44 protein-coding genes, 1 tRNA gene and 1 pseudogene are annotated in these 48,276 nt (G+C 32.5%); 41 read left to right on the top strand and 5 right to left on the bottom strand.

Annotated elements, in window-relative coordinates; all coding sequences use genetic code 11:
* Positions 1-39 precede the first annotated feature (39 nt).
* Positions 40-506: pseudogene (locus B0A57_RS06965) on the top strand (IS982 family transposase); the annotation flags it as partial.
* A gap of 199 nt (positions 507-705) precedes the next feature.
* On the opposite strand, the gene B0A57_RS06970 reads toward B0A57_RS06965, so the two are convergent.
* From B0A57_RS06970 to B0A57_RS06990, 5 genes are all read right to left on the bottom strand, one after another.
* Positions 706-790: transfer RNA gene (locus tag B0A57_RS06970), tRNA-Ser, on the bottom strand.
* Between the two features lie 53 nt (positions 791-843).
* Entirely contained in the window at positions 844-1,872 is a 1,029-nt protein-coding gene (locus B0A57_RS06975) for an asparaginase (RefSeq protein WP_038467017.1), read from the bottom strand.
* On the bottom strand, positions 1,862-2,995 hold the full coding sequence (locus B0A57_RS06980) for a 1-acyl-sn-glycerol-3-phosphate acyltransferase (protein WP_038467014.1): 1,134 nt from the start codon (positions 2,993-2,995) through the stop codon (positions 1,862-1,864). Before B0A57_RS06980 ends, B0A57_RS06975 begins: the two co-directional genes overlap by 11 nt.
* A gap of 52 nt (positions 2,996-3,047) precedes the next feature.
* Positions 3,048-3,818 carry a TatD family hydrolase gene (locus tag B0A57_RS06985; RefSeq protein ID WP_011964379.1) on the bottom strand — a complete coding sequence of 257 codons (771 nt, stop codon included), beginning with the start codon at positions 3,816-3,818 and terminating at the stop codon, positions 3,048-3,050.
* Between the two features lie 118 nt (positions 3,819-3,936).
* Positions 3,937-5,190 (bottom strand): NAD(P)/FAD-dependent oxidoreductase, encoded by a 1,254-nt coding sequence (locus B0A57_RS06990; protein ID WP_011964378.1) that lies wholly within the window; start codon positions 5,188-5,190, stop codon positions 3,937-3,939.
* Between the two features lie 98 nt (positions 5,191-5,288).
* On the opposite strand from B0A57_RS06990, the gene B0A57_RS06995 reads away from it, so the two are divergent.
* The 40 genes from B0A57_RS06995 (at position 5,289) to rpoN (ending at position 47,762) form a co-directional block, all read left to right on the top strand.
* Positions 5,289-6,809, top strand: coding sequence for an HAL/PAL/TAL family ammonia-lyase (locus B0A57_RS06995; protein ID WP_011964377.1), 1,521 nt, complete (start codon positions 5,289-5,291; stop codon positions 6,807-6,809).
* Between the two features lie 40 nt (positions 6,810-6,849).
* A complete protein-coding gene (locus B0A57_RS07000) occupies positions 6,850-8,007 on the top strand; it encodes a WG repeat-containing protein (RefSeq protein WP_011964376.1) in 1,158 nt (385 codons plus the stop codon).
* A 155-nt stretch (positions 8,008-8,162) separates the two neighbouring features.
* Entirely contained in the window at positions 8,163-8,894 is a 732-nt protein-coding gene (gene fabG, locus B0A57_RS07005) for a 3-oxoacyl-ACP reductase FabG (protein WP_034099454.1), read from the top strand.
* 10 nt (positions 8,895-8,904) lie between these two features.
* Positions 8,905-10,140 (top strand): beta-ketoacyl-[acyl-carrier-protein] synthase family protein, encoded by a 1,236-nt coding sequence (locus tag B0A57_RS07010; RefSeq protein ID WP_011964374.1) that lies wholly within the window; start codon positions 8,905-8,907, stop codon positions 10,138-10,140.
* Entirely contained in the window at positions 10,133-10,384 is a 252-nt protein-coding gene (locus B0A57_RS07015; RefSeq protein ID WP_011964373.1) for an acyl carrier protein, read from the top strand. The genes B0A57_RS07010 and B0A57_RS07015 overlap by 8 nt, the downstream gene beginning before the upstream one ends.
* 69 nt (positions 10,385-10,453) lie before the next feature.
* The gene (locus B0A57_RS07020) at positions 10,454-11,344 is read left to right on the top strand and encodes an LpxL/LpxP family acyltransferase (RefSeq protein ID WP_011964372.1); all 891 of its coding nucleotides are present in this window, start codon (positions 10,454-10,456) and stop codon (positions 11,342-11,344) included.
* Between the two features lie 97 nt (positions 11,345-11,441).
* Entirely contained in the window at positions 11,442-13,097 is a 1,656-nt protein-coding gene (locus tag B0A57_RS07025; protein ID WP_034099452.1) for a phytoene desaturase family protein, read from the top strand.
* 10 nt (positions 13,098-13,107) lie between these two features.
* On the top strand, positions 13,108-14,010 hold the full coding sequence (locus B0A57_RS07030) for an NADPH-dependent FMN reductase family protein (protein WP_011964370.1): 903 nt from the start codon (positions 13,108-13,110) through the stop codon (positions 14,008-14,010).
* Between the two features lie 17 nt (positions 14,011-14,027).
* Complete coding sequence (locus tag B0A57_RS07035; RefSeq protein WP_034099450.1) at positions 14,028-15,161, top strand: beta-ketoacyl-ACP synthase III; 1,134 nt, start codon at positions 14,028-14,030, stop codon at positions 15,159-15,161.
* Between the two features lie 6 nt (positions 15,162-15,167).
* Positions 15,168-15,602, top strand: coding sequence for a hypothetical protein (locus B0A57_RS07040; protein WP_034099448.1), 435 nt, complete (start codon positions 15,168-15,170; stop codon positions 15,600-15,602).
* Positions 15,603-15,677: 75 nt separating this feature from the next.
* Positions 15,678-16,076, top strand: coding sequence for an ABC transporter permease (locus B0A57_RS07045; RefSeq protein WP_394797936.1), 399 nt, complete (start codon positions 15,678-15,680; stop codon positions 16,074-16,076).
* A gap of 6 nt (positions 16,077-16,082) precedes the next feature.
* The gene (locus B0A57_RS07050) at positions 16,083-16,487 is read left to right on the top strand and encodes a hypothetical protein (RefSeq protein ID WP_034099445.1); all 405 of its coding nucleotides are present in this window, start codon (positions 16,083-16,085) and stop codon (positions 16,485-16,487) included.
* A complete protein-coding gene (locus B0A57_RS07055; protein ID WP_038467010.1) occupies positions 16,487-17,485 on the top strand; it encodes a BtrH N-terminal domain-containing protein in 999 nt (332 codons plus the stop codon). The genes B0A57_RS07050 and B0A57_RS07055 overlap by 1 nt, the downstream gene beginning before the upstream one ends.
* A 42-nt stretch (positions 17,486-17,527) precedes the next feature.
* Positions 17,528-18,151, top strand: coding sequence for a type II toxin-antitoxin system toxin DNA ADP-ribosyl transferase DarT (gene darT / locus B0A57_RS07060; protein WP_038467008.1), 624 nt, complete (start codon positions 17,528-17,530; stop codon positions 18,149-18,151).
* A 4-nt stretch (positions 18,152-18,155) separates the two neighbouring features.
* Positions 18,156-19,190 (top strand): type II toxin-antitoxin system antitoxin DNA ADP-ribosyl glycohydrolase DarG, encoded by a 1,035-nt coding sequence (gene darG, locus B0A57_RS07065; protein WP_038467005.1) that lies wholly within the window; start codon positions 18,156-18,158, stop codon positions 19,188-19,190.
* 12 nt (positions 19,191-19,202) lie between these two features.
* Positions 19,203-19,955 carry an ABC transporter ATP-binding protein gene (locus B0A57_RS07070; protein WP_074460258.1) on the top strand — a complete coding sequence of 251 codons (753 nt, stop codon included), beginning with the start codon at positions 19,203-19,205 and terminating at the stop codon, positions 19,953-19,955.
* Positions 19,945-21,228, top strand: a complete 1,284-nt coding sequence (locus tag B0A57_RS07075; RefSeq protein WP_034099434.1) for an ABC transporter permease — start codon at positions 19,945-19,947, stop codon at positions 21,226-21,228. Before B0A57_RS07070 ends, B0A57_RS07075 begins: the two co-directional genes overlap by 11 nt.
* The gene (locus tag B0A57_RS07080; RefSeq protein WP_011964360.1) at positions 21,203-21,652 is read left to right on the top strand and encodes an acyl-CoA thioesterase; all 450 of its coding nucleotides are present in this window, start codon (positions 21,203-21,205) and stop codon (positions 21,650-21,652) included. Before B0A57_RS07075 ends, B0A57_RS07080 begins: the two co-directional genes overlap by 26 nt.
* 2 nt (positions 21,653-21,654) lie before the next feature.
* The gene (locus tag B0A57_RS07085; protein ID WP_034099431.1) at positions 21,655-22,791 is read left to right on the top strand and encodes a beta-ketoacyl-[acyl-carrier-protein] synthase family protein; all 1,137 of its coding nucleotides are present in this window, start codon (positions 21,655-21,657) and stop codon (positions 22,789-22,791) included.
* A complete protein-coding gene (locus B0A57_RS07090) occupies positions 22,791-23,408 on the top strand; it encodes a hypothetical protein (protein WP_011964358.1) in 618 nt (205 codons plus the stop codon). Before B0A57_RS07085 ends, B0A57_RS07090 begins: the two co-directional genes overlap by 1 nt.
* 1 nt (position 23,409) lies before the next feature.
* Positions 23,410-23,667, top strand: a complete 258-nt coding sequence (locus B0A57_RS07095; RefSeq protein ID WP_011964357.1) for a phosphopantetheine-binding protein — start codon at positions 23,410-23,412, stop codon at positions 23,665-23,667.
* A 200-nt stretch (positions 23,668-23,867) separates the two neighbouring features.
* Positions 23,868-25,091: an AAA family ATPase gene (locus tag B0A57_RS07100; protein WP_038467002.1), complete on the top strand. Its 1,224-nt coding sequence runs from the start codon at positions 23,868-23,870 to the stop codon at positions 25,089-25,091.
* Positions 25,082-25,579: a hypothetical protein gene (locus B0A57_RS07105; RefSeq protein ID WP_038466999.1), complete on the top strand. Its 498-nt coding sequence runs from the start codon at positions 25,082-25,084 to the stop codon at positions 25,577-25,579. Before B0A57_RS07100 ends, B0A57_RS07105 begins: the two co-directional genes overlap by 10 nt.
* 7 nt (positions 25,580-25,586) lie before the next feature.
* On the top strand, positions 25,587-26,786 hold the full coding sequence (locus B0A57_RS07110) for a beta-ketoacyl-[acyl-carrier-protein] synthase family protein (RefSeq protein ID WP_162472652.1): 1,200 nt from the start codon (positions 25,587-25,589) through the stop codon (positions 26,784-26,786).
* Complete coding sequence (locus B0A57_RS07115; RefSeq protein ID WP_034099417.1) at positions 26,783-27,847, top strand: beta-ketoacyl synthase chain length factor; 1,065 nt, start codon at positions 26,783-26,785, stop codon at positions 27,845-27,847. Before B0A57_RS07110 ends, B0A57_RS07115 begins: the two co-directional genes overlap by 4 nt.
* A complete protein-coding gene (locus tag B0A57_RS07120; protein ID WP_034099415.1) occupies positions 27,841-28,617 on the top strand; it encodes a polysaccharide deacetylase family protein in 777 nt (258 codons plus the stop codon). Before B0A57_RS07115 ends, B0A57_RS07120 begins: the two co-directional genes overlap by 7 nt.
* Positions 28,607-29,239: an outer membrane lipoprotein carrier protein LolA gene (locus B0A57_RS07125; RefSeq protein WP_011964352.1), complete on the top strand. Its 633-nt coding sequence runs from the start codon at positions 28,607-28,609 to the stop codon at positions 29,237-29,239. Before B0A57_RS07120 ends, B0A57_RS07125 begins: the two co-directional genes overlap by 11 nt.
* Positions 29,208-29,837: a hypothetical protein gene (locus B0A57_RS07130; protein ID WP_034099413.1), complete on the top strand. Its 630-nt coding sequence runs from the start codon at positions 29,208-29,210 to the stop codon at positions 29,835-29,837. The genes B0A57_RS07125 and B0A57_RS07130 overlap by 32 nt, the downstream gene beginning before the upstream one ends.
* 2 nt (positions 29,838-29,839) lie before the next feature.
* On the top strand, positions 29,840-30,466 hold the full coding sequence (locus tag B0A57_RS07135; RefSeq protein ID WP_034099411.1) for an outer membrane beta-barrel protein: 627 nt from the start codon (positions 29,840-29,842) through the stop codon (positions 30,464-30,466).
* Between the two features lie 5 nt (positions 30,467-30,471).
* Positions 30,472-30,843, top strand: a complete 372-nt coding sequence (locus tag B0A57_RS07140; RefSeq protein ID WP_034099409.1) for a 3-hydroxyacyl-ACP dehydratase FabZ family protein — start codon at positions 30,472-30,474, stop codon at positions 30,841-30,843.
* Between the two features lie 2 nt (positions 30,844-30,845).
* Positions 30,846-31,331: a hypothetical protein gene (locus tag B0A57_RS07145; RefSeq protein WP_011964348.1), complete on the top strand. Its 486-nt coding sequence runs from the start codon at positions 30,846-30,848 to the stop codon at positions 31,329-31,331.
* Positions 31,332-31,346: 15 nt separating this feature from the next.
* Complete coding sequence (locus B0A57_RS07150) at positions 31,347-32,528, top strand: DUF2062 domain-containing protein (protein ID WP_034099406.1); 1,182 nt, start codon at positions 31,347-31,349, stop codon at positions 32,526-32,528.
* A 3-nt stretch (positions 32,529-32,531) separates the two neighbouring features.
* Positions 32,532-36,215: a 1-acyl-sn-glycerol-3-phosphate acyltransferase gene (locus B0A57_RS07155; RefSeq protein WP_034099404.1), complete on the top strand. Its 3,684-nt coding sequence runs from the start codon at positions 32,532-32,534 to the stop codon at positions 36,213-36,215.
* Positions 36,215-37,732, top strand: a complete 1,518-nt coding sequence (locus B0A57_RS07160; protein ID WP_034099402.1) for a phytoene desaturase family protein — start codon at positions 36,215-36,217, stop codon at positions 37,730-37,732. The genes B0A57_RS07155 and B0A57_RS07160 overlap by 1 nt, the downstream gene beginning before the upstream one ends.
* Before the next feature lie 6 nt (positions 37,733-37,738).
* Complete coding sequence (locus B0A57_RS07165; RefSeq protein WP_034099425.1) at positions 37,739-39,409, top strand: acyl-CoA--6-aminopenicillanic acid acyl-transferase; 1,671 nt, start codon at positions 37,739-37,741, stop codon at positions 39,407-39,409.
* Positions 39,406-40,704 (top strand): phenylacetate--CoA ligase, encoded by a 1,299-nt coding sequence (locus B0A57_RS07170; RefSeq protein WP_011964343.1) that lies wholly within the window; start codon positions 39,406-39,408, stop codon positions 40,702-40,704. Before B0A57_RS07165 ends, B0A57_RS07170 begins: the two co-directional genes overlap by 4 nt.
* A gap of 196 nt (positions 40,705-40,900) precedes the next feature.
* Positions 40,901-41,893: a tRNA dihydrouridine synthase DusB gene (dusB, locus tag B0A57_RS07175; RefSeq protein WP_011964342.1), complete on the top strand. Its 993-nt coding sequence runs from the start codon at positions 40,901-40,903 to the stop codon at positions 41,891-41,893.
* 211 nt (positions 41,894-42,104) lie between these two features.
* Positions 42,105-44,528 carry an efflux RND transporter permease subunit gene (locus B0A57_RS07180; protein ID WP_034099400.1) on the top strand — a complete coding sequence of 808 codons (2,424 nt, stop codon included), beginning with the start codon at positions 42,105-42,107 and terminating at the stop codon, positions 44,526-44,528.
* Between the two features lie 239 nt (positions 44,529-44,767).
* On the top strand, positions 44,768-46,204 hold the full coding sequence (asnS, locus tag B0A57_RS07190) for an asparagine--tRNA ligase (RefSeq protein WP_034099396.1): 1,437 nt from the start codon (positions 44,768-44,770) through the stop codon (positions 46,202-46,204).
* Between the two features lie 91 nt (positions 46,205-46,295).
* A complete protein-coding gene (gene rpoN / locus B0A57_RS07195; protein ID WP_011964339.1) occupies positions 46,296-47,762 on the top strand; it encodes an RNA polymerase factor sigma-54 in 1,467 nt (488 codons plus the stop codon).
* The last annotated feature ends 514 nt before the right edge of the window (positions 47,763-48,276 follow it).

The raw sequence follows: 48,276 nt of genomic DNA on the forward strand, positions 1-48,276 counted from the left end.
TTAAAGCTAAATTGGTATTAGATGTTGGTATAAAACAAAAAAATATCCGATTTAGAAGTAGTTGCATTAAGTTTGACAGCTGAATTTATGTCTATTGATAGTGAGAATTCTTTATTTAAAGAGCTTGATAAGCAACAAATTCCTAATTTAATCAAGCGAAGTCAATTCAATAAAAGAAGATGAAAGTTGTTTTTATTTTCAGAAGAAATAAGAACAAAATTAGCCTCACGGTTTTAGAATTTGAAGATTATTATAGAGTCGATAGTATGCCGTTGGAGATTTGCAAATTTGCTCGTCATAGGAGAATTAAAATCTGTAAAAATGAGTTCGAAACAGCTCCTTCAAAAGGGTTTTGTGCTTCTCAAAACAACTGGTTTTACGGATATAAATTACATGGAGTTTGCTCCATTAATGGGATTTTTCATTCCGTAGATATTACAAAAGCAGAAGTTCATGATGTTCATTTTTTAAAAAACAGAAAACAAGAAATGTCTGATTGTGTGTTACCCTGATGCAGTAAAATGTATTAGGGTTTTTTGTTTTGTGTAAAATGTGTAAAGTATGCACCTAAAAAACAAACATTTATTTTTTTATTAAGATGGTAGTTATTAGCTTAATTTTTAATAACAATACAGAAATCGTACAAATTACAGAATTAAAAAACCCTAAACACTTAATTTGTAAGCGATTAGGGTTTTTATTAAGCAGAGAGGAAGGGATTCGAACCCTCGATATGTTACCATATACACGCTTTCCAAGCGTGCGCCTTCAGCCACTCGGCCACCTCTCTTTATGTTTTGCAAATAAAAGAATAATTTTCTTGGAATTTAAGTATTTTCGAGATTAATTCATCTCGCCACGTAAAGAAGTTTCGAAAATGGTTTTAAAAACGCTTGGAGCTACTTTTTGTCCTAGTAAATACATGAGTTTTGTTATGGCTGCTTCGGTAGTAATGTCTTTGCCAGATATAATTCCTATTTGCTTAAGTTGTGAGCTGGTTTCGTATTGTCCCATATTAACGCTTCCTCCAGAGCATTGTGTAACGTTTATAATATGTAATCCGTTTTTGATGGCGTTTTCTAGCAAACTGATAAACCATTTTTCGGTAGGGGCATTGCCAGAGCCATAGGTTTCTAATACAATTCCTTTTAGATTTGGAATAGATAAAATGGTTCGAATTACTTTTTCATTAATACCTGGAAAAACTTTAAGAATAACTACATTGTCATCAAAATTAGTGTTTACTTTTAGTTTTTTGCTGGTGTTGTTTTTTAACAAAACATTTTCGCTAACATTTAGGTGTACACCAGATTCTGCTAATGCAGGAAAATTGGGTGAATTAAAAGCGCTAAAATGTTCGGCACTTATTTTTGTTGTTCTGTTGCCACGGTATAATTTGTATTCGAAATACAAACAGACTTCATTAATGATTGATTTGTTTTTGTTTTTTAGTGTTGCAACCTGAATGGCTGTGATTAGATTTTCTTTGGCATCGGTTCTTAAATCTCCAATAGGCAGTTGGGAACCCGTAAAAACCACTGGTTTGTTTAGGTTTTCGAGCATAAAACTTAATGCCGAAGCAGAGTATGACATGGTATCTGATCCGTGTAGGACTACAAACCCATCATAATCATCGTAATTTTCTTTAACTATAATGGCTATTTTTTTCCATTCTTCGACATTCATATTAGAAGAATCGATAGGTTTTTGGAAAGAAACCGTTGCAATATTACAGTCTAGTAATTTAAGTTCGGGGATATTTTTTAGCAATTTCTTGAAATTGAATGCTTTGAGAACGCCAGTTTCAAAATCCTTGACCATTCCTATGGTTCCGCCAGTATATATGAGTAGTATATTGGCTTTAGATGGCATTGTTATATTTCATTTTATTAGCTACAGGATTGGCATACATGGCAAGAAAACTTTCGACCATTTGTGGGTTCTTAGCGTCTATTTTTAGTTCTAAACGGCGTTCGAAAAGTGATTTTTCGTTCTCGGTATAATGACTAGAAAATTTGTTGGTTTTATGTAGTATATCGTAAGCTATAAAGTTTGTTGGCCACAATTTATAAGATTTTAAAATAGATTGGTCTACAACTTGTGTTAAGGCTTGAATTTGCTTGTTTGTGTTTGAAAATTCGGCTTTAATGGTGTCTAATTCGGCCTCTAAAACGTCTCCAATATGTATGTGAATTCTTTTTTTCTGACCCAAAACGCCACTCAAAATGTTCTGAAAATCTTCATTACCACTCTTAACATAGGTTTCCTGGTTGGCTTCTGCCATAAGTTGTGGCATTTTTAGCGCATCGGTAGGATCGTACTCGTAAGAAATAGCAACGGGAACAATTTTTAATTCCTTGCAATAATCCATTGCATCTTTTTTGGAAGCCATGGTTAGCATTTTTAGCACGCCCGAATTGGTTGCATCGTTGCCGTCTTTTGTTCTTCCTTCTCGTTGTGCGATCCAAACAGAACGGTTTTCGTGCAATAATAAATGTCCTATATATTCTGATAATAATTGCGAACTTTGTAATAATTCTCTTGGAGATAATCCTCTTTGTACTACAAAATTTCTATTTAATTTGGCGAGTAATTTTAAAAAATCTTTCTTTACTAAATTGTCGCCAATTGCCGATGCTGTCATGATCAATTCATGTTCGAAAAGGGCGGTATTTAACAAGCAAGTGTCAAGAATTATATCGCGATGATTTGATATAAAAAGGTAGGATGTATTTTTTTTTAACTTTTCGAAACCTGAAGTCGATAGGCCTTCGGAGCTTTTTTCAAGTACTTTTCTAATGGTTTCGTATATAAAATTACACTGAAAATCTCTTATAGAATGTGTTTTGCGAAGCTGGTTTTTCCAGACTTCGTCGTCTACTCCAGGAAAAGCAAAATTCATCATTGCTTTAAGCATCGGGTGTTTTAATGAGTCTTGTAAAGCGGAGTTTACTTCGGCATCATAATAAGGACGAATGGTATCAAATTTAGACATGTTGTAACTTAGATTATTCCTACAAAGAACGGATTTTTTTTTGGAAATATAATTAACAGTTTCTAAAAATGGACAAAGCATTTTTAGTTGTAATCCTAGCAATTTCTTCGGTTGGAAGATTGTAAATTTCCGATAGTTTCTTAGCAACTAAAGCGACATGAGCACTTTCGTTTCGTTTTCCTCGAAAAGGAGCTGGTGCTAGGTAAGGAGAGTCGGTTTCTAGCACGATATTTTCAATATTTATTTGATGTAAAAACTGATCTATTTTTCCGTTTTTAAAAGTTACAACGCCGCCAATTCCTAGTTTCATGTTGTATGAAATGGCTTGCAAGGCTTGCTCGTAATTTCCAGAAAAACAATGAAAAACGCCAAATAAATCATCGCCTTTTTCGAGTTCTAGGATTTCGAAAATTTCCTCGAAAGCATCACGACCATGAATGTTTATAGGTAGTTTATACTTTTTTGCTAATTGTATTTGATACTGAAATGCTTTTTTTTGAATATTTAAAGTGGTTTTGTCCCAATATAAATCGATGCCAATTTCGCCAATAGCGGCAAATTTTCTTTTAGCTAATTGGGTTTCTACATGTTGCAATTCTTCGAGGTAATTTTCTTTTACATAACAAGGGTGCAAACCCATCATTAGGAATATGTTTTTAGGATATTGGGCTTCTAAGTCATACATTTTTTGGGTATAACTAGCATCTATCGAAGGAATGAAGAGCCGAGAAACTCCTCTTGAAATTGCATTTTTAATCATTTCATCTCGATCGGAATCAAACTCGTTAGCATATAAATGAGTATGCGTATCTATTAATGGCATTTATTTGTTTTTTGCATCAAAATTAAAAAAAAATGTCACAAAAAAAGAGATTCCCAATGTTTTTGAATAATTTGAGGAATCTCTGTGTTGTTTTTTAGAATTTGTATTAATGCTTAATTCAAATTTTTTCTGTCATTTCTTTTTCACTATTGATGATATGTGCCATGTTCTTAATCAAATTATCGTGTTTTTTTACAAACGGATTGGTTTGGTCCCAGACATAACCAGCTAGTACAGCGCAAATTTTACGTTTTACATCTGGATTTTCTGGCTGATGAAAAAATAAAGTTTGTAAGTTTCCTGTGTACCATTCTTTTACATAAGTGGTAAAAACGTTAATACCACGACGCATATATTCTGTAAATTCGGTTTCCCAATTTACAGTAATTCCTTGGGTTTCTTTGATAAATAATTTAGCGGCAAGCATTCCAGATTCTGTCGCAAAAGCAACACCTGAAGAAAAAACGGGGTCTAAAAATTCAGAACTGTTTCCAGTTAATGCAAAACCGTCGCCGTACATGCTTTTTACAGATCGAGAATAGTTTTCTAATTTTACAGGTTCGAAAGCAAACTCGACACCACCAAAACGGTTAATGTAATAGTCGGACATTTTAATAGCATTGTTTAAAGCTTCAATTTTATTATTGTCTTGAGATAATGAGTTAATAAAATGAGTTGGCCCAACAACACCTAAACTTGTATTTCCGTTAGAAAAAGGAATTACCCATAACCAAACTTCGGTTTCTAAAATATCAAAAGAGATTAAAGTTCCTTCTTCTCCTTGGGGTCTATTTATATCGACTACGTGTGTGAATATTGCTGAATGGGGGTCTAATTTAGAGGGTGTGTCTAAATCCAGTAATCTTGGCAAAACCCTTCCGTAACCGCTAGAATCGATGATAAATTTAGCATGAATTTCTTTTTCAACACCCTTTTTATCTTTCACAACAGTGATAGAATTTTTTCCTTCAAAAGCCACAGATATTACTTCACTTTCAAACTCTAAATCGATGCCTTTACGAATTACTTCTTGTGCCATCGTGTTATCGAAATCGGCTCTAGGTACTTGCCAAGTCCAATCCCAACCTTCGCCGTATTTATTACTAAAATCGAAAACGCATATTTCTTGACCACGAATAAAACGAGCACCTAATTTTTTTTCAAAATTCATTGCCTCGAGAGATTCTAATAATCCTGCTTCTGCAAAATGATCCATAACACGGGGAATTAAGCTTTCGCCAACAACGATTCTTGGAAACTTTGTCTTTTCGACAACTTTTACTTTAATGTTGTTATTGTGTAGGTGAGATGCCGAAACACAACCAGACGGACCAGCACCAATTACCAAAACATCGACAAACTCTTTTAGCATGTTTAAAATATTACTGATTAATACCTATATTTGTGACTTCAAAGTTAACAACATTAATTTCAATAAAAAATTAATTTACTAAAATAAAAGGAGTTAAAATGAATATTATTAATGAGTTTTTAAGCTTAAAAGAATTTGAAGCGATAGTTTTTAATGATTCTAAAATAGAGATAAGCGACATTGTTTTAGATAGGGTAAATAAAAGTTTCGATTTTCTTAAAGCGTTTTCCGAAAATAAAGTAATTTATGGTGTAAATACAGGTTTTGGGCCTATGGCACAATATCGTATAAAAGACCAAGACAGGCTTCAGTTACAATATAATTTAATTAGAAGTCATTGCTCAGGAACAGGAAAACCTTTGAATCCGCTTTGTGTAAAAGCAGCAATTTTAGCAAGACTTAATACGCTTTCGTTAGGAAATTCTGGCGTTCACCCGTCATTAATTTACTTGATGAAGGAATTAATAAATAAGGATATTACACCCTTAATTTTCGAGCATGGTGGCGTTGGCGCTAGTGGCGATTTAGTACAATTAGCACATTTAGCACTAGTGCTTATAGGCGAAGGCGAAGTTTTTTATAAAGGCGAAAGAAGACTAACGCAAGAGGTTTTCGAATTAGAAAACTTGAAGCCTATTCAAGTCGAAATTAGAGAAGGATTGGCACTAATGAACGGTACTTCTGTAATGACAGGAATAGGGGTTGTAAATGTGCATAATGCTAATAAATTATTAGATTGGTCGCTTAAGTTTTCTTGTGCAATAAACGAAATTGTACAAGCTTATGATGATCATTTTTCGGCAGAATTAAACAACACAAAACGCCATAAAGGACAACGTGAAGTGGCCGAAAAGATGAGAACACACTTGGCAGACAGTACACTAATTAGAAAAAGAGAAGACCATTTATATACTGGCGAAAATACCGAAGATGTATTTAAAGAAAAAGTGCAAGAATACTATTCTTTGCGTTGCGTACCACAAATTTTAGGTCCCGTTTTAGAAACTATAAACAATGCAGCTTCAATTCTAGAAGACGAATTTAATTCTGCAAACGACAATCCGATTATCGATGTAAAAAACCAACATGTTTATCATGGTGGGAATTTTCATGGAGACTATATTTCTCTCGAAATGGATAAGCTAAAAGTTGTTATCACAAAATTGACGATGCTTGCAGAGAGACAACTAAATTATTTGTTAAATTCGAAAATTAACGAAATTTTGCCTCCATTTGTAAACCTAGGAACTTTAGGTTTCAATTTCGGGATGCAAGGCGTTCAGTTTACAGCAACATCAACAACTGCCGAAAATCAAATGCTATCTAACCCCATGTATATTCACAGTATTCCCAACAACAACGACAATCAAGATATTGTAAGTATGGGAACAAATGCTGCGGTGATTACAGCAAAAGTTATCGAAAACGCATTCGAAGTTTTAGCAATAGAACTTATTACCATTGTACAAGCTATAGATTGTTTAGACCAAAAAGAGGCGGTTTCATCGGTAACAAGAAAAATGTATGATGAGGTTCGAAAAATAATTCCAACATTTACTCAGGATCAAGTAATGTATCCTTTTGTGCAAAATGTAAAAGACTATTTGATAAATAATTAATACATTAGCATTAGGTTTTTACTCAAAAAACACACAAACTATGAAACCACAGATTTACAAATGTCAAAAAATAGATGTTAAAAAAAGGAGTAAAAAAGTAATATTTTTTTTGGTATTACTGATGCAATTTGCAAACGCTCAGGAACTTGCATTGGTAAGAAAAGAAGGTAAGTTTGGTTATATTTCTAAAACAGGAGAATTTGCCATTATGCCCCAATTTAAAACAGCAAAAAACTTCTCCGAAGGTTTGGCCGCTGCCGAGGAAAACAAAAAATGGGGTTTCATAAATACCAAAGGCGAATGGATAATTCCTGCCACTTTTGATGATGTAAAATATTTTAACAGCGGATATTGTGTGGTTGCCAAAGACAAAAAATGGTTCTATATAAACAAAAAAGGAGAACAACAAAAAGCACCAAATTCCGATAAAGTTTATGATTTTGAAGAAGGTGTTGCATTTATAAAACAAGGAGACAAAATAGGATTAATTAACACAAAACTAACAGTAATCCTAGAGCCAAAATACGACGTTATAAAATCATTTCAAAACGGATTTGCAAGAGTAAAAAATAATGACCGTTGGGGAATTATAGATAAAACAGGAAAGATTGTTGTCGAAATTATATATGACGACATAGGAGATTATTACAAAAAAACGACTTGGGCAAAAAATGGCACTGCATTTGGATTAGTAATTTTAGGAAAATTTAAAGCGATTGAAGGCGTCGATAAAATTTGGGATTTTCTAGCGCAAGACTTAACTTATGCCAAGAAAAACGAAAAAATAGGATTCATAGACTTAAAAGGAAACTGGATTATCGAACCCAAGTTCGACAAAGCAAGAGCATTCGTAAAAAACTTAGCGCCAGTTCAAATAGGTAAAAAATGGGGTTATGTAAACCTAAAAGGAACCATTGCGATAGAACCATTATATAATGATGCCGAGATTTTTAGTGCCGATGGTTTAGCACCCGTAAAAGACAAAGAATGGGGGTTTATAAATGAAACAGGAAAACTAGTTGTTCCTTGCGAATACGGTATTACAGCAGGTCTTTTTGCCATGTTTAGAGACGACGAAAAAGGATTTGTAAACGGTTTGGCAAGGGTAAAAAAAGAAAAAAAGTGGGGTTTCCTAAAAATAAATGGGGAAGCATTGGCAAACCAATGGTTTGATAGTGCAGAACCTTTTAAAAAATAATATAACGTTCGCCAAGCGGGCTAAGTTTACCAAGAATTGCCACATTTTTTTTTAAATGACAAATATAAAATCGTGTAATTCATGGTTGAAACACTAAATTTAGTACCCCTAGCCAAAAACATTTAAAATTCATCATTCAAAAAAAAAGGTTAAGTATGAAATGTGCTTTAGTAACAGGAGGTTCAAGAGGAATAGGTAGTGCAATTTGCAAAAAATTAGCAACAGATTCTGATTACCATATTCTCATAAATTATAAAGAGAACAAACAAGCTGCAGAACAAACGCTCGAAGAAGTCTTAAAATTAGGCGGAAAAGGAGAAATTATCCAATTTGGCGTTTGTAATTTTGAAGAAGTAAAAAACGTACTCACCCAATGGCAAGAGGCAAATCCAGAGGCGATTGTTGAAGTTATTGTAAACAATGCAGGAATTGCAAAAGACGGATTGTTTATGTGGATGACTCCCGAAGATTGGACAAGTGTGATAAATACCAGTTTGAACGGATTTTTTAATGTAACCAACTTTTTTATTCAAAAAATGTTACGCAACAAATACGGACGAATCGTAAATATGGTCTCTGTTTCGGGCGTAAAAGGAACACCAGGACAAACCAATTATTCTGCCGCAAAAGGAGCAGTTGTTGCCGCTACAAAAGCATTAGCACAAGAAGTAGGCAAACGAAATATTACCGTAAATGCCGTTGCTCCAGGATTTATAAGAACAGATATGACTAGTAATCTTGACGAAAAAGAACTCGTAAAAATGGTGCCTGCAAATCGTTTCGGAGAAGCCGAAGAAGTGGCAGACTTAGTGAGTTTTCTAGTATCAAGAAAATCAAGTTATATTACAGGAGAAGTTATTAATATTAATGGGGGAATTTATTCTTAAAAAATTATAAATGAATAAAAGAGTTGTCATTACCGGAATGGGAATTTACTCCTGCATAGGAACTTCATTAGACGAGGTTAAAAATTCATTATACGAAGGCAAATCGGGAATTGTTATCGATCCAGAACGGTCAGCATTTGGTTTCCAATCCTCGCTCACAGGAATGGTTCCCAAACCAGAATTAAAAAATTTACTTTCCCGAAGACAAAGAATAAGTCTTGGGGAAGAAACAGAATATGCCTATATGGCAACCATCGAAGCTCTTAAAAATGCCAAAATAGACGATACCTTTTTTAATGATAATGAGGTAGGAATTATGTACGGAAACGACAGCGTTTCTAAAGCAATCATTGAAGCTACCGACATAATTCGTGAAAAAAAAGACACTTCGCTCATAGGCTCTGGGGCGATTTTTAAATCGATGAATTCGACCGTAACCATGAATCTTTCTACTATTTTCAAACTAAGAGGAATAAATCTGACTATTAGTGCCGCTTGCGCCAGCGGTTCACATTCAATAGGTTTGGCTTATTTTCTGATAAAAAGTGGTTTTCAAGACATGATTATTTGCGGCGGAGCACAAGAAATAAACAAATATGCGATGAGCAGTTTTGACGGTTTGGGTGTTTTTTCGCCAAGACAAGACGAGCCAACTAAAGCATCTAGACCTTTCGATGCTTCTCGCGACGGATTAGTACCAAGTGGCGGTGGCGCAACTTTAATTTTAGAAAGTTACGAATCGGCAATAAAACGAGGAGCAAATATTATTGCAGAAGTTATAGGCTACGGATTTTCATCAAATGGAGGACATATTTCTACACCAAATGTCGAAGGACCAGCCACAGCCATGCAAAGAGCACTCGACGAAGCTAACGTAAAAGCTAGCGAGATAGATTATATTAATGCACACGCAACATCAACACCAGTTGGCGACGGAAACGAAGCCAAAGCAATATTAGAAGTTTTTGGCGAAAGCAATCCTTATGTAAGTTCTACAAAATCTATGACAGGTCACGAATGTTGGATGGCAGGAGCAAGCGAAGTTATATACTCGATACTCATGATGCAAAACGATTTTATCGCACCAAACATCAATTTAGAGAATCCAGATGAAGATGCAATAAAATTAAATTTAGTGAAAACAACGTTAAATAAAAAAATTGATATATTTTTGTCAAATTCCTTCGGATTTGGAGGAACAAATTCGGCATTAGTTATAAAAAAGTTTAAAAAGGGTGATGAATAAAGAAGAAATAGTAAAAAAAATAAATGATTTTTTGGTCGATGAGTTCGAAGTAAATCAAGATGATATTCAACCTGAAGCCAATCTAAAAGACACTTTAGGATTAGATAGTTTAGATTATGTAGATTTGGTAGTTTCTGTCGAATCTAATTTTGGTGTAAAACTAGTCGAAGTAGATTTTGTAGGAGTAGCTTCTTTTCAAAGTTTTTATGACTTAATCGAAAATAAAATTAAACTTAAAGGATAATCTAGACCTTTAGATTTAAAAGCAGCTTTTGCAATCTAACATCTAAAAATTAAAATCTAAAAATCCACAATGGCTCAATGGGAAGGAAAATCTAAAGGAACAGTATTGGGGTATAAGATTTTTGTTTTTTTTATAAAAAAAGCAGGAATCAAGACGGCCTATTTTATTCTTTATTTTGTAGCGACTTATTATTTTCTTTTTCTAAAAAAGAGCAATCGAGCTATTTTTTACTACTTCAAAGAACGGTTAGGATATTCTTATTTCAAATCAAAAAAAATGGTTTTCAGGAGTTATTATACTTTTGGACAAACCATTCTCGACAAAGTTTCTATTTCGGCAGGAATGCGAGATAAATTTTCTTACGAATTTGATGGCGTAGAAATATTAAAAAAACTGTTAGAAGAAAAGAAAGGAGGCGTTCTTATTAGTGCACACATTGGAAACTTCGAAATAGCAGAACATTTTTTTAGCGAAATAGATGTCGATTTTCAAATAAACCTTGTTACTACAGATTTAGAGCATTCTGCAATAAAAAATTATCTCGAAAAAATTTCAAAAAAATCAGGCATTAAACTTATTCTGATACAAGATGATTTATCCCATATTTTCGAAATAAATGCAGCTTTAGCAAGAAACGAATTGGTTTGTTTTACAGGCGATAGGTATTTTGAAGGCGTAAAATCATTAACAGAAAAATTATTAGGACAGGAAGCAAAATTTCCTGCAGGACCATTTCTTATTGCTTCAAGATTAAAAGTTCCAGTAGTTTTTGTTTATGTAATGAAAGAGCCTAATTTGCACTATCATTTATACACCAGAGAAGCAAAAGTAAACCATCGCAACGAAAAAGCATTGCTAAAAGAATATACACAAAGCCTCGAATCGATGCTAAAAGAATACCCATTGCAATGGTTTAATTATTTCGATTTTTGGACTCAATTAGAAAAAGAAAACAAATAAAAGACTAACGTACTGAAAATTAAAAAGTAAGATTTAATGTTTCTTCGCTTTCGTAGAGTCGTAATTCGTAATTATTTATACAACTTCAAAACATATTATGGAAGAATTTGATACAATTATAATAGGTTCGGGAGTAGGAGGATTAGCAACAGCGCTTTGTTTGTCAAGAGCAGGGCAAAAAGTTTTAGTGCTAGAACAGCATTATGTGCCCGGAGGCTGGAGCCATAGTTTTACTATAAACGGGCAACGGTTTAGTCCAGGAGTTCATTACATGGGTCTGGTAGATGAAGGTTACTCGACAAATAACTTATATAAAGGATTAGGAATTGCAAATGATCTTGTGTTTTTTAGAATGAACAAAAAGGGTTATGATCATTGTATTATTGATGATAAAAAATTCGACCTTCCAGCAGGCACAAAAAATCTAGAAGCTAGTCTTATTAAAGCATTTCCAAAAGAAGAAAAAAACATAAAAGAATACCTTTATTTAATTCAAAAAGTTAATGAGGAATTACAATTGATACCAACATTAAAAGGATTTTGGCAAAATATAACAGTACCTTTTAGAACAAAACATTTTGGAAAATTTGCACTATTTAACCTAAAACGAGTTATCGATTGGCATATAAAAGACCCAATGCTAAAAGCGGTACTCAACTCACAATGTGGCGATCATGGTTTACCACCAAATAAAGCCAGTTTTCCAGTACATTGTTCGGTCATGAACCACTATCTTGAAGGCGGTTTTTACCCTATGGGTGGCGGTGGCGGTATTGTAAAAGCAATGACAAACAAAATAAAAAGTCATGCAGGAATAATTAGAACACAACAATCGGTTGCTAAAATTTTACTAAAAGACAATAAAGCTTACGGAGTTCAATTAGCAGATGGAACACAAATTTTGGCAAAAAATATAGTTTCTAATGCAGATCCAACCGTGACGTTTCTAAAATTAATAGGAAGTGAAAACATTAGTAAAAAATTAAACAAAAAATTAACAAACACCAAATATTCAGTTACCTCACTAATTCTTTTTCTAACATTAGATATAGATGTAACCAAACTAGGCATAGATTCCGGAAATATCTGGAGGTTTAAAGACGAAAATTTAGACCAACATTTTGAAACATTAACAAAAGGAGACATTCTTTCAGACGACGAATTTCCAGCCCTTTTCTTAAGCTGTTCTACCTTAAAAGACCCTACAAGTTTCAACGGACGATATTATAATTTTGAAGCAGTTACTTATGTAGATTATGCTAGTTTTAAACAATTTGAGGGTATAAATGATTATCATTGTCTAGAATACCAGAAATTTAAAGAAAGAATCATCGAAAAATTCATGAATAGCATCGAAAAAATGATTCCAAACGCAAAACAACACATTGCGCAAGTCGAACTGGGAACACCAAAAACCAACCAATTTTATATAAATGCAACACAAGGAAATGTGTACGGAACCGAAAAAACTTTAAGCCAAATAGGCCCATTTGCTTATAAAAACAAAACCGAAATAGATAATTTATACCTTTGTGGTGCAAGTACATTATCTCACGGTGTAACAGGCGCAACTTTCTCAGGCATAGAAACAGCAGCAAGAATTCTAAATTGTACAAAAGACGATTTGCTAATAGAAGAACCAAACCAGAAACTACGAATTTATGATGCCGAAGACAAAACAACTTGGCCAGAATGGATACATGTAAAACGTTCGGATAAAGTGAGAAATTTCAAACAAGTTGCAAACACTTAAAAAGCAGAAAATGAAAAACATTCTCGTTATATATTATTCTCAATCAGGGCAATTAGAATCTATTGCAAGAAATATTGCAAAACCATTATTAAATTCTGATGAGGTTAATGTAGTGTTTCACGAAATTCAATTAGAAAAACCTTTCCCATTTCCATGGAATAAAGACGCTTTTTTTGATGCTTTTCCAGAATCTTTTTTGCAAATACCAACTGCTTTAAAACCCGTTCCCACCGAAATATTAAACACAAAATTCGATTTAATCCTTCTGCATTATCAAGTTTGGTATTTGTCGCCATCTATTCCAATTAATTCATTTCTAAAAAGCTCCGAAGCCAAAACACTTTTCAATAATACACCAGTTGTAACCATCAGCGGTTCTAGAAATATGTGGGTTATGGCACAAGAAAAAATTAAAGTTTTATTAAAAAGCAACAATGCACAACTTAAAGGAAATATAGCATTGGTAGATAGAGTAGGTAATTTAATAAGCGTGATTACCATTGTAGAATGGATGTTTTCTGGAGTAAAAAAGAAATACCTAGGTATTTTTCCTTTGCCAGGAGTTTCCGAAAAAGATATTGTCGAATCATCAAAATTTGGAGAAATAATCTTCAAAAACCTTCAAAACAATAATTTCGATAACCTTCAAGCCCAATTATTAGAAAGCAAGGCCGTAAAAATAAGTTCCTATTTAGTTAAAGTTGACAAAACAGCTAACAAAATCTTTAATAAATGGTCTAATATTATCAATAATAAAAAACAATCAAGAAAAACATGGCTAAAAATATTTAATATCTATTTGTGGCTTGCAATCTGGTTAATCTCACCAATTGTGTATATATTGCATCTTTTTTTATATCCATTTTATATTAAAAAAATTAGAAGAGAAAAAGCTTATTATCAAGGCGTTTAAAATACAATAATAATATTATGTTTGATGTTTACATTACAAAATCTGGAAAATATTTACCAAACAAAGTAATCTCGAACGATGAGATGGAAAACTTTTTGGGTCTTATAAATGAAGCAACATCTAAAGCAAGAAGAATAATTTTACGCAACAACAAAATTGTAGCCCGTTATTATGCAATTGATGAAAACGGAAATAGCACACACAGCAATGCCGAACTAACAAAAAACGCCATAACTGAATTGTTTGACGAAAGTTTTACAGCCCAAGACATGCAATTATTATCCTGCGGAACATCTACACCAGATGTATTCTTGCCATCTCACGCAGCGATGGTTCACGGATTGTTAAAAAACAAATCGGTCGAGCTAAATTCCTCAACAGGAGTTTGTTGTGCAGGAATGAACTCATTAAAATTCGGTTACCTTTCGGTAAAATCTGGAAACACAAAAAACGCAGTTTGTACAGGTTCAGAAAAAGTATCTACTTGGATGAAATCTGAAAAATACGAACAAGAAGTTGCCAATTTAAAACACCTAGAAGAGCAACCCATAGTAGCGTTCAAGAAAGATTTTTTACGCTGGATGTTGTCTGACGGAGCAGCCGCTTTCCTATTAGAAAACGAACCAAAAGGCGAAAGATCACTCAAAATAGAATGGATGGAAGCCTTCTCTTACGCTCACGAACTCGAAGTTTGTATGTATGCGGGTGGCGATAAATTAGAAAACGGAGAATTAAAACCTTGGAGTGATTACCATCCTGAGCAATGGCTCAACGAATCTATATTTTCTATCAAACAAGACGTAAAATTATTAGACAAAAACATTTTAATAAAAGGAGCGCAAAGCATGAAAGAAGCGTTAGATAAAAATAAGGTTTCAGCAGATCAAATAGATTATTTCTTGCCCCATGTTTCCTCTCATTATTTTGTTGAAGGGCTAAAAAAATCTTTCGCCGAAAACGGAATGGTAATTCCAAGCGAAAAATGGTTTATGAACCTTGCACAAGTAGGAAACGTAGGATCTGCTTCAATATATTTGGCATTAAATGAATTAATGAATTCTGGAAAACTTAAAAAAGGAGACAAAATTCTTTTATCAGTACCAGAAAGCGGGCGATTTTCGTATGCCTATGCTTATTTAACTGTTTGCTAGAAAAATATGGAAACATCAAATGCTATTTTTGAAAAAGAGTTTGTAGAAAATTTGTTGCCACAAAAGTTTCCTTTTGTCATGGTCGATAAAATGTACTCTTATACCGAAACCTCTTTAATTTCAGGACTAAAAATACAAAGTGATAATATTTTTTATCATAACGGAAGCTTCGTGGAAGCTGGATTAGTAGAACATATGGCGCAATCAGTAGCGTTACACACAGGATATCAATTTTATTTAAAACAAGAACCTGCGCCAACAGGTTACATAGGTTCGATTAAAGATATTGAGATAAAAGAATTACCAAAATTAGATGAAGAAATTCAAACAACAGTTTCTATTCTTCAAGAATTTGGAGGAATAACTTTAGTTGATATTGTTACAAAATTAAATGGTGTAGAAATCGCTACTGGCCAAATGAAAACGGTTTTAGCCAAATAATTTCAATAAGAAATGGATACAACTATAGACATAAAAAACTATTTGCCTCATCGTAAGCCTTTTTTAATGGTTGATATGATTCTGATAATGGATGAAGAAAAAGTTGAAACCATTTTTGAAATAAAAAGCGATAATATATTTATTCAAAACAATACTTTTATAGAAGCTGGATTAATAGAAAATGCGGCTCAAACCTGTTCTTCAATTGTTGCAAAAGATTATTTTGTAGATGAAAATAATGAAGACAAATCTGGCGTAGATGTGGTTGGCTTCATAAGTGCAATAAAATCATTAAAAATTCATAAACTTCCAGAGGTTGGAAGTACAATCAAAACAATTTCAACTTTAGTATCAAAATTCGTAACAGACGATTATAGTTTATGTACTATGAGTTGTCAAACGTTCAATAATGAAGAGTTACTTTTAGAAGGAGAGATTAATCTTTTTATTCAAGAAAATCATTCAAAACAATAGAAAGCTATGAAAGAAAACGAAGTTCCTCAAGACAAAGGCAATCTTTCTAAAAGCAACATGAAAGAATTGGTTTATGCAACCGATGAAAAAGGCAATTATACAACCGCTTTGAGCACTGGTTGGGAACCAAAAACGATAGCGCTTTCTAATTCTATTGATGAAATAAACGAACGAATTGCTACTGCAAAAGAACAAGTAAAAAATGCTGAAGTAAGTCCAATTGTTTATTTTATGGAATGCTCTAAAATGGATATTGGTGTGCTGTCTAGTTACGTTGGTATGTGGCAATGGCGCGTAAAAAGACATTTCAAACCTACCATTTTTGTTAAATTAAGTGATACCACTTTACAGAAATATGCCGAAACTTTTAATATTTCGGTTCATGAATTAAGAAATTTTAAAACAGATTAATGGAAATCAATTTCACACATCATCAATCTGCACATTGCGAAAACGGAGTAGCTTCTAATTTGCTTAAAAACAATGGTTTGAATATTAGTGAACCTATGGTTTTCGGTATTGGATCAGGGCTTTTCTTTGTTTATTTACCATTTATAAAAGTAAATTATGCACCAGCAATAAGTTACAGACCAATGCCTGGTGCTATTTTTAACAAATTAGCAAAACGATTAGGATTAAAAATAAAAAGGCAAAAATTTTCTAGCGAAGCCAATGCTACAAAAGCTTTGGATGAAAATCTGAAAAATAACATTCCTACAGGATTGCAAGTGGGTGTTTATAATTTGAGTTATTTTCCAGACGAATATCGTTTTCATTTCAACGCTCATAATTTAGTCGTTTACGGCAAAACCGAAACCGATTATCTTATTAGCGATCCAGTAATGGAAACCGTGACAACACTCACACATCAAGAACTAAATAAAGTACGTTTTGCCAAAGGAGCTTTTGCGCCAAGAGGACAAATGTATTACCCAATTCATATTCCTGCTACTATCGATTTAAAAAGTGCTATTATCAAAGGAATTAAGAATACTTGCCGAGATATGTTAGCTCCTGCGCCCATTATTGGTGTTAGAGGAATAAAGTTTGTAGCCAGTCGAATTAGAAAATGGCCAGTTAAACACGGAACCAAAAAAGCCAATCATTATCTAGCTCAAATGGTTAGAATGCAAGAAGAAATAGGTACTGGTGGTGGCGGTTTTCGATTTATTTATGCCGCTTTTTTGCAAGAATCAGCTGTGATTTTAGAAAACGAAAAACTAAAAGAACTGTCACTAGAAATGACAATAATTGGCGATTTATGGCGAGATTTTGCCGTAAACGCTTCTAGAGTTTATAAAAATAGAAGCACACAGGCGGATGTTTACAATACCATTGCCGATCAACTATTAGATATTGCCAATAAAGAAGAAGTTTTTTTTAAAAAATTAAAAGTGGCTGTTTCTTGAAATTGAAGAGTCGTTTTGTTTCAAAAAAACTATATTTGTGCAATGCCAGATTTGAATAAAATATTTTTGTTTCGTATGTTGCACATTGAGAATATTTCGCATATTCTGCAATATGGTATTACACATGTTAGTTCAAAAAACACTAATAAAGATTATATCCCTATTGGTGATGAGAGCTTAATCAATACAAGAGGCGAATTTTTATTAAATAATGGTAATAAACTCGGAGATTATATACCATTTTACTTTGGCGTACTAACCCCAATGCTCTATGTTATACAAAAAGGGTACAATAACGTTAAGACAACTTCCGCAGAAAATATTGTATATTTAGTATGTTCTATTCAAAAAATTATAGACAACAATTTAGAGTTTATTTTTACCGATGGTCATGCTATTGATGCAATGAGTACCCAATACTCTTTAGCAGAGATTAGTGAGATAGAAAGTTTGTTAGATTTTAAAACTATAAAAGACAGAAACTTTAAAGACCCGAACGATTTGGATAAAACGAGAAGAAAACAAGCGGAATTTTTGGTAGCGAGTGACGTCCCATCAAGTGCTATTGTTGGTTTTATAACTTATAATGAAAATACCCAAAACAAGTTGATTGAATTAGGAATTGTAGAAGCAAAGATAAAAATTATTAAAAATTATTATTTTTAAAGATATGATACATTATAAAAGTGCTAATTTATTAGAAAGCGAAGCAGAGGCATTGGTTAATACTGTTAATACTATAGGTGTTATGGGTAAAGGAATTGCTTTGCAGTTCAAAAACCAATATCCTAATAATTATAAGTTATATGTTGCTGCCTGCAAAGTAAAAGAAGTACAAGTTGGCAAATTATTTGTTACCGTAGAAACCTCTTTGTTAGGGGGAGAAAAAATAATTATTAATTTTCCTACTAAAACAGATTGGCGCAAACCATCGGAATACAACTATATTGAAGCTGGTTTGCAAGATTTAGTTAAAGTAATCAGAGAAAAAGATATTAAATCTATTGCTATTCCATCGCTTGGAGCAGGAAATGGAGGTTTAGATTGGAATAAAGTAAAAATAATAATGGAACAATATTTAACCAATGTTAATTGTGATATTTACATCTATCAACCCAATGCAGCAATACAAGAAGGATTAAAAAAAGAAAGAGTAAAACTAACACCTGCAAGAGCAATGCTACTATCAGTATTGTTTGATTTAGTTAAAAACGGGGAATTTGTTTCCGAATTTTCAGCTGAAAAAATAGCTTATTTTTTACAACGATTTGGAGCAAAAGAAAGTTTCAAACTAGAGTTTCAACCCAATTTTTATGGACCATATTCAGGAAAGGTTAAACACGTTTTATATCATTTGAATGGAAGTTATATTTCAGGTTATAGCTCTAAAGACAAAAAGCCATTTGACGAATTAAGTTTAATGGTTGATGCAGAAAAAGAAGTAAATATCTATTTAGATGGTCAAGAAAATGAAAAGTATAAATTGATAGTGCTAAAAACCAAAATGTTTTTATCTGGTTTTTATGCTGATTTTGGTTTGGAATTATTATCTACAATAGATTTTATTATAGCCGAAAAACAAGTAAAATCTATTGAAGATATTACCAAACATCTTGAAAATTGGAGTCATAGAAAAAAGACAATGTTTACCAATCCAAAATTTATTGCGCTTGCTGTTCAAAATATCGAAAAACATCTAGCGTAAGCATAATCCCTAATGAAACCCATTATCCAAATAACCCAACTCTCCAAAAAGTACAAAGATGCCGAAATGTATTCTTTGAGCGACTTTACACTTTCTATATACGAAGGTCAAATTTTTGGTTTGTTAGGCCCAAATGGCGCTGGAAAAACAACTCTAATATCCATGCTTTGCGGATTAGTAAAACCAACATCAGGAGGTTTTTCGATTGATGATTTGACGTATGCAAAAAATTCTAGCGAGATAAAAAAAATCATTGGAGTAGTTCCTCAAGAATATGCCTTATATCCCACATTAACCGCAAGAGAAAACTTACTATATTTTGGAAGTATGTATGGTTTGAAAGGGAATGATTTAAAAGAAAAAGTAATCGAAAGCCTTGATTTATTAGGATTGTTGAAATTTGCCGACAAACGAATAGAAACTTTTTCTGGCGGAATGAAACGCCGAATTAATCTAATCGCAGGGATTTTGCACAATCCAAAAGTGCTTTTTCTAGACGAGCCAACAGTGGGTGTCGATGTGCAATCTAAAAATGCCATTATCGATTATCTAAAAAAACTTAACAAAAACGGAACAACCATAATTTATACTTCGCACCATTTATCCGAAGCACAGGATTTTTGTACCGATATTGCTATTGTCGATAGAGGGAAAATTTACGCAGAAGGAACACCAAATAATTTGATTGCTTCTACTGCAAACGCTCGAAATTTGGAAGACGTTTTTATTGCATTAACCGGAAAAGAATTGCGAGATGATATATAAATTGTTCATGTCGGTTTACAAAGAATTCCTACTCTTAAAAAGAGATATAGGTGGCGTTGTCATTCTGTTTATCATGCCATTGGTACTTATAATTACAGTAACTTTAATTCAGGACAGCACTTTCAAAACGGTTAGCGATGCCAAAATCCCCATTCTTTTGGTAGATAACGACAAAGGAAATGTATCTAAAACGGTTTTCGATAATTTACAAAAAAGCAATATTTTTACGGTTGTGACCAAAATAAATGACGAACAACTAACCGAATCATCGGCTAAAGAAGCTGTTTTTAAAGGGAAATATCAATTAGCTATCATTATTCCAGAAAAACTAAGTGCCGATTTACAATCTAAAATCGACCAAAATGTCGAAAAAATTACGGCTAGTTTAGGAATGAGCGATACTTTGGCGAAAGCCGAAAAGACTACAATTGTCAATCAAAAAGAGGTAAAATTGTATTTTGATCCTGCGGTACAAATGAGTTTCAAAAATGCAGTCATGAGTTCTATTGATAAGATGATTTCTCAAATTGAAACCAAATCAATTTATGCTACTTTCCAAGCGCAATTAGGAGAAGAAACAACCAGTTTCGAACAAAAAAGTTTTATCACATTCAAAGAAATTGTTCCAAAAGTAAATAATGAAGAAATTATTCCAAATTCGGTACAACACAATGTACCAGCTTGGACTTTGTTTGCCATTTTCTTTATTGTAATTCCATTATCTATAAACATTGTAAAAGAAAAATCGCAAGGAACTTTTGTTCGTTTACGTACCAATCCAGTTTCTAATGTAATTGTAATTGCTGGCAAAACAATAACGTATTTAATCATTTGTATGATTCAGTTTTACATGATGATTTTAGTGGCAATTTTCTTATTTCCACACATAGGTTTACCATCATTAAATGTAGAAGGTAACTTATTTTTGATGAGTATAGTAGCGCTATTTTCAGGATTTGGTGCCATTGGCTTCGGAATATTATTAGGAACAATTGCCAAAACACAAGAACAATCGGCTCCGTTTGGCGCCACTTCTGTCATTATATTGGCAGCCATAGGTGGTATTTGGGTTCCTGTTTTTGCTATGCCAAAAATGATGCAACTCATAGCGCAATCTTCTCCTATGAATTGGGGATTGAATGCCTTTTATGATGTGCTTTTGCGTCATGGTTCTATAGTAGATATTCTACCAGAAATAAGTTTATTATTTTTATTTTTCATAATTACCACAACCATTGCCTTGCAGTATGATAAGAAGAAAAGAGCAGTTTAACGAAGCAAAGGAGTTAAGCATTTCACACGAAATTAGAGTTCGTTTTAACGAAACAGATCCATTAGGAATTGTTTGGCATGGCTATTATATTACTTATTTTGAAGACGGTCGTGAAGCGTTTGGCCGTCATCACGGACTATCATATCTCGATATTTTCGATAGTGGATTTACAACGCCAATTGTCAAATCTACTTGCGAACACAAGTTGTCTTTGCGTTATGGCGATGTAGCTCGAATAGAAACTACCATTGTAAATACGCCTGCTGCCAAAATGATTTATAGATATGTTATTTATGATGCCAATAACGAAATTGCTTGTACAGGCGAAACTGTTCAGGTTTTTTTAGATAAAAATGGAGATTTAATGCTAACCAATCCGCCTTTTTATGAGGAATGGAAACGTAAAGTGGGTTTAATAAAATAAGAATGACAAAAGAAGTATTTATTACCGAAACAAACTGCATTACACCCATCGGGTTTAACGTTACCACCAATATTCAAAATATTGAGAGAGGCTTTTCTGGTATTCAATTACATCAGAATGCCATGTTGAACAAACCATTTTATGCGTCAACAATCGATAATAAGGAATTAAATACGGCTTTCGCCAAAATTACGCAGTCACAAAATTACTCCCGATTAGAAAAAATGATGATTTTGGCTTTGCAACCCATAGTTGAAAACTCAAAATTAGATTTGAATAACAAAGTGGGTTTCCTACTTTCTACAACCAAAGGAAATATTACAGCATTGGCAAATCCTTCAGAACAAAGCTTTCAAAGCGCACAATTACATCAATTAGCAAAAAACATAGCCGCTTTTTTCGGATTCAAAAGCGAACCCATTGTAGTTTCTAACGCTTGTGTTTCTGGAATTTTAGCCGTTTCGGTTGCCAAAAGATTAATACAATCTGAAATGTTCGACAATATATTTGTCGTGGCTGGTGATGAAGTTTCTGAATTTGTTTTGTCAGGGTTCAATTCCTTTCAAGCCATGAGCGATTTGCCTTGCAAACCGTATTCAAAAAACAGAACAGGCGTTTCTCTTGGCGAAGCAACAGCAGCAGTTTTAGTTTCTGCAAATAGAGAAAATGCAAAAATAAAAATCATTGGCGATGGCGCTATAAACGATGCCAATCATATTTCTGGACCATCAAGAACAGGCGAAGGACTTTTTAGAAGTATCGAAAGCGCTTTGGCGGAAGCCAAAATAAAAGCAAATCAAATCGATTATATTTCTGCTCACGGAACCGCAACCCCGTTTAATGACGAAATGGAAGCCATCGCTTTCAACAGATTAGGATTAGAAAATGTTCCAATAAATAGTCTCAAAGGATTTTACGGACATACTTTAGGAGCTTCTGGATTACTAGAAACCGTTATCGGAATTCAATCTGTTTTAGAAAATAAATTATTTGTTTCTTTAGGTTTTGATGAGATAGGCGTGAGTCAACCCATTAATATTATCAAAGAAAACCAAGATAAAAACTGCAACTATTTTCTAAAAACAGCTTCTGGTTTTGGTGGTTGTAATACGGCGGTTTTATTCGAAAAAATAAAGTAATGCTAGAAAATAAAACTTACATACAATCCTTTTGTACGATTCAGAATAATGAAATTATACTGAACGGAGAATCGATTTTTAAATCAGATTCTAATTTGTTTTCAGATTTTTCCAAGAAAGCCTATCAGAATTTCGACATCAATTACCCTAAGTTTTTCAAAATGGATAATTTGAGTAAATTGGCTTTTTTGGCAGCTGAATTACTTCTGAAAAATGAAATTGACAACACAAAAGAAAACAATATTGCTTTGCTTTTTGCCAATAATTCATCAAGTTTAGATACCGATGTAAAATACCAAAACTCCATTTCCGACAAGGAAAATTATTTTCCGTCTCCGGCAGTTTTCGTTTACACCTTACCCAATATTTGCATCGGAGAAATTAGTATTAAGCACCAATTGAAAAGTGAAAATTCTTTTTTTATCTTTGACGCGTTCCATTCGGAATTTATGACAAATTATGCCAACGTACTTTTGCATACAAAAAAAGCAGAAAAAGTACTTTGTGGTTGGGTCGAATATTATAACGAAGAATACAAAGCATTCCTTTATCTGGTTGCCAACGAAGGGAAAGTAGCGCATAATATACAAACAATAGAAAATTTATATAACAAATAATATGGAAGCATTAAAACAAGAGTTAAAAGCAAAAATCATCGAAGTTCTAAACTTAGAAGATATAAATATAGCAGATGTAGCAGATAATGATGCCTTATTCGGCGACGGATTAGGATTAGATTCTATCGATGCTTTAGAACTTATTGTGATGCTCGACAAAGATTACGGAATCAAATTAGTAGATCCAAAAGAAGGAAAAAATATTTTCCAATCTATCGAAACCATGGCAGCGTATATAACAGCAAATAGAACGAAGTAATTTTAGATTTTATATTTAAAAGTGTATGACTACACGAAACAATGTTTTGACTGGAATTAATTATTGATAGCGATGATTTAATGAAAATGAAGTGTCGAATTTATTAGATGTGCAACATCCTTGAAAAAACTAACGGCTTAAAAACAAAATTCGATACTCATGTTTTTTTTGTACTTTTGATTCAAATTTTTAAAAATTAAATGGCTAAACTTAAGATTAATAATATAGGGCCGATTAAGAACACGAGCAATTTCAAAAATGAATATATTGAGTTTGACGGAGTAACTGTTTTTATTGGTAATCAAGGTACTGGGAAAAGTACAATCTCAAAAATTTATTCAACTTTAGCTTGGATTGAAAAAGCATTGGTTAGAGGGGATTTTAATATAAATTACATTTCGCAATATAATCGATTCAAAAAACAATTAGCTTACCAAAATATTGGAAATTATCTAAATGACGATTCATACATAGATTATATAGGTAAAGCTTACCAAATAATTTATAGAAACGGAAAAGTTGAAGTAATAGAAAATCTTGATAAAGATTCTGAATACTTGTTCCCTAAAATAATGTACGTACCTGCTGAAAGAAACTTTGTTAGTACTGTTGAGAGACCTGATTTAGTTAAAAGGCTTCCGTTGCCTTTATATACTTTTCTAGAAGAATATGAATATGCAAAACAAAATTTATCTGAAACTATTACCTTGCCTATTGGAAATATAAAGTTTGAATATAGAAAACAAAATAAAAAATCTTGGTTAATAGGAGAAGATTACAAAATTGATTTATTAGAAGCCTCGAGTGGTTATCAGTCTTTGGTTCCTTTATTTCTGGTTACTAATAGTTTGTCTAAAATTATTTCAAATGAAAACAATGCTTCTTTTAAAGAAAGAAATGTAGTTGATGAAAATAAAATTCGAAATCAAATTGATAAAATTTTTTCTAATGATAAAATATCAGAAGACATCAAGACATTGTTATTAGAAAAATTATCATCAAAATATAAGTATTCAAGTTTTATAAATGTTGTCGAAGAGCCTGAACAAAACTTATATCCAACTTCTCAAAAAGGTATCTTATTTTCGCTTTTTAGTAATAAAAATAAAAATGACTTAAATAAGTTAATTATAACAACTCATAGTCCTTACATAATAAACCATTTAACACTTGCTATAAAAGCGTTTATGGTAAAACCAACAATTGATGATTCATTATTTGGCGAATTAAACGATATTGTCCCTTTAGATGCTGCTATAAACCCTTCAACTGTTAATATCTATCAACTTGATGAATCTGGTAACATTGAAAAACTTGATAATTACAAGGGATTACCGTCAGATGAAAATTTTCTAAATGAATTTTTAGGAGCATTTAATGATGATTTTGTTAAATTACTTGAAATTGAAAAAAAATGCCAATAGATTTTTTTGAAAATAAATGTAAATCTACTTCAAATAAAATTGAATTTGGTTTGTGCGACGATTCTTCACCAGCAGAAAATCCAGCCTATATTAATGAAGATGATGACTCAAAATGGATTGGTATTGTAAAAAACAATACCAATAAAGAAATTGAATTCATTGCAATTGATTCTTGTATTGATATTAGAAGACCTGATGGTAAATTAGAAAGCAGATGTGATGGATTGTTATCTTTCGATACTAATTTGATCTTTGTAGAATTAAAATCACGAGAAAGTAAAAAATGGTTTAAAACAGGAAGAGAGCAATTAACAAATACGATTAGAATTTTTAAAGATAATTATGACATATCCAAATATAATTCAATTTCTGGGAATGTATGTAATAGTTTAAGACCACAATCTCATGCTGGACAAGCAACAAATATCCAACAGTTTTTTGATGAGACTGGTTTGATTCTGAAAGGCGACAGAACTATAAAAATCTAAAATGAAAATGAAAGGAGTTGCAATCACAGGGATGGGAATAATATCTGCAATCGGGAATTCGGTTGAAGAAAATTATGCTTCATTACTAAATAACAAAACGGCAATTACCACCATCGAAAATATTTCGACAGTGCATGCTAATTTGAGAAAAGTAGGCGAAATCAAGAAAACCAACCAAGAGTTAGCGGATGAATTAAAACTTTCTACCGATAATAATTTCTCACGTACCGCTATGATTGGTGCCATTGCAGCCAAACAAGCCGTTGCAAATGCAGGAATTACTTCGATAAACGAATATAAAACGGGATTAATTTCGGCAACAAGCGTGGGCGGCATGGACATGACCGAAAGATATTATTACGATTATTTCGAAAAGCCAGAAACCATCAAATATATTAGTTGTCATGATGGTGGCGATGTGGCTCAAAAAATAGCCAATGAATTAGGCTTAAACGGAATGGTAACCACGATCAGTACGGCGTGTTCATCGGCAGCAAATGCCATTATGCTAGGTGCAAGATTAATAAAATCTGGAAAACTAGACCGAGTAATTGTAGGCGGAACCGATGCTTTGGCAAAATTTACCATCAACGGATTTAAAACCTTAATGATTTTATCGGACGGATATAATATGCCATTCGATAATGATCGTAAAGGATTAAACTTAGGTGAAGCAGCCGCTTTTTTAGTATTAGAATCGGACGAAATGGTCGCAAAACAAAACAAAAAAGTATTGGCAAGAGTCTCTGGTTATGCAAATGCAAACGATGCTTTTCATCAAACTGCTTCTTCCGAAAACGGAGAGGGTGCCTTTCTAGCCATGGAAAAAGCGTTTCAAGTTTCGGGACTAAAACCAGCACAAATAAATTATATTAATGTACACGGAACGGCAACGCCTAACAATGATTTATCTGAAGGGAGAGCCATAGTTAGAGTTTTTGGCGAGAATAATATTCCCGATTTTAGCTCCACAAAACCATTTACAGGTCACACATTAGCAGCAGCAGCAGCAATCGAAGCTGTTTATAGCGTTCTGGCAATTCAAAACAATGTGGTTTTCCCTAATTTGAATTTCAAAACTCCTATGGAAGAGTTTAATATGATGCCGCAAACCATTTTAAAACATAAAAACATCGAACACGTTTTGTCCAATTCTTTTGGATTTGGCGGAAATTGTTCGACCATAATTTTTTCAAAAAGCGAATGAGAAAGACATATATAAATGGTGTAGGTTGTATTTCGGCGCAAAAAACGTTCGACACAATTTTTTTGGAAGAAGCAACAATAAATGAAATCACTAATGTTTTACCATTAGAAATTCCTGTTTACAAAGATTTTATTTCCCCAACAGCCATTCGAAGAATGGCAAAAGGAGTAAAAAATGGCATTGTAGCATCTGCATTAGCCATGAGAGAAGCAAATACTGAAACCTTTGACGCTATTATTACAGGAACAGGAATGGGTTGCATAGACGATTCTGATAAATTTCTAAGAGCATTAATAGATAATAATGAAGAGTTTTTAACCCCCACTTCTTTTATTCAATCTACTCATAATACAGTAGGTTCTCAAATTGCTTTGGGATTGCAATGCAAAGCCTATAATTTTACGTATGTAAACGGTTCGGTTTCTTTCGAATCGGCACTTTTAGACGCAAAATTACAGTTTGATGAAAACGAAGCTTCTTCAATTTTAATTGGAGCAATAGATGAGATGAACGATTATACGGCATCACTTTTTAAGTTGGCTGGATTCATCAAACAAGACAATGAGAGTCCGTATAAAGTGCTAAATTCAACTACAAAAGGAGTTGTACATAGCGAGGGTGCTACTTTTTTTGTTCTAGAAGATAAAAAACACGACAATTCCTATGTTGAGGTTTTAGATGTTGAAATCATCAACAAACTTCATATAGAGGAAGTTGAAACAAAAATATTTGATTTCCTGAAATCAAATAGTTTGCAAATTTCTGATATTGATGCCTTAGTTTTAGGTTACAATGGCGATGTAGAAACAGATGGTTATTACAAAACACTTTCATTAAACACTTTTGAAAACACACAACAAATTTATTACAAACACTTGTGTGGCGAATACAATACCGCTTCTGCTTTTGGATTGTGGGTTGGTGCGAAAATTATAAAAACACAGCAAATACCTGAAATCCTAAAAGTAAATCATTTAGAAAAAACGGACTATAAAACCATACTTTTATACAACCAATACAAAGGAATCGATCATAGTTTTACTTTAATTTCAAAATGTTAAATTACCGAAATACAAATATTGTTTTTCTTACACTTTTTGCCTTACTATTACTCTTTAGTTTTTTTGTAACGGTGCATTGGTGGTTTTTCCTAATTCTTTTTGCAATTAGATTTGTAATTTTGGTTGTTGGTTCTTCGTTTATTCAACTTGGTTTTCACTTGCAAGCCTATTGTAATAATCCGTTAGAAAAAGGAAAAAATATAGCTTTAACATTTGATGACGGGCCACACGAAATGACATTGTTGGTTTTAGATGTTTTGAAAAAACACAATGCAAAAGCGACTTTTTTTTGTATCGGCAAGAACGCAGAAAAACATCCAGAAATTATAAAACAGATTATTTCAGAAGGGCATATTGTTGGCAACCATTCCTACAATCATTCTCGTCTTTTCGATTTTTATAGAAAAGACAAATTAGTAGAAGAAATCGTACAAACTGATGCTTTGATTAAAAAAATTTCGGGCAAAAAAACTATTTTATTTCGTCCGCCATTTGGAGTTACAAATCCATCAATAAAAAAAGCATTACAAGTAACAAAACACCACGTTATTGGCTGGAATGTTCGTTCCCTAGATGGTGTTATTAAAAACGAAAAACTGGTTTTTAGCAGGATAAAAAAACTAATTTCTCCTGGCGGAATTGTACTTTTGCACGATACTTCTTTGCAATCCGTTAACGCATTGGAACAATTATTGCAGTTTGTTGAAGAAAATAAATACAAAGTTATTTCGTTAGAACAACTTTTAGAAATTAAAGCTTATGAAGATTAAAACAGCTATAATCGCATTAATTTTATGTTTTTGCCATTCTTTACTACTAGCTCAAGAGCAAAAAATGAATGATACCGAAATTATTTCTTTCAAAAAAACAGTCAAAGAAGTGGCTACAAAAATAAAATCGCTAAGTACAGATTTTGTGCAATACAAGCACCTAGATTTTTTATCGAAAGATATAGAAACTTCAGGAAAAATGGCGTTTAAAGAGCCAAATATGTTGCAGTGGCAATACAAAAAGCCGTATAATTACAGTATTGTTTTTAAAAACGGAAAAATTTTTATAAACGACGAAGGCAAAAAAAGTGCGATGGATGTAAGTAGCAGCAAAATTTTTGCCAAAATAAACAAACTCATTGTGGGTAGTGTAAGTGGCGATATGTTTGACGATGCGGCATTTTCTATTTCTTATTTTAAAAACAAAATTAACAATATCACGAAGTTTATCCCAAAAGATGCTGCGCTGAAAAAATATATCAAGCAAATTGAGTTAACTTTCGATAAAGATGATGCAACGGTAATTCAGGTAAAATTGCTAGAATCATCAGAAGATTATACACGTATAGTATTGAAAAATAAAGTATTAAATGCAAAAATCGACAATTTTATTTTTAATTAGCATACTGTTCTTAGTTACTTCTTGTGCTACAAATAAGCTCGAAAAAGCATTGAAGCCAGTAGTTGTAGAAAAAACAGTTTATAATGTTCCGTATTTTGCCAATTCAGAAATAGATTATGTGTATAAGGCAAACATTTCGGTTTATGACAATAATTTGTCTGGGATTTTTATCGCCAAAAAAATAAATGAAACCACACATAGGGTTGTTTTTACGACCGAATTTGGAAATAAATTATTAGATTTCGAAATTTCTGAAACTGATTTTAAAGTAAATTCGATTGTTGATGAATTGAATAGAAAAATATTAATTAATACCTTAAAAACTGATTTTAGGTTGTTGCTAAAAAAACAGTTTTTAATAAAAGAACAATTTGAAGACGCAGAAAATAAAGTATATAAATCTGAAGCAGAAGCTCGAATTAATTACCTTTTTGTATCAAAATTAGAAGAAAAACTCCTAAAAATTATATACTCAAATAAAAGAAAAAAGAAAATTAATATTAATTTTACTTCAGAAAATAATACTTTTGCGGAAAGTATTGTTATTCAACATGATAATATTAAGCTAAAAATAGAATTAAATTATTTAAAACACTAAAAATGAAAAAGCTATTTATTGTTGCCATTATTGCTTTATTGGGAGTTGTACAAGCAGAAGCACAAGTTACATTTAAGCCAGGATTGCGTGGCGGGTTAAATTTTGCTCATTTCACAAAAGGAGATTATTATAACGACTCATCTACAAATATTAATGTAGATAAGTTTAGTTCAAAAACCGATTTTTATCTAGGCTTTTATGGCGCTTTGCATCTTACGAAATATTACACATTACAACCAGAGATAGATTATTCTAATCAAGGATCTACAATAAATTATATTGACAGAAATAATATTTCTAGAGACACAAAACTAAATGCGTCATATTTATCTATTGCAGTGATAAATAAGTTTACTTTCAACAAATTTAATGTTCTTCTTGGGCCATCATTAGATTTTGTAGTAGATAAAAATTTTCATGTTGAAAATGATGTTGATTTAACATTTCAATTAGGTGCAGGTTATGACATTACAAAAAACTTTGGTATCGAAGCAAGAATTAAAAAAGGTATTGTTCCTGCATACAAAAGTAATAATTATAATGGTGTTGGGTACTACAGTAATAGTAGGGCAGATCACACTAATGTTGTGTTTTCTCTTGGCGCAACTTATACCTTTGATATAAAATAAAACATATGCTTTTAAAAGATTTTTATAAAGTAATTTCGTTAGAAAAAAATGATAGCCAAAAATATTTGGCTATCATTTTGGTTAATGAAAACCACGAAGTTTTTAAAGGACATTTTCCTGGTAATCCTATCATGCCAGGGGTTTGTATGATGCAAATTATTAAAGAAATTACAGAGCAAATAACTGAACGTTTGCTGATAATGCAGAGTCTAACAAACGTTAAATTTATGGCATTAATAAATCCAGAGGTAACACCAGAATTACGATTAGAATTAGATATTACAGTAACTGACGATGGTTTGGTTAAAGTAAAAAACACAACTTACTTTAACCAAACGGTGGCTTTAAAATTAAGTAGCGTTTATAAAAAAGTATAAAGATGAAACTTCTAATTTCTATTTTCTGTATTCTAATTTCTTTCAATAATTTAGAGGTTTCTGAGATTAGAAGGTTGTATCCGAATGCCGCAAATTCTGAAATTACATCGAAAGAATTTGCCTCAAAACTTTCAGATATTACAAGCGAAAGTAATAAAACCTTAGTAGCTTACAAAGGTGCTTCGATTACTATTTTTTCAAAATTTGAAAAGAAAATTTCAAATAAAGTTAAAACCTTCAAAGAAGGAGCAAAATTAGTCGAATTTGCTATTGCAAGCGATCCGAACAATATAGAAATCAGATTAATCAGATTAAGTATTCAGGAAAATACACCTAAAATTGTAAAATATAATAAAAACACAAAAGAAGATGTTGCGTTTATTTTAGCGCACTATAAAGAACAAACAAATGCTACAAAAGAATATATAAAAAGCTTTGTGAAGCAATCTAAAAGTTTTTCTTCCGATGAAAAGCTGACTATAAAATAGTAGTAATTGCAGTTAATGAACCATTCTATTTCAGATATAAATTCAATAAAATCATTAAATTATTGTGTTATTGTACCCACGTATAATAATCACAAAACATTAACTCGGGTTCTAGATTCAGTTTTAGAATATACTACTAATGTGATTATTATAAATGATGGTTCGACCGATTCGACCGCCGAAATTTTAAAAAAGTATTCAAATCTTACCCAAATTCATCATTCAAAAAATGCTGGAAAAGGAATTGCTTTGCAAAATGGTTTCAGAAAAGCATTAGAACTTAATTTTGATTATGCGATAACTATCGATTCCGATGGGCAACATTTTGCTTCAGATATTCCTTCTTTTATTGATGAAATTAATGCAAATGGCGAAGCTTTACTTATAGGGAGCCGAAATATGACACAAGAAAATGTGCCTAAAAAAAGTAGTTTTGGGAACAAATTTTCTAATTTTTGGTTTTGGTTCGAAACGGGAACCAAACTAGAAGATACACAATCTGGTTATAGATTGTATCCTTTACAAAAAATTCCTAAAAACTATTTTACAAATAAATTCGAGTTCGAAATAGAAGTAATAGTGCGTACTGCTTGGAAAGGAATTGCTGTAAAAAACATACCCATTCAGGTTTTATATGACCCAACCGAAAGAGTTTCACATTTCAGGCCATTTAGAGATTTTACTCGAATTAGTATTTTAAATACAGTTTTAGTAGCAATCGCCATTTTTTATATCAAACCCATCCGTTTTTTTTTGAGTTTAAAAAAAAAAGGAATTAAGAAATTTGTTCTAGAAAATATACTTCATCATGATGACAGCAATCTGAAAAAATCATTATCTATAACCTTGGGTGTTTTTATAGGAGTAGCACCATTTTGGGGATTTCAGACCATTATTGTACTCTTTTTAGCTATTTTTTTTAAACTCAATAAACTCATTGCGTTTGCTTTCTCGAATGTTAGTTTCCCCATTTTTATTCCTTTTATAATTTATGGTTCTCTAAAAACGGGTAGTTATTTTGTCAGGACAGGGAAACCTTTATTGTTGGATACTTCGATGACGCTTGCCGATGTTGAAAGCAATGTTACTCAGTATCTCATAGGAAGCTTTGTTTTGGCAACCATAATGTCAATCATTTTTGGTCTTTTTGGTTATTTTTTATTAACTATTTTTAGTGCGTCTAAAAGCAAAAAATAAAGCATGCAAAACTTCTTTTTTAATCTTAATTCATTTGCAAATAAAAATAAATTACTGTTTTCAGCAATGGTAATTGCGTTGCTTTTGTTTTTTTGTTTTTTTGCTTCAAGAATTTCTTTTCAAGAAAATATTACGCAACTCATACCTTCAAATGATCGATCTGGAGTTACATCAAAAGTATTAGAACAAGTTAATTTTGCCGATAAAATCACGATTGTTATTAAAAGTAACAACAATGGTTCTCCTGATGATTTAACAAAATATGCCAATGAGTTTATTAATAATTTAGAGACTAAATGTAAACCTTATATAGCTAAAATTAAAGGAAAAATAGACGAAGAAAACATACAAGAAACCTTCAATTTTGTGTATGCTCATTTGCCTCTTTTTTTAGATAAAAGCGATTATGCAACCATTCAAAACAAAATAAATAACGATAGTATTTCAAAAGTTGTCGAAGCCAATTACAAATCCTTAGTTTCTCCCACAGGAATGGTTACTAAAGATTTTATATTGCAAGATCCGCTAGGAATATCTTTTATTGCGCTAAAAAAATTACAACAATTAAGTATTGGCGGTGATTTCGAATTGCAAAATGGTTTTGTTTTAACGAAAGACAAGAAGAATTTATTGTTGTTTATAACCACAAAACTTCCAGCAAATGAAACCAATAAAAACACTTTGTTTATTGATGAATTAGAAAAAATAAAAACCAATTTAAATGCTAAATTAGGAAATAAAGTAGTCATGAATTATTTTGGAGCTACACCAGTTGCCGTTGCAAATGCTACACAAATAAAGGACGATGTGCAAAAAACTTCCATTTTTGCAACAGTAACTTTGATTCTCATTTTGGCTTTTTTTTACAGAAATATTGCAACACCAATACTCATTTTTATTCCTTCTATTTTCGGAGCCATTTTTGCCTTAGCGGTTTTATACTTTTTTAAAGGAACAGTTTCGGCAATTTCACTCGGAATTAGTTCTATTTTATTAGGGGAAACGACAGATTATTCTATTTATGTCTTAACGCATCTGCGCAATAAAAAGGATATTAAACTGTTGTATAAAGATATTTCAAAACCATTAATGCTCTGCGGAATTACAACAGGAATTACCTTTTTGTGCTTGTTCTTTATCAAATCGGAAGCTTTGCAGGATTTGGCAATTTTTGCGGCTTTAAGTGTTGTTGCCACTTCGTTTTTTTCATTGATTCTCATTCCGCTTTTGTACAAAACAAAAAATGAAATTGCGGTTCAAAAGTTAAATCTCATCGATAAATTAGGAGCATATTCCTATCATAAAAATAAATTTTTAATAATTTCAGTTTTTATTTTATTTATTATTTCGCTTTTCACATATTCTAAAGTTACTTTCAATAATGATTTGTCATCACTTAATTTTATGACACCAGAGTTAAAAAAGACCCAAAAATATTTAGAAAACATTGCGAATGAAGAAGGAACAAAATCTATTTATGTGGTTACACATGGCAAAGATTACGATGTTGTTTTAGAGAGCAACAATAAGTTGTTTTCTGTGTTAGAAAAAGACAAAAAAGCAGCAAAAATTCTTAATTTCAGTTCTGTTGGTGGTATTGTTTTTTCTGCAAAAATTCAGAAGCAGAAAATTCAGGAATGGAATAATTTTTGGTCTTCAGAAAAAAAATCGAATCTTAAAAATAATTTAATTTCTAATGGGAATAAATATGGGTTTAAAGAAAATACTTTTTCTGCTTTTTATGAAACTTTAAATCAAAATTTCTCTGCAATTTCGTTTCAAGAATACGCAAAAGTAAAGTCTTTCTTTTTAGATGAATTTGTTGCTAATAAGAGAGGTTTTTATACCGTTTCTACTTTGGTAAAAGTACCAAACGACAAAAGAAATTCATTTGTAACGGGCATAAAAAAACAACCAAATACTGTTGTAATTGATAGGCAAGAGACAAATGAAGTATTTTTAAATACATTAAAATCTAATTTTCAAAATCTCGAAAATTATTCTTTTATGATTATATTTTTAGTTCTTTTTATTGCTTTTAGAAGACTAGAATTGGCTATTGTAAGCATTATCCCAATACTAATAAGTTGGATTTTTACGACAGGAATTATGGGAATTTTCGAGATCCAATTTAATGTGATTAATATTATTGTTTGTACCCTCATTTTCGGAATAGGAGTCGATTATAGTATTTTTATGACTATGGCTTTGCAAAAAGAACACACTTTTGGAAAAACCGAATTACCAACTTATAAAACGTCAATATTATTATCAGTTGCTACGACTATTTTAGGAATTGGGGTTTTAATTTTTGCCAAACATCCTGCACTAAAATCTATCGCATTAATCGGAATTATCGGAATATTTTCAGCCTTAATTATTACGTTTGTCATTCAGCCTTTGGTTTTTGCTTTTTTTGTAACCAATAGAACCAAAAAAGGCAAGCAACCGTTCGAATTACGTTCGTTTATTCACGGCATTCTTTCTTTTTTTTACTATGGTTTTGGTGGTTTTCTGATGTCTGTTTTTAGTGTTACGATTCTAAAAATATTACCATTTAAAACTGAAGTTAAAATGAAATATTTCCGATATGTGATGTCAAAATTCATGAAATCGGTGCTTTATACCAATCCTTTTGTAATTAAAAAAATCAGTAATATTCAAAACGAAAAATTTGACAAACCTGCTGTAATTATTGCCAATCACACTTCGTTTTTAGATATTTTGTGTGTTGGAATGTTAAGTCCAAAAATCATATATTTAGTAAGCGATTGGGTTTATCATTCGCCTGTTTTTGGTGGTGCAGTAAAAGCCGCTGGTTTTTATCCAGTTTCCGAAGGTATCGATGGTGGTTTAGAGCATTTGCGTCCAAAAATTGATGAGGGATATTCGATAGTTATTTTTCCAGAAGGCACAAGGTCTGAAAGTAATGTGATCAAGCGTTTTCATAAAGGCGCTTTTTATATTGCCGAACATTTTAATCTAGATATTATTCCAATACTTATTCATGGAAATTCAGAAACGCTTCCCAAAAACGATTTTATTATTTATGACGGCTCGATTACGGTTAAAATTTTAGAAAGGATTACACCAAAAAACTCTGTTTTTTTGGGTAATTATACAGAAAGAACAAAAAAAATAGGTACTTTTTTTAAACAAGAATTTCAACAATTGCGTTGCGAAATTGAGAATAAAAATTATTTCGAAAAAATTATTTTACTCAGTTTTGCTTATAAAGAAACGGAAATTATAAATATTGTTAAAGTAGATTTGAAAAGTAATTTACTTTGCTATTTCAACCTAAATAAGTATATTCATAAAAAAGCGAAAATACTTCATTTAGCTAATGATTTTGGTCAACTCGATGTATTGTTAACTTTGCAAGAAGCGCAAAGAAAAACAGATAGTTATCTCGCAAATGAGTTATACAGAGGTATCGCTAAAGAAAACCTTTGGACAAAAAAACGAACCATAAACTATTTGGCATCAGAAGATAAAATGGCTCAAGATTATGATGTTGTTTTAATTTCAGATGCGATAAACGATATCAATATTCAAAAAATAGTTCAGATTACCAGTACAATTGTATTAATTAATAATTTTAAGTTACTAAATTCGTTCTTTGATTCTGGTTTTGAAATCAAATCGCAAGACGACCAATTGATTGTTTTAAAGAAAAAATCTTAATGAAAGAGCATTACGACATAGTAATTATAGGAAGTGGTTTAGGCGGATTAGTTTCTGCCATAATATTAGCTAAAGAAGGGTATAGCGTTTGTGTGTTAGAAAAAAACAATCAGTTTGGCGGAAATTTGCAAACCTTTGTAAGAGATAAAACCATTTTCGATACTGGAATTCATTATATTGGAGGATTAAGTGAAGGTCAGAATTTGTATAAATATTTCAAATATTTAGGCATTATAGATGATTTGAAACTCAAAAAAATGGACGAAGACGGTTTCGATATTATTTCTTTTGAAGACACAAATAAAGAATTTCCTCACGCCCAAGGCTATGAAAATTTTACCAATCAACTAGTGAAATTTTTTCCTGAAGAAAAAAATAATATCGAAAAATATTGCAAAGAAGTTGTAGCAACTTGCGACTCATTTCCTTTGTACAACTTGAAGCACGAAGGCGAGTATGACAGCGAAATTTTAGCTATAAATGCCAAGCAATTTATAGACAGTGTAACCCAAAACAAAGAATTGCGAGCCGTTCTTGGTGGTACTAATTTCTTGTATGCTGGAATTGCCAACAAATCTCCTTTTTATGTTCATGCCTTGTCTGTAAATTCTTATATTCAGAGTTCTTATCGTTGTATAAATGGCGGAAGTCAAATTACAAAACAACTCATAAAACAACTCAAAAAGCACGGAGGCGAAGTGTATAAATATAAAGAAGTTGTACAATTCGAATCGGAAGAAAATGAGGTAAAACGAGCTGTGATGAAAGACGGAACATCAGTCTCTGGAACCATTTTTATATCTAATGTAGATCCTAAAGCAACCCTAAAAATGGTTGGTGAAGATAAATTTAGAAAAGCATATATTAATAGAATAGATAGTTTAGAGGGTGTAATTTCGGCCTTTAGTTTGTATATTGTTTTTAAACCCAAAACTTTCAAATATAAAAACCATAATTATTACCATTATAAAAACAGCGATCATGTTTGGACAGCACACGAATATGACCAAAAATCTTGGCCAAAAGCATTTATGGCTTCTATGAATGCTGGTAAAGACCCTATTTGGGCAGACGGAATGACATTTATGACTTACATGAAATTCGAGGAGCTAAAAGCATGGGAACATACTTATAATACAACCGCAGATAAAGAAGACCGTGGCGAAACTTACAACGAGTTTAAAGCCAGAAAAGCAGAAAAGTTTTTAGAAGAAATAGAACTTAAATTCCCAGGAATTAAGGATTGTATCAGGTCTGTTCACACATCGACACCATTGTCATATCGTGATTATATAGGCGGCTACAAAGGGAATATGTATGGTTACGAGAAAGATTCAAACAATCCGATGAAAACATTTATAGCCTCAAAAACCAAACTAAATAACTTATATCTTACAGGTCAAAGTATTAATATGCATGGTGTTTTAGGGGTAACTATTGGCGCTGTTGTAACTTGTTCGGAAATTGTAGGAAAAGAATATTTGGTTGACAAAATTAGTCAATTTACACAAGGATAAATGAAGATGAAAAGACTTTTTCAATATTCAATTTTATTACTTTTTCTTTCCATGCTTTTATCTTGCGGAACATCAAAATCATTGCATCACAAGCCGCAATTAGTAGGTTATAACAATGCAATCCCAGTGGTAAAAAAACAGTCTAACACACTTTTTTCAACAGGAAATAATTTCCTGCTTAAAAACAAACAAAATCTTTGGGAACTTTATGTTGAAGGCGATGCGCTCGAAAGAGGCTTATTAACAGGAAGTTTAACGGATTCTTTGCTAAACAAACAACAGCATATTTTTTTCGATAAAATAAAAGAATTATTGCCTTCTAAATTTAAACAAAATGTGCTTAGGAATTTTCTAAAATGGTACGGGCGAAAATTATATCTCAATATCCCCGACGAATATAAAACCGAGATATACGGAATTTCGCAATATTCTACCCATGATTTAGATAACATTGCCTCCCCTTATTTGCGTTGTTTATATTTGCACGCTTCGCATGATATTGGTCACGCATTACAGGATTTGGCATTGGTTGGCTGTTCCTCATTTGCCGCCTGGGGAAATAAGTCTGAAGACGGAAGCTTAATTTTAGGCAGAAATTTCGATTTTTATGCAGGCGATGATTTTGCCAAAGATAAAATCGTAGCTTTTGTAAACCCAAAACAAGGTTATCCGTTTATGATGGTCACTTGGGCAGGTATGATTGGCGCTTGTTCTGGCATGAATAACCAAGGTTTAACCATTACTATAAATGCTGGAAAATCTAAAATTCCGCTCATAGCAAAAACACCAATTTCTATTCTTACTCGTGAAATTTTGCAATATGCTAAAAGCATTGACCAAGCCATTGCCATTGCAAAAAAACGTCAAGTTTTTGTGTCAGAATCGATAATGATTGGCAGTGCTAATGATAACAAAGCTGTTTTAATCGAAGTTTCTCCAAATAATTTTGGTGTTTTTGATGTTGAAAACAGTGATCAATTAATTTGTTCTAATCATTTTCAGAGTGAAAATTTAAAAAATGATGACAGAAATAAAGACCAAATAAAAAACAGTCATTCTAAATATCGTTATGACAGAATGGTCGAATTATTTGATGAAAACCCAAAAATAAACCCAAAAATAGCTTCCGAAATATTACGAAATAAAGAAGGTTTAAATAATTTGCCTTTGGGTTATGGGAACGAAAAAGCCTTAAATCAAATGATTGCACACCACGGAATTATTTTTAAACCAGAACAAGGATTGGTCTGGGTTTCGGCAAATCCGTATCAACTAGGGGAATTTGTTTGTTATGATTTGAATAAAATTTTTAATAAAAATAATGCTAAAAGCGAAATAGTTTCTCTGCAACAAGAAAATTTAAATATTTCAAAAGACCTTTTTTTAGAAACACCACAATATATAAACTATGAATTGTTTAGAATTGAAGACAGAAAAACAGATGCATTTTTAAAAGCTAAAAAAGAATTACCTTCGGATTTTATTAAAAACTACCAATCTTTAAATCCTAATTATTGGGTTGTTTATTATAAAGTAGGATTAAGTTTTTATCAAAAAAAACAATATCAATTGGCAAAAGAACAATTCGTAAAAGCGTTAACAAAAGAAATTACAACACTTCCCGAGAAATTAGAAATCGAGAAGTATTTAAAGAAAATAGAAAGAAAACTAAGATGATTCCAAAAATAGAAATCGCAACAACCGATGAAATTAAATCTTTTCAGGAGCAAAAACTTTTAGAATTATTAGCATACATAAATCAGAATTCACCTTATTACAAAAGACTTTTTGCAAAAACGGCTATTGATATTAGTAAAATAAAAACACTAGAAGATTTGCAATTGTTGCCGGTAACTTCAAAAGAAGATTTACAAAAATACAATGATGATTTTTTGTGCGTTCCAGTTACTAAAATAATCGATTATGCTACAACTTCAGGCACATTAGGCGAGCCAGTAACTTTTGGTTTAACAGATAATGATTTAGAAAGATTGGCTTATAACGAAGCTATTTCGTTCGATTGCGCAGGAATAAAAGAAGGCGATGTGGTGCAAATGATGACCACTATAGACCGAAGATTTATGGCGGGATTGGCATACTTTTTAGGCTTGCGAAAAATGAAAGTAGGTGTCATTCGTGTGGGGGCAGGAATTCCTGAATTGCAATGGGATTCTATTTTAAAATACAAACCAACACACCTAATAACGGTTCCTTCGTTTTTATTAAAACTAATAGAATATGCCGAAAATAACAATATCGATTATAATAAATCAAGTATAAAAGGAGCGATTTGTATTGGAGAATCGCTTCGAAATCAGGATTTTTCGATGAGTGTTTTATCTAAAAAAATAACCGATAAATGGAATATTAAGTTATTTTCGACTTACGCATCGACCGAAATGAGTACCGCTTTTACCGAATGTGAGCACTCAATCGGAGGGCATCATCACCCAGAATTAATTATTATCGAAGTGTTAGACGAGAATAATAAGCCCGTGAAAAACGGAGAATCTGGCGAATTAACATTTACTACCATTGGCGTAGAAGCCATGCCATTAGTTCGTTTCAAAACTGGCGACATTGTGCAATTGCACGATAAACCTTGTGCTTGCGGCAGAAATACCTTAAGAGTTGGTCCCGTAATTGGGCGAAAACAACAAATGATAAAATACAAAGGAACAACTTTGTATCCGCCAGCGATGAATGATGTTTTAACTCATTTTGAAAACATAGAAAATCATATTATCGAAATTTCTACTAATGATTTAGGAACGGATGAGATTTTAATAAAAATTGCGGTCAAAAACAAATCGGAAGTATTTTTGCAAGAATTGAAAGACCATTTTAGAGCCAAATTAAGAGTTACTCCTAAAATTGAATTTACTACAAAAGAGATTCTAAATCCACTTATTTTTAATCCGATGAGCAGAAAACCAATCACTTTTTTCGATAAAAGAAAGAATGATTATTAACTAATTACGCAAAGTTTGTCATTTCGACGAAGGAGAAATCACATTTAATTATTCGGATTATTTGATCTCTCCTTCGTCGAAAAGACAAAATTCTTAAGATTACAAATGAAAATCCGTGGTAATTTTTGTAATTCATGGTTGAAAATAAGTCTATTATCTCTCATAGAAAACTTCTATCTTTGCAAAAAAAAAGACAATGCCTAAAATAGGTAACATCATATTGCCAGATTTCCCATTACTACTCGCGCCTATGGAAGACGTGAGCGATCCGCCATTCCGTAGATTGTGCAAATTGCATGGTGCCGATTTAATGTATTCTGAATTTATTTCTTCCGAAGGATTAATACGTGATGCTATAAAAAGCCGACAAAAATTAGATATTTTCGATTACGAACGACCAGTTGGCATTCAAATTTTTGGTGGTGATGAAGAAGCAATGGCCATGTCAGCCAAAATTGTAGATGCCGTTCACCCTGATTTGGTAGATATAAATTATGGCTGTCCAGTAAAAAAAGTAGTTTGCAAAGGAGCAGGAGCAGGCGTTCTAAAAGATGTAGATCTCATGGTTCGGTTAACCAAAGCCGTTATTAGAAGTACTAATTTGCCAGTGACTGTAAAAACCCGCTTGGGTTGGGACGATAACTCTATTAATATTGATGAAGTTGCCGAACGTTTGCAAGACATTGGCGTACAGGCACTAACTGTTCATGCCAGAACAAGAGCACAAATGTATAAAGGCCATTCGGACTGGACACACATAGAAAGAGTAAAAAACAACCCAAGAATTACAATGCCTATTTTTGGAAATGGCGATATAGATTCTCCCGAAAAAGCATTAGAATACAAGAACAAATTTGGTCTCGATGGTATGATGATAGGTCGTGCTGCGATAGGTTATCCTTGGATTTTTAACGAAATAAAACATTATTTTGCCACAGGAGAACATTTGCCAGCCCCAACAGTTATAGACAGGGTAGAAGCCGCCAGAAACCACCTTACTTGGTCTATGGATTGGAAAGGCGAACGTGTAGGAATTGTCGAGATGCGTCGTCATTACACCAATTATTTTAAAGGAATTCACTCATTTAAGGAATACAAACAAAGATTGGTAACGCTAGATGATCCTGAGGAATTATTTAAAGTTCTGAGTGAAGTTGAAGAAGTTTATGCAGGTTATCAGTTTGTATAAATAGGGTTCACTTACAAGTTTACTTCATCAATTTTTTTAGACAGGAGTTTTTAGTTTCAATGTTTTTGATGTAAAATTAAATATAGCATTAATTTTACTTTTAATCAATTCTGTATAGCAAAGTTATAGGCGTATAATTGCCTTAAAAACTTTGCTTTATTTAACTAATTTTTGGCTCTTTTAATTACCTTTGCAGTTCTTTTTAAATGTTATGAAAAAAATGTTAAATATAGGATTCTGGGCGTTTGTTGCCCGTGTAATCCTAAGAAATAGAATTGTTTTTTTATCAGGAATTGTACTCATTACAATTCTGTTTTCTATGCAATGGAAAAACATTAAATTCACACAAACCGAAGCCAATTTGATTCCGTTTGATGATCAGATAAATGTAGATTATAGATCTTTCCTAAAGAACTTTGGCGAAGAAGGTAATCTGGTTGTAATTGCAACAAAAGACCCAAAATTATTTACCCCAAAAGTATATAAAGCCTGGAATAATTTGATGGCTACCATTCAATCTCATAAAGAGGTAGATTTGGTTATTTCTATTAGTAATTTAAAGAAATTAGTTAAAAACGACTCGCTCGAAAAGTTTGAACTTAGACCGCTAATAGACACTAATAAAACACAAAACCAAGCTTATTTATCCCAAATAAAATCCGATTTGTTAAATAAATTACCGTTTTATGAAGGGTTGTTGTTTAATAAAAAATCGGGTGCCATACGATCGGCTATTTATTTAGACAAAAAAATAATTAATACAAAAGCCAGAAAAGATTTTGTACTTAACCAACTCATTCCTGAAATAGAAAGTTTTGAAAAAGAAACAGGTGTCGATCTTAGAACCTCAGGAATGCCATACATTAGAACATTAAATGCCAAAACAATTCTTGACGAAATTGGTTTGTTTATTGGCGCAGCATTACTCATTACAGGACTTATTTTTTTCTTCTTTTTTAGATCATTTAGAGCAACACTGATCTCGTTAGTTATTGTAATTATTGGAGTAATGTGGTCCTTCGGACTATTAGGATTATTAGGTTACGAAATCACAGTACTTACCGCACTTGTCCCAACCCTTGTTATTGTTATCGGAATCCCGAATTGTATTTTTTTAATAAACAAATACCACCAAGAATACCAAGTTCATGGTAATAAAGCCAAATCGTTGCAGCGTGTTATTACAAAAACAGGAACTGCAACGCTCATGACAAACCTAACAACAGCCCTAGGATTTGCTACATTTATAGTAACAAACAATGTGTTGCTTACAGAGTTTGGCGTAGTTACATCTATAAATATTATTGCCCTTTATTTGTTGTGCTTGTTTATTATCCCCATATTTTTTAGTTATATTCCTGCTCCAATTCCTAGGCATTTAGGGCATTTAGAACGTGAATATCTTACTTCATTCATGGGTTGGATTTTGAGAACCGTAAAGTACAACCGAATAGGGGTTTACATCACCTCGATTTTATTACTTGTTCTAGGGATAATAGGTATTTATGAAATTAGAATTTCTGGAAGCATTATTGAAGACATGCCCAAGAGAACTGCTTTTTTTGATGACATTCGATTTTTCGAAAAAGAGTTTGATGGCGTAATGCCATTAGAAATTATGATTGACACCAAACGCAAAAAAGGCGTCATGAAATTATCGATGCTAAAACGCATGGAAGAACTTGAAGAAACCATTCAGGAAATTCCCGAACTAGCAAAACCACTATCGATAGTAAATTTAGTTAAATATTCTAAACAAGCTTACTATAACGGAAACCCCGAATATTACGAATTACCCACACAACAAGAGCAGGCTTTTATTTTGTCGTATGCAAAAAAGGCCACCCAAAACTCGAAAGAGAATTTAATGAAAAGTTATGTAGATTCGACAGGACAATTTGCCAGAATTACAACTTTTATTAAAGACGAAAACGGCGAAAAAATGAATGCTATTGAAGCCCAAATTAGAGCCAAAGCCAATAAATTATTTCCCTCGCCACAGTATAATGTTATTATTACGGGAAAAGCTTTAGTTTTTCAGAAGGGAACGCAATATTTGTTAGATAATTTACTGTCCTCATTAGCTTTTGCCTTTCTTATCACCTCATTACTGGTTTTAATTATGTTTCGTTCTGTTAAAATGGTTATTGTATCATTAATTCCCAATTTATTACCTTTAATACTTACAGCAGGATTAATGGGTTTTTTAGGAATTCCACTAAAACCATCTACCATATTAGTTTTTGGGATTGCTTACGGACTTTCGGTCGATGATACTTTGCGTTTCCTTGCCCAATACAGATTGGAACTCGCACGAAACGATTGGAAGATAAAAAAATCTGTTATTGCTACGTTTAACGATGCTGGGATTAGCATGTTTTATACTTCGATTGTTTTGTTTTTTGGGTTTTCGGTGTTTATGTTATCTAGTTTTGGAGGAACCGTAGCCCTTGGAGGACTGGTAGCCATAACTTTATTCTTCGGAATGTTGTCTAACTTGGTTTTGCTCCCAGCACTTGTCCTTTCGCTAAACAAAACATTGTCGAACGAGCAAGAATTTATAGAGCCTACTATAGATATTTTAGAACGAACAGATGCAGAGGTTGATGCTATGGAAAATAAAAATAAAAATTAATAGTTTTTTTCAACCTGTTAGGCATAATTTTTTAGCCCCAATAGCAGTGAAAATCCTTTTGCTTTTTTCTTTAAAAAGCAAAAGATTGGAACAGATTGCTTCGCCAGTTCGCACTTTCAGGCTCGGGTGCGGGAAAAAGCTCCAGATTTTTCCTATCGTCGAAATGACAAAGAGGAATACTGACATTTTCAAACAAATCGATTATATTTGCAATTATATATTACAATTATCAAAATAAAATGAGACATACAAGAATTTTAGACTTACTAAATAGCACAAAAACACTTCAAGAAGTAAATGTAAAAGGTTGGGTAAGAACTTTTAGAAACAATCAGTTTATTGCATTGAATGATGGCTCGACAATTCATAATATTCAGTGTGTGGTCGATTTTGAAAATACCGCTGATGAAACACTAAAACGTATTACTACAGGAGCAGCAGTTTCGGTAACTGGTGCGCTTGTAGAAAGCCAAGGTGCTGGTCAGAAATATGAAGTTCAGGTTGTAAAATTAGAAATTCTTGGTGATTCTGATGCCGAAAAATTCCCAATACAACCTAAAAATAAACCCAGTTTAGATTTCTTGCGTGAAAATGCGCATTTGCGTGTGCGTACCAATATGTTTGGTGCTATTATGCGTGTGCGTTCGGTTTTGTCGTATGCAGTGCATAGTTATTTTCAGGAAAAAGGTTTTGTATATGTAAATACGCCAATTATTACAGGTTCTGATGCCGAAGGTGCTGGAGAAATGTTTAAAGTAACCGCTTTGCCATTTGACAATACCCCAAGAACGGAAGACGGAAATGTAAATTATAAAGAAGACTTTTTTGGTAAAGAAACCAATCTAACCGTTTCAGGACAGCTAGAAGGCGAAACTTTTGCCATGGCTTTGGGTCAGATATATACTTTTGGACCAACATTTAGAGCCGAAAATTCGAATACTTCTCGCCATTTGGCAGAGTTTTGGATGATCGAACCAGAAGTTGCCTTTAATGATTTGACTGATAATATGGATTTGGCCGAAGATTTTATTCAGTATGTCATAAAATATACGATAGATAAATGTTCAGACGATCTTAAATTCCTAGAAAGTCGTTTGTTGGATGAAGAAAAATCGAAACCACAAGCAGAACGTAGTGAAATGGCTTTGCTAGAAAAACTAAATTTTGTTTTAGAAAACAATTTCAAACGGGTGTCTTATACCGAAGCGATTGATATATTAAGAGATTGTCCTCCAAATAAAAAGAAAAAATTCAATTACATTATTAACGAATGGGGAGCGGATTTACAATCTGAACACGAACGTTATTTAGTCGAAAAACACTTCAAATGTCCTGTAATTTTGTTCGATTATCCAGCCAATATCAAAGCATTTTATATGCGTTTGAATGAAGACGGAAAAACAGTTCGTGCCATGGATATTCTTTTTCCAGGAATTGGAGAAATCGTAGGAGGCTCACAAAGAGAAGAACGTTTTGACGTACTTGTCGAAAAAATGAAAGCATTAGGAATAGATGAAGAAGAATTATGGTGGTATTTAGATACACGCCGTTTTGGAAGCGCAGTACACTCAGGTTTCGGACTTGGTTTCGAGCGTTTGGTTCTTTTTGTAACGGGAATGACAAACATTCGCGACGTAATTCCTTTTCCTAGAACACCAATGAATGCAGAATTTTAATTGAATGTTGATTTGGTTATTTGTTGATTTGCTTATTCGATTGACCAAATCCACAAATCCACAAATAACCGAATAACCAAATAAACATCACATGTTAAAGCAGTTTCTAAATTTCAAATTATCTCAAAAATTATCTCCACAACAAATTCAGTTGATGAAGCTAATTCAATTGCCTACCCAAGCTTTTGAAGCCCGTTTGTTAGAAGAAATGAACGAAAATCCTGCATTAGAAGGCGGTGATGACCAAGAAGAAATTTACGAAAAAGATGAGTTTGATAATAATGACGATTACGATGAGTATGAAGACAATGATAGCATAGATTCTGGCGACATAAATATAGACGAGTATTTAAGTAACGACGAAACGCCAGATTACAAAACACAAGCCAATAATTATAGCGATGATGATGATGAAAGAGAATCACCATTATCGGCACCAGTTAGTTTTCATCAAGATTTAATTAATCAACTAAACACCTTTATTTTAACAGACGATCAGCGTAATATTGCAGAATTTCTTGTGGGAAGTATCGATGATATGGGGTATATAAGACGTACAATACAAGATATTGTAGATGATATGGCGTTTACCCAAGGTATTTATACCGATGAAAAAACGGTCGAAAAAATATTACATATTGTTCACGAATTAGAACCATCTGGCGTAGGCGCAAGAGATTTGCAAGAGTGCTTGTTGCTTCAATTGAAGCACAAAACGCCTACGGAATCTGTTGCATTAGCGATGAATATTATTCAAGATCAGTTTGAAGCTTTTACTAAAAAGCATTATGACAAATTGATGTTAAAGTTTTCAGTTTCTCGAGAACAACTCAAAAACGGAATCGACGAAATTGAAAGGTTAAACCCAAAGCCAGGAGGCGCTTATACCGGAAGCAACAAAATAACCGAACACGTGGTTCCTGATTTTGCTATAAAAATTATTGATGACGAATTAGAACTAACCTTAAACGGAAGAAATGCACCCGAACTTCATGTTTCGAAAGATTATCAAGACATGATGAAAACCTATAAGGATTCTAAAGACAAATCGAACGCACAGAAAGATGCCGTTCAGTTTATCAAACAAAAATTAGATTCTGCAAAATGGTTTATCGATGCCATAAAACAACGTCAGGAAACATTATATGTTACAATGAATGCCATCATGCATTTTCAACAAGAGTATTTTCTTGATGGTGATGAGGCTAACTTAAAACCAATGATTCTTAAGGATATTGCCGATATGATAGGATTAGACATTTCAACTGTTTCCCGTGTGGCAAATAGCAAATATGTAGATACACCTTATGGTACAAAGCTAATTAAAGAGTTTTTTAGTGAAGCCATGACAAATGACCAAGGCGAAGAAGTTTCGACTATAGAAATTAAAAATATTCTTCAAACAGTTATTGCAGAAGAAGATAAGAACAAGCCGCTACCAGACGACCAATTGGCAGAAATATTAAAAGAAAAAGGCTATCCTATTGCCCGAAGAACCATTGCTAAATATCGTGAACAGTTAGATATTCCTGTGGCGAGAATGAGAAAAAAAATGTAATCACCATAATTTACAGCAACACTTATTTTAAACTACAACATTAGATCTTATAAGTCTTGAACATCCTTTGGTAAAATTAGCAGATGGGGTTTCTTAGCAGAAAATAGAGTTTGAGTTTCAAGCTTTGTATTCAAATCAAGAGCCTGTATTCCAATTAGAAAAATAGCAGGGGATATTACTTTTAAAAGAAATGTTTGAAGAAAGTGACGAATCTGTTGTGTAGCGTTGGATTAAGAACGCTTACGGGCAATATTTTACGGGTGAAAATTTCTTTTAAACCAAGAAACAATAGAGCCAACAATATCGCATCTAAAAAGAAATTACACTTTGGGTTTAAACTTGCTCAAAGTTCTGACCAGAGATATTCATCATGCACTTTTATCAGGGATTGGCTACAATCTAAAAATGAGATATAAGTAAATGAAAGTACAAATAGTTTTTTGTTTCGAATTTTTAAGTTGTGTTTTCTAAATGTATTTTTAAAAATAAATATAATACCAATTTATCTTTAAAA

It is taken from the genome of Flavobacterium psychrophilum DSM 3660 = ATCC 49418, assembly GCF_002217405.1.
GTDB classification, from domain to species: domain Bacteria; phylum Bacteroidota; class Bacteroidia; order Flavobacteriales; family Flavobacteriaceae; genus Flavobacterium; species Flavobacterium psychrophilum.

What these genes read in the sequence shown, in the direction of transcription:
- B0A57_RS06975 (WP_038467017.1), bottom strand. Translation starts at nt 1,872, where the DNA reads ATGCCATCTAAAGCCAATATACTACTCATATATACTGGCGGAACCATA.
- B0A57_RS06980 (WP_038467014.1), bottom strand. Translation starts at nt 2,995, where the DNA reads ATGTCTAAATTTGATACCATTCGTCCTTATTATGATGCCGAAGTAAAC.
- B0A57_RS06985 (WP_011964379.1), bottom strand. Translation starts at nt 3,818, where the DNA reads ATGCCATTAATAGATACGCATACTCATTTATATGCTAACGAGTTTGAT.
- B0A57_RS06990 (WP_011964378.1), bottom strand. Translation starts at nt 5,190, where the DNA reads ATGCTAAAAGAGTTTGTCGATGTTTTGGTAATTGGTGCTGGTCCGTCT.
- B0A57_RS06995 (WP_011964377.1), top strand. Translation starts at nt 5,289, where the DNA reads ATGAATATTATTAATGAGTTTTTAAGCTTAAAAGAATTTGAAGCGATA.
- B0A57_RS07000 (WP_011964376.1), top strand. Translation starts at nt 6,850, where the DNA reads ATGAAACCACAGATTTACAAATGTCAAAAAATAGATGTTAAAAAAAGG.
- fabG (WP_034099454.1), top strand. Translation starts at nt 8,163, where the DNA reads ATGAAATGTGCTTTAGTAACAGGAGGTTCAAGAGGAATAGGTAGTGCA.
- B0A57_RS07010 (WP_011964374.1), top strand. Translation starts at nt 8,905, where the DNA reads ATGAATAAAAGAGTTGTCATTACCGGAATGGGAATTTACTCCTGCATA.
- B0A57_RS07015 (WP_011964373.1), top strand. Translation starts at nt 10,133, where the DNA reads ATGAATAAAGAAGAAATAGTAAAAAAAATAAATGATTTTTTGGTCGAT.
- B0A57_RS07020 (WP_011964372.1), top strand. Translation starts at nt 10,454, where the DNA reads ATGGCTCAATGGGAAGGAAAATCTAAAGGAACAGTATTGGGGTATAAG.
- B0A57_RS07025 (WP_034099452.1), top strand. Translation starts at nt 11,442, where the DNA reads ATGGAAGAATTTGATACAATTATAATAGGTTCGGGAGTAGGAGGATTA.
- B0A57_RS07030 (WP_011964370.1), top strand. Translation starts at nt 13,108, where the DNA reads ATGAAAAACATTCTCGTTATATATTATTCTCAATCAGGGCAATTAGAA.
- B0A57_RS07035 (WP_034099450.1), top strand. Translation starts at nt 14,028, where the DNA reads ATGTTTGATGTTTACATTACAAAATCTGGAAAATATTTACCAAACAAA.
- B0A57_RS07040 (WP_034099448.1), top strand. Translation starts at nt 15,168, where the DNA reads ATGGAAACATCAAATGCTATTTTTGAAAAAGAGTTTGTAGAAAATTTG.
- B0A57_RS07045 (WP_394797936.1), top strand. Translation starts at nt 15,678, where the DNA reads ATGATTCTGATAATGGATGAAGAAAAAGTTGAAACCATTTTTGAAATA.
- B0A57_RS07050 (WP_034099445.1), top strand. Translation starts at nt 16,083, where the DNA reads ATGAAAGAAAACGAAGTTCCTCAAGACAAAGGCAATCTTTCTAAAAGC.
- B0A57_RS07055 (WP_038467010.1), top strand. Translation starts at nt 16,487, where the DNA reads ATGGAAATCAATTTCACACATCATCAATCTGCACATTGCGAAAACGGA.
- darT (WP_038467008.1), top strand. Translation starts at nt 17,528, where the DNA reads ATGCCAGATTTGAATAAAATATTTTTGTTTCGTATGTTGCACATTGAG.
- darG (WP_038467005.1), top strand. Translation starts at nt 18,156, where the DNA reads ATGATACATTATAAAAGTGCTAATTTATTAGAAAGCGAAGCAGAGGCA.
- B0A57_RS07070 (WP_074460258.1), top strand. Translation starts at nt 19,203, where the DNA reads ATGAAACCCATTATCCAAATAACCCAACTCTCCAAAAAGTACAAAGAT.
- B0A57_RS07075 (WP_034099434.1), top strand. Translation starts at nt 19,945, where the DNA reads ATGATATATAAATTGTTCATGTCGGTTTACAAAGAATTCCTACTCTTA.
- B0A57_RS07080 (WP_011964360.1), top strand. Translation starts at nt 21,203, where the DNA reads ATGATAAGAAGAAAAGAGCAGTTTAACGAAGCAAAGGAGTTAAGCATT.
- B0A57_RS07085 (WP_034099431.1), top strand. Translation starts at nt 21,655, where the DNA reads ATGACAAAAGAAGTATTTATTACCGAAACAAACTGCATTACACCCATC.
- B0A57_RS07090 (WP_011964358.1), top strand. Translation starts at nt 22,791, where the DNA reads ATGCTAGAAAATAAAACTTACATACAATCCTTTTGTACGATTCAGAAT.
- B0A57_RS07095 (WP_011964357.1), top strand. Translation starts at nt 23,410, where the DNA reads ATGGAAGCATTAAAACAAGAGTTAAAAGCAAAAATCATCGAAGTTCTA.
- B0A57_RS07100 (WP_038467002.1), top strand. Translation starts at nt 23,868, where the DNA reads ATGGCTAAACTTAAGATTAATAATATAGGGCCGATTAAGAACACGAGC.
- B0A57_RS07105 (WP_038466999.1), top strand. Translation starts at nt 25,082, where the DNA reads ATGCCAATAGATTTTTTTGAAAATAAATGTAAATCTACTTCAAATAAA.
- B0A57_RS07110 (WP_162472652.1), top strand. Translation starts at nt 25,587, where the DNA reads ATGAAAGGAGTTGCAATCACAGGGATGGGAATAATATCTGCAATCGGG.
- B0A57_RS07115 (WP_034099417.1), top strand. Translation starts at nt 26,783, where the DNA reads ATGAGAAAGACATATATAAATGGTGTAGGTTGTATTTCGGCGCAAAAA.
- B0A57_RS07120 (WP_034099415.1), top strand. Translation starts at nt 27,841, where the DNA reads ATGTTAAATTACCGAAATACAAATATTGTTTTTCTTACACTTTTTGCC.
- B0A57_RS07125 (WP_011964352.1), top strand. Translation starts at nt 28,607, where the DNA reads ATGAAGATTAAAACAGCTATAATCGCATTAATTTTATGTTTTTGCCAT.
- B0A57_RS07130 (WP_034099413.1), top strand. Translation starts at nt 29,208, where the DNA reads ATGCAAAAATCGACAATTTTATTTTTAATTAGCATACTGTTCTTAGTT.
- B0A57_RS07135 (WP_034099411.1), top strand. Translation starts at nt 29,840, where the DNA reads ATGAAAAAGCTATTTATTGTTGCCATTATTGCTTTATTGGGAGTTGTA.
- B0A57_RS07140 (WP_034099409.1), top strand. Translation starts at nt 30,472, where the DNA reads ATGCTTTTAAAAGATTTTTATAAAGTAATTTCGTTAGAAAAAAATGAT.
- B0A57_RS07145 (WP_011964348.1), top strand. Translation starts at nt 30,846, where the DNA reads ATGAAACTTCTAATTTCTATTTTCTGTATTCTAATTTCTTTCAATAAT.
- B0A57_RS07150 (WP_034099406.1), top strand. Translation starts at nt 31,347, where the DNA reads ATGAACCATTCTATTTCAGATATAAATTCAATAAAATCATTAAATTAT.
- B0A57_RS07155 (WP_034099404.1), top strand. Translation starts at nt 32,532, where the DNA reads ATGCAAAACTTCTTTTTTAATCTTAATTCATTTGCAAATAAAAATAAA.
- B0A57_RS07160 (WP_034099402.1), top strand. Translation starts at nt 36,215, where the DNA reads ATGAAAGAGCATTACGACATAGTAATTATAGGAAGTGGTTTAGGCGGA.
- B0A57_RS07165 (WP_034099425.1), top strand. Translation starts at nt 37,739, where the DNA reads ATGAAAAGACTTTTTCAATATTCAATTTTATTACTTTTTCTTTCCATG.
- B0A57_RS07170 (WP_011964343.1), top strand. Translation starts at nt 39,406, where the DNA reads ATGATTCCAAAAATAGAAATCGCAACAACCGATGAAATTAAATCTTTT.
- dusB (WP_011964342.1), top strand. Translation starts at nt 40,901, where the DNA reads ATGCCTAAAATAGGTAACATCATATTGCCAGATTTCCCATTACTACTC.
- B0A57_RS07180 (WP_034099400.1), top strand. Translation starts at nt 42,105, where the DNA reads ATGAAAAAAATGTTAAATATAGGATTCTGGGCGTTTGTTGCCCGTGTA.
- asnS (WP_034099396.1), top strand. Translation starts at nt 44,768, where the DNA reads ATGAGACATACAAGAATTTTAGACTTACTAAATAGCACAAAAACACTT.
- rpoN (WP_011964339.1), top strand. Translation starts at nt 46,296, where the DNA reads ATGTTAAAGCAGTTTCTAAATTTCAAATTATCTCAAAAATTATCTCCA.